This window comes from Binatus sp. (SeqCode), assembly GCF_035272065.1.
GTDB lineage: Bacteria > Desulfobacterota > Binatia > Binatales > Binataceae > Binatus.
Genome location: NZ_DATEQZ010000036.1, coordinates 57,672 through 103,585 on the forward strand (window position 1 = coordinate 57,672; position 45,914 = coordinate 103,585).

A 45,914-nucleotide genomic window follows, 5' to 3' on the forward strand; every position below is an offset into this window, starting at 1 on the left:
GCCCAGACATGCTTCAGGATGTGCGAGTCGTCGCGCGGGAATCCGTCGGGCCCCAGCCACAGCGAGCATCGCAGTCGTCCCTTATCGTTGCGAAAGCCGGTGACGTCGACCTTGATACCCTTCGATGGGTCTTGCGCCCGCGACATACCGGGCAGCGCAACCCCTGCTAGCAGCAGCGCGAATGCGATCAGCTGAATCCTCACTCTCATCAAATTGCAACTCCATAAACGAAGAGGGTCCACCAGGACCCTCTCAGTGTCCATTCTCACGTACCGAACACCGCGCCTAGTTGTAGTTGTTGATTACCGTGACGCCAATATTCTGGAACGTGTTCATCTCGTTGAAAATCTTGTTGATGCCATCCAGGCCGCAGGTCCCGGTCACCATCGCCTTGGGCGTAACCTTCTTGGCTTCGACCATTTGCAGCATCGCGGGATAGTGCGACGCCTGCATCCCGAGCGATCCGATCATCTGCAACTCCATCAGGACGATGCGATCGATCGGCATCGGGATCTCGCCCTGCTCGGCCGAAGTCGTGAGCCCGATCTGCAGATGACGTCCCTGCTTGCGCAGACTCATGATTGCATTACGGCAGGTGGCCGCGACCCCGAGCGCATCGACGGCCACGTGCGCACCGCCGCCGGTGAGATCGAAAATCGCGCTCAGCGGATCGGTCTTCTTCGCGTTGATCACGTGTGCAGCGCCCATGCCCTTGGCGAGCTCGAGCTTGGCCGAATCGAGATCGACACCGATGACGTTGGCTCCCATGGCGGCCGCGATATTGATCGCCGAGAGCCCGATTCCGCCGCATCCATGAACGACGACCCATTCGCCCGGCTTCACCTGCGCGCGATCGACGACGCCGTGAAACGATGTCATGAAGCGGCAACCCATCGAGGCCGCCTCGACAAAATCGATGCTCGCGGGGAGCGTGACGAGGTTCATGTCCGCGAACGGCACCGCGACCAGGTGGCCGAATCCGCCGTGATACGAGAACCCTGGCAGCAGCGGCGTGAGGCAAACGTTGGATTGCCCATTGCGGCAGTACTCGCAGGTGCCGTCGCCCTGGCTGAATGGCACCACGACGCGTGCGCCCTTCTTGAAGTTGCGCACGTCCTTGCCGACTTCCTCGACGACGCCGGTGAACTCATGGCCCATGATCGCGCCGGGCTGCGCCGCCAGGCCCATCCACGTCCAATCGCCCGACCACGCGTGCCAGTCGGAGCGGCAGATGCCGTTGGCCTCCACGCGGACGATCGCGCTGGTCGGTGCGCATTCGGGATCGGGAACAGTTTTTACGACGAGCGGCTTCTTGGTCGCCTCGAATACTGCTGCTTTCATTGTAGGGTCTCCTCAATTATGTCGCGATCAATTTCGATATAGCGCCTTTCCCGGCGCGTCGGCAAATTCCATCCGCTCACCCATTTAGAGCAGGCGCGCGACGGTCTTCTCGAACTCGGCCGGCGTGCCCGCGTCGATATCCACCGGATGCAGATCGACGCCCGCCTCGTCCTGCGCCTTGAGCCGCTCGACCGCGCCTTCGATTCCGCCGATATAGCCCAACTCGCTGAGCAGCTTGGGCGACAGCGCCGCCGTGCCCGCCTTCGAGCCGCCCGCATCCCAAGCCTGCTTGACCTTCTGTACGTCGTCGCCGAAACCGAAGCGCGTGAGCTGCTCGGAATAGAAAGTCCCCATGCGCGCGGCGTAGAACGCGACGTTCGCCGCATGACCTGCCCTTGCGCGATCGACGTTCGCAGTAACAGTCACGTGTCCCGGCGCCTTCACGGCCACATCGCGCGGATTGCGTCCGGCGCTCGTCGCGATCTCGCGAAAATCCGCGATCGCTTTCTTGAGCGAGTTGATCGGTATCATCACCGGCAGCCATCCGTCGGCTTTCTTCGCGGTGAACTCGACGCTCTTCTTGTTGAGCGACGCGATCCAGATCGGAATGTGCTTGCGCGGAGTCTCAAAGCGCATCGTAAAGCCGCGCTGCAGCTTGAACAGCTTGCCTTCGTAGTTCAGCGGCGTCTGCGCCATGATCATGTTGATAATTTCCACGTACTCCTTCATCCGCGTCAGCGGCGGATTGAACGGGACGCCATGAAAATGCTCGATCACCTGCGGCCCGCTGGTGCCAAGCCCGATGATCATGCGGCCGTTGCTCAGCTCGTCGAGGGTGCCGAAGTGCTGCGCGAGCGCGGCCGGCGTGCGCGAGTAGATATTCACGATCGAGGTCGCGAGCTGGATCTTGCTGGTATGCTCCGCGAGCAGGGTCAGCAGCGTGAACGCGTCGCGGCCCCACGCCTCGGCCACCCAAATGGAATGTATACCGGCGGCGTCCGCGATTTTCGCCTTTTCGATCATGCCCTTGAAATCGGGCTTGCCCTGCCAGTTAACTCCGACTGCTAATTTGCGCGCCATTAGATTTTCCTCCTGCTGACTACAACTAGACGAGATCGCGAATCCTTTCGTACCATAGACTAACGTTTTTGAAATCTTTCACCATCGAAAAATTCAACGGATTGAGCGCGAGAAAAAACAGCGGATGGTACACCGACGCGTCCGCCATCGTGAAGCTCTTACCCAGAAAAAAATCCCTGCCCGCGAGCTGATCGTCGATCATGCGCATATAGCCAACGAGCTGCTCCTTCATAGGCGCGCGACGCTCGCGCATCTGCGCCGTCGTCATGCCAATCAGCTTCTCGCGATTCGCCTTGAGCTTCGCGTCGCCGGCCGCGTCGAGCAAATTGGGAATCGTCAAAAACAACACCGGCATGAAGAACGTGTTGTCCGCCCAATTGTCGACTAGCTCGATCAACAAGCGCGAGCCGTCGGGAATCACGCGATTCTCGGGCGCCTTGCGGTCGAGCCACTTGATGATGTCCGCCGAGTTGTAAACCACCTCGCCGTCCCATTCGAGCACCGGCACACGCGTGCACGCGCCCCTGGTCACCGCGAGCAGATTGGTCTTGTCCTCGTAATGGCAATCGATCGGATGCCATTTGAGATGCTTGTACGTGAGCACGCGCCGCACCTTCTCGGAGAACGGCGAGATTGGATACTGGTAGAGATTGATTTCACCCATGTTCTTCACTGGCGGCGCGGAGCGCTGAGATCCTCGTGACCGTCAGCCCGAACGCGATCTCGTCGCGAATCAAATTCCGAATATGGCATCCGCGCTCGGCGACTTCGACCAATCGATGAAGCTGCTCGTCATTCGCGTTGGATTCAACTTGAAGTTCTACTTTAATTTCCCTCAAATGCCCTTTTTCATTGGCCCGCACATGAACCGACGACCGGCCGAGCTCGACTTTGCGCACGCGCGCGGCCACTCTCAAAGACATCAACAGGCATCCGCCCAGCGCGCCGAGGAACGACGACACCGGATCGAGCGCCGCAGGATCCTCTCCTGACAGCCGCCATCGCATCGCGCCGTATTTCACTTCGGCGTTGAGCGAGTTGCCCACGGCATCGACCGTGACGTCGCGATGGTGCCTCGGCTCTTGCGATGAATCCGTAGCTGGCACTTAAGGCGCGCGTCGTCCTCCAACGCCCAACCCTAGCCGAGACGGCGACTTTTCTACAAACCGTTCGTTCAGGCGGTCGGCGCAATTACCAGCTACTCGATTTATTCGCGGCGAAGTATAATTGCCCGGGGTGACCGCCCCGGAATCGAGATTTGCCATGAATTCACGGTTCAGAACTACCCTCGCAGCCGTCGCGTTGATCGTGATCGCGTCAGTCTCGTTCGCCGTCGCGCACGACATGGACGGGATGGACATGGACTCGGCCAGCGACAGCGGGGGTGTCGGCGCGATGGGCCAGATGGGCGCGCACATGAAGATGAGCGACCACATGACGATGACCGAGTCGCGGCCCATGACGCCCGCGGACACCCAGCGCGGCGAACAGATCGTCGCGACGATGCGCGCGAAGCTCGCCAAGTACGAGGACTACAAGGTCGCGATCGCCGACGGCTACGTGCCCTACATGGAGTCGGTGCCGCAGGACGTTTACCACTTCTCCAATCGCGAACTGACGGCCGCTGAGTACATGGGCGATTTCGATCTCGCGCACCCCGGCTCTCTCCTCTATGAGAAAAAAACGTTCGGCGGATACAAACTGGTCGGGGCGATGTACGACGCGCCGGCCGGCGACACTCCCGAACAGCTCGACGCGTTGATCCCGCTGAGCCTTTCCCACTGGCATGCGCACACCAACATCTGCCTCCCCAAGGGCGTGACCGAGGCCGACGTGATCAACGGAAATGTCGCCGCCAGGATGCGACCGGATATTTCTTCGGCGGTCGATGCTCCACAGGGGTTTGGCCGCAGCAGCGGCTCGGGTGACTCCGTACGCATGCGAGTCGGGTACCTGGCCGATCCGCGTTTCGGCTTCACCGGCACGATTTCAAATAAGGCTGACTGCGAGGCGGCGGATGGAACGTTTCACAAGCAGATTTTCGGCTGGATGATCCACATCTATCCGTTCGCGAGTGAAGATCTGAAGGTTGCGTTCAGCCTCGAAGCGCCGTGATGGGCGCCCCTAGTCCGCCGCGGTGATTCGGTACGCGCAGCGCCGCGCGCCCGCCAGGATGTGATCAGTACGCTCGACCCGCGCCTTGTCGCCAAGCACCGCGCGGAACAGCGATAGCTCTTCGCGGCATAAACCCTGGCACGTCGATGCGGCCGCGCAGATCGGACAATGATTCTCCGCCAAGAGCATCGAGCCGTCGGGCATCCGCGAACATTCGGCCATGTATCCCTGCTCGCGCCGAATCTCGGCCAATGCCAGCGCGCGCTTTGCGATCGAAATCCCCGCCGGGCGAAGCCGCGTGCGATATTCCTCGATCTGGCGGCGCGTTCTCTCGCGCAGCAGCTTGTCCATCCCGGACTCGCCGAACGTCGCGCGCCCGGCGCCAATGATCTCGACCGTCAGGTCGCTGTGGGTGTCGGGAAAGCGATCGGCCGCGGCGCTCGTCAATCTCCACACTCGCGCCGGCCGTCCCACCTTGCGCCGTTCATCGGTGAATTCGACGAGGCCTTCCACCTTGAGTCGATAGAGATGCTGGCGCACAGCCATCGCGGTGACGCCGAGGCGTCGCGCGACCTGCGCCGCGGTCTGCGGCCCTCGAGTCTTGAGCTGGAAGAGGACGCCCTCTTCGGCGCGCGCATCATGCTTCATGAAATGAGATGCTACCCGCCGTGAATTATTAGTCAATGTATCGCTTGACTTAGTATATAAAGCGAGTACTTTACTAATCATCGACCGCGAGGAGGAACGCATCGATGAACACGCGCACTGCTGAATCGCCGAATCGCGCCTTCGTCCGCGCCGCATCGCTCGCCGGCCTGCCCGACGGCGCCCGCATTACCGTCAACCTCGACGGCCACGTGATCGCGTTGTTCCACACACCCGAGGGAATTTTCGCAGTGGACAATCGATGCCCCCACATGGGCTTCCCCCTCGATCGAGGCACCGTGAAGGATTGCATCCTCACCTGTCACTGGCATCACGCGCGCTTCGACCTGCACAGCGGCGGCGCATTCGATCCGTGGGCCGACGACGTGCGCGCATTCGCCGTCAGGGTCGAAGGCGACGACATCTTGATCGATCTCGCCCCGCGTGGCGACGCGAGCCGGCATCGCGTCGAGCGCCTGCGCGACGGCATCGAGCGCAATATCTCACTCGTCATCGGCAAGTCGGTGATCGCGAAACTCGACGAGACCGGCGATGCGCGCGAGCCGTTTCGCATCGGACTCGAATTCGGAACGCATTACCGGCGCGACGGTTGGGGCGCCGGCCTGACCACTCTAACTTGCATGATGAACCTGCTGCCGCAGCTGCGCCGCGAGGATCGCGCGCGTGCGATGTTCCACGGGCTGTGCTCGGTAGCCAACGATTCCTACGGCCATCCACCGCGCTTCGAGATGCGTCCGCTGCCGGGTGGCGGTGCGAGTCTCGCGGAGATCAAGCGATGGCTGCGCAGATTCGTCGAAGTTCGCGACACGGAGGGCGCCGAGCGATGCATCGTCTCGGCGGTTCGCATGGGAGCCGCGCCGCGCGAAATCGGCGACATGATGTTCGCCGCGGCGACCGACCATCGCTATCTCGACGGCGGTCACACGCTCGATTTCACCAGCAAGGCGTTCGAGGCGCTCGATCACGCAGGCTGGGACCTCGCCGAGCCCGTGCTCGCCAGCCTCGCGCGCGGCTGCGCGACCGGTGATCGAATGGAAGAATCCAACTCGTGGCGCAACCCGATCGACCTCGTCGCAATTCTGGAAAACGCGTTCGAGACGATCTCCGAAGCGCTCGCGGTCGGCCGGCAGATCAACCGCTCCTGGAGCGGTCGCGACGCCCTGGTACCGGTGATCCTCGGCGACGATCCTCAGGCTATCGTCGACACGATGCTCGCTGCCCTGCGTGAAGGATGCGCGCCCGCGGATCTTGCCGGCGCCGTTGCGTATGCCGCGTCGCTTCGGATTGCGCGCTTCCCCACCAGCAACGAATTTGGCGATTGGGATACCGCCCATCACAGCTTTACGTTTGCCAACGCCGTGCATCAGTCGGTGCGCCGAGTCGGCTCGCCGGAATTGGTGCGTGGAATCTTCGACGCCGCGATGACCGTCTATCTCGATCGATTTCTCAACGTGCCGGCCGTGAAGCTTCCCGAACTGAGCGGTAACGGAAAGAGTGCCTCTGATCGACTGGCCGAGTTGCCGGCCCTGCTCGATCGGCAACAGCAAGTGAACCAGGCGGCGGCTTTGGTCGCTGAATATCTGGCTGCCGGCGGCAATCCCGACGCGTTGCTCGCGACGCTCGGCAACGCGCTGTTGCGCGAGGATCGCGACTTCCACACGATCCAGGGTGTCGAGGCCGCCTTTCGGCAGTACCCGCTGCTGAAAGGATCGCCGGCAGCCGCACACGTACTGATTGCGACAACGCGCTACCTCGCTGCCCACGCTCCAACCGTTCGCGCGCAGGCGCAGACCTATCAGATAGCGTTGCGCTTGAATCGCGGCAAACACGTCTTTGACGAAAATTGACGCTAGGTGAAACGATGAATCCCGCCGACTACGCAGCCCTCGATGAAACGCTCGAAATCATGGCGCCGATGGGTCCTGACCTGAGCAACGGCTTCTCCAATCACGCGCCGATGGCGATCGAAGCGATGTGTGCGATGCGGCGCGCCGACGCCGTGATGCCGTGGTTCGAGCATTACCGACACTCGCTCGCGCCGCGTCGTGCTCGAGTCGCGCGGCTGACTGGTGACAACTGGCGCGCTGCGCTCGGCGACCTCCGCCGCACCGAGGATTGGTTCGAGTTCTTTCGCAACGAGCTCGAGGCGCACCCATGGCAATCCGTGCTCGATATTTGGGCCGCGCGGCTCGCGCCCGGCCTAATGGCGGCCGCGACGCACGGAGTCATTCGCACCGGGCATGCAGTTCGCGCGCTCGCTCTCGAAGACACTCCCGCGCGCCGCCGCGAACTGGCCGACGGTCTCGCCTATTGGGCCGCCGACTACTTGCCGCTTCCCGCAAACCGCCACACGCCGGTTCGTGCGAAGCCATCAGAGGCGATCGCTCGCGTGCCGATGATTCCACTCGAGACTCGCCGCAGCAACTTTGGCGCGTTCACCGACGCGCTTGCGCAGCTCGATTCCTTCCCGCCGTTCAGCGAGACACTCGACGCCGTCGATCCGAATGGCGACACGTCCGCCTTCATGTCCGACCTCGCTGGCACGTTTGCGCGCGTCTTTCTCGCCAACGCTCGCAACACTTACACGACCATCGCGTTCGTCCACGCCGTGACTGGCCCATCGGCTTTGCGCCCACTCCTCCCGTACCTGCGCGAGGCGACCACGCATGCCGCGCTCGCATACGCGTGGCAAACGGCGGCCGCGATGCACGCAACTTTTGGAACGACGACAGACCTGTCGCGCTTCGGCGAGATCACGATCGGAAACAAGGATGATCTAGTCGACCGTGCGATCGCGTGTGGCGACGAGCACGCGATCAAATTCACCGAGGTTTGTTTGCGCGAACACGCGCTCGATCCGGACCCGGCATTTCTCGCGGCCGCGGGGCACGCAATTCGCATGCTGAGCGCTACTACTTGAGACCGCAGTACACGGCGAAGATCAGGTTCTTGTAGGCGCAATCGATGTCGCGGAACCCTGCCTCGCGCAGCCATTCGAGTTGATCCTCGAGCGTCGCCGCGCGATCGAACTTCATCCGCTCGAGCGCCGCCGCCAGGTCGCGATCGTCCACCCCCAATTCGCGCACCCGCGTGACCCATCGCTCGTGATGGAACCGGTGCCGCTCCGGCGTCGAACAACGAAACTGCTCGGCGTTGACGAATACTCCACCGTCGTTGAGCGCGCCGTGGATTCGATTGAACAGCGAGCGCTTCTGGTCGTCGCTCAGGTGATGTATCGACAGCGCAGATATCACCACGTCGTATTTTTCCTGGATCGGATCAACGCCGTAGTCGGAGACCTCGAAGCGAAAGCGCTCGCCTGCCAGCTCGAAACGCGCACGCGCGCGCTCGAGCATCTCGTTCGAGATGTCCACCATCGTGATTCGCGCATTGGGGAAACTATACGCGATGAACGCGGCCATCAGCCCCGTGCCGGCGCCGAGATCGAGAACCTTGAGCTCGCTCTCGCGCGGAAACCGGATTAGATCGATCGCCGCCCGGTAGAAGTCGTCGAAGCCCGGCACCAGGCGACGCCGCGTGCGGTCGTAATCCTCCGCCGCAAGATCGAACGCGTGCTGTACTGAATTCGCCATCTGAAGATTGTGCGGACGCGACGGTCGTGAATCAACCGCACGCTTGAGACGGCTACCTAACCCGGCCGTCCCGCTATTTACCGAGTTTCGTCATTCCTTTCTTTCTGCGCTCGGCCCACCGTTTCTTCATGAGTTCCGACAGGCGCTTCCTGCCTTCCTTGGAGATACCGCCGCGCCGCTTTCGCTTCGTGGTAGCCGCCTTGCGACCGGGCTTGCGGCCTCGCTTGGCACCGGTAGCCGCTCCCGCTCCCACTAACGCGGTGATCGCGCGCACCAGCCGGTCTCTTTCCTTCTTCAAGTCAGCGACGATTTTGTCGATCTCCAAGTAACTGCTCCTTTAGGTTCCCGATAGGTCCCCAATGCTTCGTTAACGGCAGTTGTAGCGACGGTTTCAACAATTATAATTGCTGGAGTTACTAGGAATTGCAAATCTAAGAGCTAGGATGCGCGAGGCTCCGGATAGGACTCGGCCCACTGCCTGCGAACCTTATCCTAAGACTCGCGCTATGCTGTGGCGTGGCCGTGTCGGAGTAGCTTGCCCGGCAATGAGCCGTCGGCCGCGACTTGATCCTTGTTCTCGCGCCGGATGACAGTGCCGTTCACTATTACCGCGTCGATACCCTCCGCGTCGGCGACCAGGCGATCCTGGTTTGCCGGCAGGTCGTATACGCGGCGAAGTTTACTTGCGCCTACCCTATCTGGATCGAAAATCGTGACGTCGCCCGCGAGTCCCGGAAGCAGTCGTCCTCGGTCCGTGATGCCGAATACTTCGGCCGGGCGCGCGCTCAGCATCCAGATGGCGCGTTCCATCGGGATTGCCCGTTTCTCACGCACCCAACGCCCGAGCATGTAGGTCGAAAAGCACGCGTCGCATAGCTGGCTCGCATGTGCGCCCGCGTCGGAGAGGCCCAGCACCGTGTGCCGTCCAGCCAGCAACTCGGCGACTTCATCTTCGACGTTGTTGAGGATCGACATGCGAAAGCGCGCTTCGAGATTCGACGCCAGCGCGAGATCGAGCGCCAAGTCGATCGGATCGACGCCGCGCTCGCGCGCCACTTCATTCAGGTTGCGCTCTTCGAGCGATGGATCACTTGGCGAGAACGAGATCACGGTGCGATCCCATCGGTTGGCGAACGCACCGCGCGAGCCCTCACCCGCCTTGGATTTGAACGCGCGGCGGAATTCCAGGTCGGCGTAGATTTTCTTCTTGCCTTCGAAGTCCGCCGCTGACACCGGCGCGAACACGCTCATGCTCTCGAAAATAAACGGCGCCTTGAACTGGAATTCGAAGTTCAAAGGACGACAGGTGACCTGCGGTATGATGCTGAGTCCCTCGTCGCACAGCTTCTGCGACGCCGCGAGCGGCCCGCGATGTCCGCCGGGACCGTTCATTCCTGCGAGCAGGGCTGTGTAGGTAATCGGGCGGTGAATCTCGCGCGCGATTTCCGCAAACTCGCGCAGGAACAACTCGCGTCCGATCGTCGCCTGCATGATTCCGTGGCCCGCCTCACCCATCGCCGACGCGAGCGTTCTGATCTCGTCGAAATCCGACATACGGCTGGGGACAGGCTTGCCGCTGTAGCCAACGTGAGTCGGCGACTTCGAGGTCGCGAATCCGATCGCGCCGGCGTCCATCGCACGGCGCACGAGAACCTTCATCGCCGCGACTTCGTCCGCACTCGCGGACCGCTCGGTCGCTTCCTCGCCCATCACGTAGAGTCTTATCGGAGTGTGTCCCACCAGCGCGCCGAGGTTGATCGCGGTGCCGCGCCGCTCTATCGTGTCCATGTAATCTTCGAAGCTCTCGAACGGCCATTCATAGCCGAGCCCGGTTTCGAGCGCCTTCAGGCTCATCCCCTCGACGTTCTCGAGCGTCCGCATGATCAGCCCGCGATGCTCGGGGCGCGTAGGCGCCACGCCGAATCCACAGTTGCCCATGACAACGGTTGTCACGCCGTGCCACGGCGAGATCGTCATCATCCGATCCCACATGACCTGCGCATCGTAATGGGTGTGAATATCGACGAAGCCCGGCGCGACCACCTTTCCCTTCGCCTCGAGGGTCGCGGCAGCCTTGCCCTTCGCCTCGCCGACGGCCGCGATCTTGCCGTCCTTGATCGCAACGTCGCCGACACGCCCGGGCGCGCCGGTACCGTCGTAAATCGTGCCACCTGTGATCTTGAGATCGTAATCCATCGGCGTGTTCCTCGATTCGCTATCTATATCGCGCGCGCTTCCTCGTGGTCCAGACCGATCGGTATGGAACCGCGGCGTTGTAAAGGCGACAACGCTTTAGTAATAGAAATTCCAGCGCAACGGCCAATCGAGGGCATACGATGCAGAAGCCAATCATCTCAGCCGACTCTCATATAACCGAGCCGCCCAATACCTACATCGATCGAATCGATCGCAAGTATAAAGATACGGCTCCGCACATGGTTCACGACGAGAAGCTCGGCGATGTGTTCATCGTCAAGGACTTCCCGCGTCCCATCAACGTCGCTCTCGCCGCCGCAGCAGGCAAGGACGCAAGCGAGCTGAGGACGATAGGCGCGAAGTTCGAAGAGATGCATCGGGGCGGATGGGATCCCAACGCGCGCATGGCCGACCAGGATCGCGACGGCGTCGCCGCCGAAGTCATCTACCCAACCGTCGGCATGGTGCTCTGCAACCATCGCGACTTCGACTACAAGAAGGCCTGCTTCGACGCCTACAACCTGTGGATAGGCGAGTACTGCGCCGCGCATCCCGACAGGTTGATAGGATGCGGGCAGACTGCAATGCGTTCCGTTGAGGAAGGAATCTCTGATCTCCGCAAGATGAAAGAACTCGGGCTCAAGGGCGTCATGATGCCCGGCAACCCCGCGCTCGAGGACTACGACAGTCCTATCTATGCGCCGTTCTATGAGGCCGCGATCGATCTCCAGATGCCGCTGAGCTTCCACATCCTGACCAGCACCAGCGACAACTTCCAGACGCGCGGGCCCAAGCTGAACAGCTTCCTGTCGATCATCCGCGGATGCCAGGACATCATCGGCACTTTCGTTCTCGGCGGGGTATTCGAGCGCCATCCGAAGTTGAAAGTAGTATGCGTCGAGGCCGACGCCGGATGGGTGCCGCACTATATGTACCGGATGGATCATGCATACAACCGGCATCGCTACTGGCTACCGGCCGGCACGCTCAGCAAGATGCCAAGTGAGTATTTCCGCGAGAACGTTTACACTACCTTCCAGGACGACTACGTAGCATTCCAGGTCCGGCATCTTTGCAACATCCATCGCCTGATGTGGGCGAGCGACTTCCCGCATAGCGACTCGACCTGGCCATGGTCGCAGGACGTTTTGAAGAAGCAAACCGAGGGCATGACTGCGGACGAGAAGAACCTGGTCCTGCACGACAACGTCGCGGAACTCTATCATCTGAGCATCTAGCGGCTCGCAGGCGACGTGTTCTCCTCGGAACAATCGGTCGAGCTTTATACATCCTGTTGTGGTGTCGAACGGAGCCGTACACCGTCGGTAGTTTCGTTCCGTCAAATTTTGTCTTCTGCCGGAAGTTGGTCTCGTACGAATTCGAGCAAGAGCTGTGAGTATTCGTCCTGCCGGTGTTCATACCCTGTTAGGTAGCACGACAAACCCGTGCCGGTAAGGCTGAACAGTTCATCCCCAAGTTTCGCCTGAAAACGAAATGGATGCAGCGACTCAAAACCGGAACCGGCTTCGCTGACGCGAAGCTGTCCGAGATCCTTCCGCTTCGCTCGCGTTGCTCACTTCGGTCAGGATTACAGATTGCAGTTGCTAGCTTCGCTAAGGAGGACAGAGACAGCGATCACTGCCACTAGCTTCGATCAGAATGACAAAGTTGGGCCCGGCGACTCGTGGCCTCGCTATCGGCGGCGATGTAAATCTAGTCGCGGGAAGGTGCAGCATGAAATCCAAAACGCCCGGTTGGATCGTTCCGATTCTCTGGATTCTGGCCGTGCTACACGTCGGCAACGGAATCGAGATGTTCTTCTTTCCTTCCGCGTGGTTCTTCAAGCTGGTGCCGGGCGTGCCAGAGACGGGCGCGTACAATATGCATCTCGTGATGGACGGCGGGACATTTTTCCTCGCTGTCGGGGTGGGACTGGTCGCGGCTGCGCTGAATCCGCGCCGCAACGCGATCGCCGTTGCCGTTGCCGCGGTCGCAGGCTTAATGCATTCCGCCCTGCACCTATACTCACACGCCGCGGGGCTGCTCTCGACTGAGTATCTTGTGACTGAGGTATTGGGTATCTACATTCCTGCGATCTTGCTAATCGCAATTACTGCTATCCTCTATAGTCAGTCGGATGAGACTCGCGCGGCCGCCGAGCGAGCCGCGTAGCCGGAGTTTATTTCAATGCGTATCGACGGACTCGAAGAAAATCAGATGAGCTGGATGCTGAAGCCGCTGACCTGGATGATGAAGCGGCGGGTCGGCAAGGTGCTCACTCCATACAAGGCGTGGGCGTATCGGCCCGGCATCACGTTCATGATGTCGATGTTCCAGCAGTCGATCGAAAGCTCGAAAGTCACACCGTCGGCGCTGAAGCGCATGGTGTGTTTGCGCGCGGCGCAGATGATCGGCTGCGTTTTCTGAATAGACATCAATGCTGCCGGTGGCAGCGCGGCCGGACTGAGCGAAGAGAAGCTCGCCGCACTCGCGGACTACCTGGAGAATCCGCTGTTCACGCCGGCCGAGCGCGCCGCGCTGCGCTACACCGAGGAGATGACGCTGGCCTCGGTCGACGTTCCCGACGAGGTCTTCGACGAACTCAAACGCCATTTCAACACCGAACAAATTGTCGATCTGACCGCGACCATTGCGCTCGAGAATATGCGCGCGCGATTCAATCGCGCGCTTCAGATCGAGAGCGACAGCTTCTGCCGACTGCCGGCGCACCATCCCGCCCTGACGTCGGAGGCGTCGCGCGGCCCTGGGTCATCCCAACGGAACTGACCGGGAGCGCGATTTCAGTTCTCATTACTGATTTTCTCGGCTCGCGCGAGCCTGATAATATCCTCGACTCTAGTGTGGCAGCCCATGACTCTATCCCGGCGGCGCGTTTATCCAGCTCGGGAGTTGAAAGGCAATCTCACGTTGAAGCGATGGTCCGCGATAGCTCTCGTTCCGGCGCTCGCACTGATTGCGATGGCAGGATGCTCGCACGGTCCGGCCGACACTTTCGGTGAGCGTGAAGCGGTGCCGATTCTCGCGGCCAAGGTCGTGCAGAAGACGGTAGCCGATACGATTCGCGCCATAGGCCGCGTCGAGGCTTTTTCGACCGTCGATGTCAAGGCGCAAATTAACGGCCAGGTCATGCAGGTACACTTCCGCCAGGGACAGGACGTCAAGCAAGGCGACCTGCTGTTCACGATCGATCCGCGCCCATTCGAAGCCGCGCTCCAACAGGCCCAGGCCAATCTCGCCAAGGATCGCGCACAGTACCGCGAGGCCGCGACCGATGAGCAGCGCTACTCGGTTCTGCTCAAGCAGAATGTCGGCTCGCGCCAGCAATACGATCAAGCCGAGGCGACAGCCGCCGCGCTGTCGGCCTCGATGCAAGCTGACGAAGCGGCCGTGCAAACCGCTCGTTTGAATCTCGAGTACTGCAAAATTCGCGCGCCGATCGATGGCCGCACGGGCGACCTGCTCGTGCATGCCGGCAATCTCGTGAAGCCCGACGCCGACACCGCGATGGTGGTCATCAACCAGGTGCATCCCGTGTACGTCGACTTCGCGATTCCCGAGCAGAAGCTGCCCGCTGTGCGCGAGTTCATGGCGCAGCGCAAACTGGCAGTCCAGGTCTCGCTGCCCGAGCAGCAGGGGGTCGAGTCCGGCGAACTTACGTTCGTCGACAACAGCGTTGATTCGAAGACCGGCACGATAAATCTCAAGGGACAGTTCGACAACGCCAACGGGCGCCTGTGGCCGGGCGAGTACGTCAACGCGACTCTGATCCTCCACGATCACCCGGGCGCGATCCTGGTGCCGTCACAGGCGGTCCAGACCGGCCAGCAGGGCTCGTTCGTTTTCGTCGTGCAGCCGGAAATGAAAGTCGAGCTCAGGCCGATCGTCATCGGCGAAACGATCGACAACGAGACTGTCGTCAACAGCGGACTCAAGGCGGGCGAAACGGTCGTGACCGACGGGCAGCTCCGGCTGATTCCCGGCGCGACAGTCACCATCAAGAGCGGCTTGACCGGCAACGGCGCGGCGTCATGAACATCGCCGAAGCATTTATCCGCCGCCCCGTCATGACGACGCTGAGCTCGCTCGCGATCGTGCTGTTCGGGCTGATGGCGTATCGCTATCTGCCGGTGAACAACCTGCCCAACGTCGATTTTCCGACTATCGTCGTCAGCGCAACGCTGCCGGGCGCCAGTCCCGAGACTATGGCGTCGTCGGTCGCGACCCCGCTCGAAAAACAGTTTTCGACGATCGCCGGCCTCGACTCGATGACCTCGACCAACATCCAGGGCTCGACCAACATCACGCTGCAGTTCAACTTGACGCGCAACATCGACGCCGGCGCGCAGGACGTGCAGGCGGCGATCGCCGCGACGCAAGCGCAATTGCCCCAGGGGATGCCGAGTCCACCGTCCTACAAGAAGGTTAATCCAGCAGATCAGCCGATCCTCTACCTCGGGCTCGGCTCGAGCACGATGCCGATTTCGCAGGTCGATCAGTACGCCGAGAGCTACCTCGCCGAGCGCATCTCGATGGTCTCAGGCGTCGCGCAGGTGCAGGTTTACGGATCGCAAAAATACGCCGTGCGCATCCAGCTCGATCCGAAGGCGCTCGCCACGCGCGGCATCGGCATCGACGAAGTCTCGGGCGCCATTCAGAATGCGAACGTCGATCTGCCGACCGGCACGCTCTACGGCTCACATCAGGCGTTCACCGTCGACACCAAGGGTCAGCTTACTAACGCCGCCGCGTACCGATCTCTGATTGTCGCCTATCAAAACGGTTCGCCCGTGCGGCTCGACGATGTCGGCCGCGCGCTCGACAGCGTGCAGAACAACAAGACCGCGGGATGGGCCAACGGCGAGCCGTCCGTGGTGCTCGCGATCCAGCGTCAGCCCGGCACCAACACGGTCCAGGTCGTGGACAACGTGATGCGGCTCATTCCGGCCTTCCAGGCGGAAGTCCCAGCGGCGTTGCATATCAACACGCTCGGCAACTACGCCGAAACTATTCGCGCCTCGATCAACGACGTGCAATTCACGCTGCTGCTGACCATCTTCCTGGTCGTGATGGTGATCTTCCTGTTCCTGCGCAACGTGTCGGCGACAATCATCCCGAGCCTCGCGCTGCCCATGTCGATCATCGGCACTTTCGCCGTCATGTGGATGCTCAGCTACTCGCTCGACAATCTCTCGCTGATGGCGATTACGCTCGGCGTCGGCTTCGTCGTCGACGACGCTATCGTCATGCTCGAGAATATCGTGCGCCACATGGAGATGGGCAAGGACGTGATGACCGCGTCGCTGGACGGCGCCAAAGAAATCGGCTTCACGATTTTGTCGATGACCTTCTCGCTCGCCGCCGTGTTCATCCCGGTGCTGTTCATGGGCGGCATTCTCGGACGCCTGCTGCATGAGTTCGCCGTTACGATTGGCGCCGCCATCCTGGTGTCGGGATTTGTGTCGCTGACATTGACGCCGATGCTGTGTTCGCGCTTTTTGCGCCCGCCGGGCAGCGAGCGCCACGGCAAGTTTTACGCGGTCACCGAACGCTACTTCGATCGCATGCTCGACGGCTACCAGCGCAGCCTGACGTGGGTGATGCGTCATCGCCGCGCAACGATGTATTTTTCCGGCGCGCTGCTGCTCGCGACGATCTACATGTTCTATGCGATCCCGAAAGGCTTCCTGCCCTCGGAAGACGCCGACCAGTTGATTATCTTCACGCTCGCCGCGCAGGGAATTTCCTACGACTCGATGGTCGAGCATCAGCTCGCCGCCGCCAGCCTCATCAAGGACGATCCAAGCATCGTCAGTTACTTCGTCAGCGTCGGGTCCGGCGGGCCGGGCGGCGCGAGCAATTCGGGAATCATATTTCTGCACCTGAAGCCCGCGTCGCAGCGCAAACTCAGCGTCGATCAGTTGATAACGAAGTGGCGGCCGCTATTGAACAGCGTGCCCGGGCTGCGCGTCTTCCTGCAGAATCCGCCGCCGATCCGGATCGGCGCGCAATTCACGCGCAGCATGTATCAGATGACGCTGCAGAGTCAGAACACCGCGACGCTGTACAAGTACGCGCCGATATTCGAGTCTAAACTGCGCCAGTTGCCCGACCTGCGCGGCGTCAACAGCGACCTGCAAGTAGAAAATCCGCAGGTCACCGTCGATATCGATCGCGACAAGGCGCACTCGCTCGGCATCTCCGCCAATGCGATCGAAGACGCACTCTACGACGCCTACGGCTCGCGCCAAATCTCGACCATCTACGCGCCCAACGACGAATATTGGGTGATCATGGAGGTCGAGCCGGAGTACCAGGCAGAGCCCAGCACGCTGTCACTGCTCTACGTGCGATCGTCCAGCGGCGCGCTGGTGCCGCTCGACACGCTGGTCAAGTTCACGCGATCGCTCGGCCCGTTGCAGGTTAACCATTCCGGGCAATTCCCCTCGGCGACGATTTCGTTCGACGTCGCCGCGGGCGTTTCGCTCGGCAAGGCGCTCGCCGAGGTCAATAAAATTGCCGCGTCGACTCTGCCGGACAGCATCACGACCAACTTCCAGGGCACCGCGCAGGCTTTCGAGTCGTCGCTCTCCGGACTCGGGGTGCTGCTCGTGATGACGATCCTCGTCATCTACCTGGTGCTCGGCGTGCTCTATGAAAGCTTCATCCATCCGATCACGATTCTCTCCGGCCTGCCCTCCGCGGGTTTCGGCGCGCTGATGACGCTGTGGCTGTTCGGCATGGAACTCGACTTGTTCGCATTCGTCGGCGTAATCATGCTGGTAGGCCTCGTCAAGAAAAACGCTATCATGATGATCGACTTTGCGCTCGACGCGCAGCGCACCGAAGGCAAGTCGCCCGCCGACGCAATCTTCGAAGGCTGCATCATCCGCTTCCGCCCCATCATGATGACCACGATGGCGGCGCTAATGGGAACTTTGCCAATCGCGATAGGGCTAGGCGCCGGCGGCTCGTCGCGGCGTCCGCTAGGTGTGGCAGTGGTAGGAGGACTGTTCTTCTCGCAGTTCCTGACCCTCTACATAACTCCAGTGTTCTACACTTACATGGAAGCCTTTTTGGAACGCTACAACGCGTGGCGCGAAGGCCGAGAGATCGCGCCTGCCATCCAGCCTGCAACCAAACAAATCGCGACCGCGGAAACTGCCGAACCGGCGGACGGTCGCCTCGCGTCTTAGGGTAGGTAAACGTGGCCGCATGATCAGCGGTGGTTCTGTTTTCCAGATCCTCACGAATAAACGGGTTTCGGAAGTCCGGCGAAAAAATTTCCGAAAGCCCTTCAATCCGAAAGCGAAGCTTTTACCGATAGCGCATATTGATGCGCAATCCAGGCGATGAAATTTGGCTGGCACCTTTGATGCCCTGTATTGATTTAATGAAGGTAAAAAGAACATTGGCTGGAGCAGGCGGTTCGATCATCTTGGCGGCCATGCTGGCAGGATGCGGCACACCGCGAGAAAACGGAACGCTCATCGGTACGGGAGTCGGGGCAGCAGGAGGTGCGGTTGTCGGATCTGCCGTCGGGCATCCGTTAGCCCGGGGCAGTGGTCGGCGGCGTTGCTGGTGGCGCGACCGGTATGCGATAGGCAACCACGAGCAACACGAAGACTATCGCTACTATCACGACGGCTACTAGCGCCAAGGTGCCGTTCTGAAGGGGGGAGTCCCTCGAGCGTTACAACGCGTGGCGCGAAGGGCGAGAGATTGGGACCGCCATCAAGCGCGCAAACCTCGGAACCGGCGCGGGGCGTCTGGCTTCGTAGAGCGTCTTATCTCCCGATTCCGATCATGGGCAGTTGCCTCCGCTGCTACTGACCGTGGCGGTCCCGCCGTTCGGGATGCAGGTCGGCGGAGACGTGTCGTCACCATCCGCCTCGCCGCCGCCGGTCGCGGTCGCGTGCACAAAACTGCCGTCTGCTTCGCAATGGGCATTGACAGAGAGCCTCCAGTGGCCATCCCCGTGGCATTGCATTTTCCGAGCGCGGTCACATTGGCGTTGCTGCCCCCGGTCGCGGTCGCCGTCGCCATGCCTTTTTGGTCAGCATCGACGAATGCATCGCTGCCTGGGCCTGATGCGTGGGCGGTTGATTTAGCCCTTGCTTTCCGATTCCGCCTCGGACATCGCTTGATCCGACGCGACGGAGTTGGACTTGCCGCCGGTTTCGACGAAGGTTTGCGCAGAGGCGCCTCCCGTCGCTTTTGCCTTGGCCTTGCCGCTTCCATCTGAACTCGCCAGACAGTTACTGCCGTCAGAGGCTGTGTGCTTTTTTTCGCCCTTAGTCGATCTGCTGCATGTCGCACTTCCAGCATGGGCCTGCGCTGCGAAGATCAGGAGCACCGCCGTTGCCAACCCCATCATGGACTTTCCACTAACCATTTATTCCCTCCCCGAGGATCTGCCGCGCGCGCCGCATTATGGAGTCGCTCCTGTCATAGCGCAAGTATAGATGGCGGCAACTTTGAAGACCTTATCCCCAGCACCAGCGTAATCCGCTTACCGCGGGGGCTCGCGCATTAGTATATTGGTCTGAGTATGAGTCAGCCGATGAACATGAATTCCTTCGAGGGGAAGCGGATTCTCGCGCTGATTCGCGACGGTGACTATGCGCATGCGGGCGAGGAGGAGGCGATCGAGCGCGCCTTCCGCTCGATCCCGAAAGATCCCCGGCAGTGGCTGCTCGATGTCGGATGCGGGCGCGGCGGCAGCGGCGACTACTTGCTCCGGAATGGATGGGGGCGCGTCGAGGGAATCGATCGCGACGCCGAGTCGATCGAATATGCGCGAGCCACTTATCCCGACATAGGCCTTCACGTTTGCGACGTGCTCGACGTGCCGCGCACAGTCGCTCGCACCTACGACGTCATCTACATGCTCAACGCGTTCTATGCGTTCGATCGCCAGCACGATGCGCTTGCGGGGCTGAGGAAAGTCGCAAAGCGTGGAGCGCAGCTCGTTATCTTCGACTACACCGTCGGCGCGAAGGCCGGTGATACGCCGAACCCAATGATGCCGCATGCGATTAGATTATCGGAGATTGAGGCGATGTTGCGCGATGCAGGATGGCAGCCCGGTAATATCGAGGATCTAAACGCCGAGTATGCGCGATGGTACGCTGAGTTCGTCGAACGAATCCAGCTCAAGCGTGCCGACATCGAGAAGATTGGCGGCGCTGAATGGTACAACTTCGTATTCTCGATGTACTCAGGTCTGCACGGCGTGATTGCTGGCGGTGGGATCGGCGGCGCGATCGTTCACGCACGCGCGGACTGACTAACTGAGCCGGTAAAACCGCAGCGCGTTTTGCGTCAGGATGTTGTCGCGCGCGCTCTCCGGCAGTTTCCCCAGCGCCCTGGTCACCTCGCGCACCACGCCCGGATAGGTGCAGTCGAAGTGCGGGTAGTCCGACCCCCACAGCACGTTGCGCTCGACGCCGAGATCGATCATCGCCTTGAGCGTGCTCTCGTCAGGATCCATCGAGACGTAGCATCGCTCGGCGAAATACTCACTCGGCTTGCGCTTCAGCCACGGCACGTAGGTACCCATCTTCTCGTGGTGACTATCCATCCGATCGAGCCAGTAACCGAGCCATCCGATTCCCGACTCGAGAAACCCGATCGTCAGTTTTGGAAATCGCGCGAGCACTCCGCCGCAAACGATATCCATGCAGGCCGCCTGCTGCTCGAACGGATGACAGACCATGTGGAAGAAGAACGGATCGTGATAGCGATCGCCGCCCATCGTAGGCATGCGCGTACCGAAACTGCCGTGAACCGCGACGGGAACGTCCAGCTCCTGCGCCTCGCGCCAGAACGGATCATAGGCTGGATCGTTAAGGCGGCGGCCGTTGAACGGATTGGGCCTGACGAACACCGCCTTGAAGCCGAGCTCGCGCACGACGCGGCGCATCTCGCGCACCGCCTCATCGACGCTTTGAACGGGCATCGGCGCGACGCCGAACAGTCGCTTCGGAAAGGGCTTGCAGAAGTCGGCCAGCCAGTTGTTGTAGGCACGACACGCTGCCGCCGCGAGTTGCGGATCGGTCAGGTCGCCGTAGAGCAGCCACAACGACGGGTAGAGCACCGCGACGTCGATCCCCTCTTCATCCATCACCTTGATTCGAGCGTGAGGATCGTAGCCGCCAGGCAGGATGTCGTCCCAGGTGAGCTTGCGCGCGCGCTCGAGGTCCGAAAGTCCGCCGGGCGTCATCGAGGCCGCCACCGGCAGCGACGGGCGGCTTCGGTTCTCGCCGTTAATCCACAGTTCGTCGCCGCCGTCGCGATTGCGCCGAATCTGGATCATCCGATCGCGAAATTGCGGCTCGGCATAGTCTTGCCAAAGCGCGCGCGGCTCCACGATATGGCCGTCGGCGTCGATTATCCGGGTCATTAGCGAATCCTCCTTAGTGGAGTAGTCAGATCAATGACCCGACGAGCGTGATTGTCAAGAAAAACGCTTGCGCGGCCATTCCTTGCGCAGCATCGCGTACTGATACTCGTCGCACCACTCGCCCTTGAACCACGCGCTGTGGATGAAATGCCCTTCCCGTCTCATCCCGAGCCGCTCCATCAGCGCGACGGACGGCGCGTTGCGGCAATCCGTGGTCGCGAGGACGCGGTCGAGCCCGAGCGAATCGAACGCGAAGTCCACCACGGCTCGCGCGGCCTCGGTCGCCAGGCCGCTGTGCTGGTATGCGCGCGCAAATGTGTAGCCGAGTTCCCCGATTCGCGGCGTTGTCCTGATAACGAGCAACGCGCAATCGCCGGCCAGTGCGCCACCGGCTTTGACCTCGGCAGCAAATTGAAACCATTTCCCAGGGATGCCGGGCCGATGGCCGCTCTGCTGTGCGATGAATCTCACCGCTTCGGCGCGCGAGATCGATTCCCATGACTGGTAGCGCGCGACCTCGCAATCGTTTCGATAAGCCATGAAGCTGGCAAGGTCTGAAGCGCGAAACCGCCTGAGGATCAGGCGCGGAGTCTCAAGACTTGTGAAAGTTAGCGCGATCAAGCGGATAAGCGGGCGAGCAGGGTAGTTGGTTCGATTTCGACCCGAAAGGCTTACCAAAAGAGCAGGTGAACCGGAAACATGATTGCGGAGCCAATCGCGCTCATGACGCTGCCGGAATTGCTTGCGGATGGCGTCGGCGTCGGCATGCTGGCGGGATCGCGCGCTTCATCCGAGATGGACGCGTACGGGGGAACTGTCTGATCGATCTCCTGGGTCTGCATGCATCCTGCCGCCACCGCGATCGTGCCGCCAACAATCACGGCTGCGAGAATCGATTTCCGCCTGCCAGTCACACCCTTCGTTTCGGCGCCCCGCGTATCACGCTATCGGCCCCCTAGCACGGTTTCAACTCGCGTCCCGTCGCCGGCCCTGCAGATCGAAGCGTTCAATCCGAGAAAATCACTGGTTCGTCTGAACGGCAGAAAGAGGACTGAACGAATGCGGGCGCGTCAGAATCTACAGTAGAGGGTCGACAGTAGCGACGTCCGTACTGATCGCTGTGCCGAACGTCTGGTAGCTCGCATACACGACTATAGCGACGGCGAGCAGAATCAGCGCATACTCGGTCATCGTCTGTCCGTTGGACGACTCACGAATCCGCACATAGAGGTGCCTTATCACACTCATTTGAGCACCCTCACCCTGTTAAGAATACGAGCTATCACTGATGCTCGGATAATGACGCTTCCGCCGCCATAACGCTAGAGTTGCACAACCTGCGTTTTCATAGCACGCGAGCGTTTAACGATGCTATCGTGCCCTACCTTCGCCGAATCAATAGCCCGCGCGGTTAGCGGGCGCGCAACTGATCGCCGGGCACCCACGTCGAGTGGAACCCGACCGGCACCCGCTGAGGAATCTTCACGCGCGCGATTGGACCGGCGGCGAAATTCTTCGCATCGAGTATGACGACCTCGCTGCTGTTCGACGCGGCGGAATCCGCGACGAACGTCACGACGTAGCCGTCGTCCTCGTCGCGCGCGCCGAGGCGCGGCGCAAACGGTGCTTCATTCGAGGTGCGTCCCGCGCCGAAGAGATATTTCTCCGACGTGCCGCGCAAAGTGTCGTACTTCACCAGCCCTTCGTAGTGCGGGACGTATGAGTTGTAGGCGTAGCGCGACTTGCGTCCCATCATGTGCCGGTTGATCGTGGGCCACTCGGTCTTTTCGTCGTCGAGCTGTTCTTCAGTTACCGCGCCCGTCACGAGATTGAAGCGCCACCTGCACAGTTGAGCCTCGAGGCGCAGAAACGCCCGCATCCGCGCCAGCTCGCCTTCGCCGCGCTTCGCGCCCGGTTCCGCCTGGATCACGCGGCACGCTTCCATCACGAACTCGTCGCCGTCCTCCCACGCGTTGACCACGTGGTAGATGTAGCAAGGCGACGCCTCGAACCATCTTACGTCGGCGTTGGTCCCATAGCGCGGGAGAATTCCGAAACGGCTCGGCAATTCGGGATAGTAGGTGACCTTGTGCACCTTGCGCTCGAGCAGTTGCGGATCCCAGAACAGCGGCAGGTCCATCAGCAGCGAGTAATGCTCGGTGAATGCCATGTCATGCGGCAGGCGCGAGCCGGGGAGAGCGATTGGCTCATGATGCGTCAGTTCGCTGCGCGCTGAGACTACGTTGTAGGTCATGTAAGGCGGCTTCGTTGCGTAGTCAAAGAACAGCAACTCGCCGCTGACCGGATCGACCTTGGCGTGGGCGGACACGGCGCGCTCAAGCTTGCCGCCGAAGCGTTCCACTCCCAAGGTTTCCAGCGTGCGCGGATCGAGCTTGTAGGGCAGCCCGCACTGATACCAGAGCGCCAGGGCGTAGCCGTTGTGAAACACCAAGTCGGTGTTAGCGGAATCCTTGAGCCATCCGTCGGAGCCGGCACCGCGCGGAACGTTGGGATCGGGACGATCCATCAGCCCCGGCCATATCGCTCGCTGCGCGAACTGCTCGGCGGCGAAGGCCTCAGTGCGAATCCAGCGATTGCGATACGTCGCCTTGCCGTCATGGAACTCGATGCCATGCACCATGCCGTCGCCGTCGAACCAATGGTACCGCCCCCGCGGTTGAAAGATCGGATTAGGCCCGTTGCGCAGATACGCGCCGTCGAGGTCCCTGGGAATCTCACCTATTACAGTGAGATCATCAGCAGTAATCTCCGTCGAGATCGGCGCGTAGATCCCTTTAAGAAACGGATTCTCGCCGGGATCGATCTGAATAGGAATTTCGCGCTCGATCTTAACCATAATGCGCTCCGCAGCGTGCGTGGCAGTCTGAGATATTTCCAGCCGCGAGACTATCACGCTCGAACGCGACGCAACAAAGCCGCCGACGCTTCTCGGCGTAGCGGCTACGACGGGAATTCTTTGAACTGCGGCAGCTTGTCGGTGATCTCGAACCACGGGGCCTTGGAGCCGACGAAGATGTGCGCGCCGGGGCGCACGCCGGGGTCGTCGTCGAGCGAGCCCAGATAGAGGAACAGGCTGTCGCCGATCGGGTCACCGCCGCCGGCCAGCGGCGAGCCGCAGTTCTTGCAGAACATACGTTTTGCGCCGGGCGACGAGGTGTAGCTACCGATCAGGTTCTCGCCCTTGGTCCATTTGAAATCCTTCGCCGCGACCTGCGCCGCTGCGATAAACGCCGAGCCGCTGTTCTTGCGGCACATCGAGCAGTGACAGTTTCCCGCATTGCTCAGCTTGCCGTTGATTTCGTATCGCACGCCGCCGCAGAGGCATCCGCCGTGAAGCGCCATCTTCGTTCCTCCATTTGGATTTCCGCCAGAGTCCCTATTCCGTATCTATTTCGATGTCGGGACTAAGGCAATCAAATGACTCGCGACGGTCGCTGACTCACGCGTTGGAGATCAGTGCTGTGACTTCCCTCGATGCAACTGCTTTCGCTTTGGCTTGGGTCGTCCTGTCTCTTTGGCGACGCGAGCTCGTTCGACCAGACGAAGCAAGCGGTTCAAGTCTCGTGCGATCAAATGTAACTTCCGCGCTTCCCGAGCGAGTGCTCGAGAGAGTGAATTACCAAATACCCTCTCGGCGGCTACCATCTTCATTTCCTGCGCAGCCTCGTCGATTGCACGCCGGAGGGTTCGCAGTTGAAGGACCATGTTGGAACGGTCGATCTGGAAAATCTGGGCCCGATCCAATCGCGAGTCAAAAATATTACGCAGAATTGCGCCTTTCCCGAAAATTGGGTCCGCCACAAGCGGGATGGGGAGCACGGCTCGTGCCATGGTTGACAAATTCAATAAGTGCTTGGAGAAGTTGGGAGCGCCAGCGTTGGACGGAAGGAGTCGCAACGAAGTTCCGTCGTGCAGCGCGATCGCAGCGAAACTCCGTTGCGTAAAAAATGAGTCTTCACGTACGAATGATCCGGGGGCGGCGGCGAGAATGAAGCCGCAAGTTCTACAGGATGTCGCCCACATAGTGAGCCAGGAAGGCTCGCTCGAGGTAGCGCTAAAGCGCATCGTCGAAGGTCTCGCCGGAAGGGGCGGAATTGCGCTGGCAAGAGTGTGGCTGAAACGCGGCGCCGGGGAGCTATGCGAACGCTGTCCAGAATACCATGACGAACGGCGCAAATCCCATCGGCATCATTTGATCGCGAGCGCCGGTCGTACCATAAGTGTAGCTTACCGCCGCAACGATTGGTCGCGGACCGATGACGAGTTTCACTGGGGTGGGATAAAGGTCGCGCAAATAGAGTCCGACTCCAAGCCGATTCTAATAAAGTCCCTGAAGGACGACCACCAACGGATCGCACCCCCGGACCTGGCGCGGCTGGAACGATTGCAAAGCTTCGCCGGATATCCGCTGACCTTCCGTGGAGAGCTGCAAGGCGTCCTCGGCGTATTCAGCCGCTCCACCATAGATGACGCAGGATTCAGGTGGCTGGGAATTTTTGCCGATGCGGTGTCCGTGGCGATCGCCATTGCCCGCGCCTTCGATGAAATAGATAAGTTGCGCCGGCGCCTTGAATCGCAAAATGCGTATCTGCGGGAGGAGGTCCGAGACCTTTCGAGGAGCAACGTGATTCTCGGAAACAGTCCCGCAATGCGCGGAGTAATCGAACGGATCAGAATGGTCGCGCCGACCGATGCCACGGTTCTGATCCTGGGCGAGACCGGAGTGGGCAAGGAGCTGGTCGCCCGCAATATCCACGAGCGCAGTCCTCGCCGCGCGCGTCCGCTAATCGAAGTGAACTGCACCGCAATTCCCCGGGAGCTGTTTGAGAGCGAGTTTTTCGGCCACGTCAAGGGCGCGTTCAGCGGAGCGTTCAGGGACAGGGTCGGCCGCTTTCAACTCGCCGATGGCGGTACGCTGTTTCTTGACGAAGTGGGCGACCTGCCGACCGAGATCCAGCCCAAGCTGCTGCGAGTGCTTCAGGAGGGCGAGTTCCAGGCGCTTGGGGACGAAAAAACGCGCCGCGCCAACTTCCGCATGATCGCGGCGAGCAACCAGGATCTGAAGGCAGCCGTCCGCCAGGGACGATTCCGGCAGGATCTCTACTACCGGTTGAGCGTCTTCCCGATTGAGGTGCCGCCGCTGCGCGAACGGCAGGAGGCCCTTCCAATACTGGCGCAACACTTTCTCGAGGTGGTCAGCAAGCGGTTCAATCGGACGGACCTGCGGCTATCCGGACCACCTGCGGCAATTGCGGGATTACGATTGGCCCGGAAATGTCCGCGAGCTGCAGAACGTTATCGAGCGGGCCGTGATCGCGTCTCAGTCCGGGTCGATCCGGCTGGATATTCCTGGCGGCGCCGAGCCAAGGTCTTCGCGGCCGGCAACCGCCGAGTCCGCATCACGCGCAGAATCTGAAGTGGTCACGGATAAAGAAATGAACCGCCGAGTGCGGGACAATATGGCTGCCGCGTTGAAAGGTTGCGGCGGCAGAATCTACGGGCGCGGCGGTGCCGCGGAGCTGCTCGGCATCAGCTCCAGTACGCTTGCGACTCGCGTCAGGAAGCTCGGTCTCAAGTAGGTCGAGACTCAGGCGACTCGCGATGGCCTCGAGCGCGATCGCGTGCTCTATTCAGTTCAATTTTCTCGGAGGCGCGCATCGCATGGATGTCACCAAAATTCCGCCCGGCCGCAACCCACCCGACGACATCAACGTGCTCGTGGAAATTCCGCAGGGCGGAGTGCCGGTGAAGTACGAGCTGGACAAGGCTTCCGGCGCGTTGTTCGTGAATCGTTTTCTGCATACCGCGATGTACTATCCGGCCAACTACGGATTCATCCCGAATACGCTGTCCGAAGATGGCGACCCGTGCGACGTCATGGCGCTGCCGCAGGTGCCGGTCGCGCCCGGCGCGGTCATCAGATGCCGTCCGGTGGGCGCGCTGCTGATGGAAGACGAGAACGGCATCGACGAGAAAATTCTCGCGGTGCCGGTGGACGAGCTGAATCCCTACTTCGACGGAATCGCGAACTACACCGACCTGCCGCAGATCATGCTCGACCAGATCGATCACTTCTTCCGCCATTACAAACATCTCGAGAAGGGGAAGTGGGTGAAGATCGGCGATTGGATGGATCGCGAAGCGGCCGGCAAGCTTATCCTCGAAGCAATCGCGCGCGTGCACAAGAAATAACGCGCAGCTAGCTCGTCGTGCCGCTCCGATCCTTCGGATCTACGTTCCGGCTACTGCGAAGCGGCCTCGCCCGGCGTCTGCGCCAGCGGCACCAACTGCGCGATGTCGCATTGGATCAGCGCTTGGATCTTGTTGTCGATCTGGTAGAAGCGCGTCACTTTTACCTGCGAGATGACGGCGCGGAACTGCGGAATGAATTCCTTCTGCACGTCGAGCCGCGCCTGCTGGATCGCGATCACTTCGTCGAGCTTCTTCTTAGCGTCGGCGTCGGTGAAATTATTGTACTTTGCGGCGAATTCCTTGAGCTCTCTTACGTGGCGATCCTCGATGCTATCCATGCTCTTTTCGTAAGCGTCGTAAACCGGCCAGAACTTGGCGGCTTCATTCGAAGTTAGATTCATATTGGCGCCGACGGTTGCCTTGCGCTGCGCGCGGGCGGCTGCGATATCAAGCTGCTTCTGCGAGGGCTGTGCAGAGGCCGGCCCGCTCAGGCCAAGTGTGCAGACCATCAGCGAAGCGGCGGTGAAACTTGCGAGAATAGTCTTGAGGCTCATTAGTCAGTTCTCCTGAAGTCTTAGCTTGAGTAAGGACCGCAGGATGGTGCGGCATTGGGAGTTTATAGTCAAGTGAATAGCTACTCGGTGCTCGAACTAAAGTGGCTCGTGTTGCATTTTGCCAAGCAAAGTGCGAGTTTGCATCCTCGACTGGGTAACTAACGGGAGGAAGTTTTCGCTGGCATACGCCAGTCGGAACGCAAAGCCTCAGCACAGAACGGAGGGCAAAATGAATTCGAAAGCACGAGGAATGGTAATCGCACTTGGGTTGGCGGTGGCACTTGCCGCGAGTGCGCCATCGGCACGCGCCCAGGGCGCAGCGCCTGCACCGGCGCCGGCTGCATCAGGCGGCGGGGCCGCGGTCCGCGCAGGATACCTGACTTGTCACGTCGCGGCCGGATGGGGCTTTATTTTCGGATCGTCGCGCAAGTTACAGTGCGCGTATGCCCTGCAGCCCGGGTACACCGAGTACTACACCGGTTCGATCACGAAGTTCGGTGCTGACATCGGATACCTGCAGTCGGGCGTAATCCTGTGGGCAGTTCTGGCCCCGACCACCAACCTCGGCCAGGGTGCGCTTGCCGGTCACTACGGCGGAGCGACGGCGAGCGCCGCAGTCGGAGTCGGCGCGGGCGCCAACGTGCTGGTCGGAGGCTTCAACAGCTCGATCGCGTTGCAGCCGGTCTCGATCGAAGGACAGAACGGCTTGAACGTCGCAGCAGGCGTCGTCGCAATGACGTTGACTTTCAACAAAGAGAAGCCGGCGAAGACCACGCCGTAGTCGGGCTCTCGTTTAGTTCGTTGGTACGCGGAGGCGGCTTATAGCCGCCTCCGTTTTTTTCTATCTAGATCTTCGCTTTCGGATATCGCGCGCGCATCCATGCCACGAATTTTTCCGGCACCGCCATCGTCGAGAGACGCCCTTGGCGCACCAACGCCCAATCGTCAAATTTTCCGGACTGCTTGATCTCCGCCAGCGTCACCGGTGGCTCGACGCGTCCCGCGAATTCCAACTCGACCACCGCGGATTTGGGATTCTTCGGATCGTCGCGCGGCTGCGACTTCACCGCGGCCATCCCGACCACGCTCGAAACGCCGCCGCTATGATAGATGAATACGATGTCGCCCGGTCTCATCTCACGGATGGCGTGAACCGCTTGCGGATTAGTGACGCCGTCCCAAGTGGTGTGCCGGTCGCGCTCGAGGTCGTCGATCGAGTAAGTACTTGGTTCGGTCTTGGCAAGAAAGTAGTTCATGGGCGGGTCCTCTTCAGGCGTGATTCGGCGTAAATCTAACATGGCGCGCGGTAACTCTCATGCCGGAACTGCCTGATGTAAGTGTTTACGTGGAGGCGATCCGGACGCGCGTCGCTGGTCGTGAGCTCATCCGCGCGCTGGTCAAGTCTCCGTTCCTGCTGCGGTCTACCACGCCGCCGCTGAGTGCGACTTCAGGAAAGATGGTCGGCGAAGTGCGGCGGCTCGGCAAGCAAATCGCGATCGGCGTCGAAGGCGGCTTGTGGCTCGTGTTGCATCTCATGATTGCGGGCCGGCTGCATTGGAAAACTTCCGCGCCCAAACTCGGCGGCAGAAACATCCTGGTCGCGTTCGAGTTTGACAACGGATGGCTGTGGCTGACAGAAGCGGGCACGAAGCGCCGCGCCGCGCTCCGCGTCGTCGAAGGCGAAGCGGGACTGGCGTCTCTGAATGCCGGCGGTATCGAACCGCTCGACGCGAGTCTCGACGCATTCAGCGCGGCGTTGCGCTCGTCCAATCACACGCTGAAGCGCTCGCTCACCGACCCGCACATATTCAGCGGCATCGGCAACGCGTACTCCGACGAGATACTGCATCGCGCACAACTCTCGCCGATTGCGATGACGCAGAAACTGAGTGCCGAAGAAATCGAACAGCTATACGACGCCACTCGCGCGACGCTGACCGAATGGACCGAGCGTCTGCGCGTGGAAGCGGCTGGTGAATTTCCGGAGAAGGTCACGGCGTTTCGTCCCGAGATGGCGGTCCACGGCCGCTACGGCCTGCCATGCCCACGATGCGGCGCCAAGGTCCAGCGCATCCGCTATGCCAGCAACGAGACCAACTATTGTGCGGCGTGCCAGACCGGCGGCCGCCTGCTCGCCGACCGTGCTCTGTCGCGACTGCTGCACGAGGACTGGCCGCGCACGCTCGAAGAACTCGAGGCGCTCAAACGGCGGTGAGGTTTGACTAAGCGGCGCGTCCCGCTTTCTCTCGCGGGTGCTCAGCGGTATATTCGTTGCGCAGCCGGCTCGCCAGTTCGAGCGCGATTCTCCGCCAGAGCCTGGGATACCGGTCGGCGAGCGCCAAAAAGTCGGGTTCCGCAATTCGCGCGACGATCGAATCGGATGTCGCGATGACCGAAGCGGATCGATGTTTGCCCGGATCGACAACGGACATTTCACCGACGTGCTCGCCGGCTTTCTTGCGGGCCGCGATGCGCCCGTCGATCGCAACCGAAAACGCGCCGTCCAGAATCAGAAAGAGGTCGGTGTCCGACGCACCCTGCCGAATGAGATTCGTCCCTGCTGGCACCTCTTCCAGCTTCAGCCGCCGCGACCAACGCCGCCAAATCCTTGTCGCGGACCAGCGGCTGCGCGATCAAGGCGTCGATCAGATGACGACCATCCAATCCCTGAAATTGTTTCAGCAACGATTTTCCCATGTCCGTTCGTCCTTCAAGCACCAGCGGTTTCTTCGTTTGAACCAGCGAAAGAGACTTAACCTTCTTTAAACGTTGCAGAGTAGTTCGTTGGCCTCCATGCGATTTCATATCTAAAGATTCCCGCATTTACCATGCCAATGCAAGGCGTGCCTAGTTTGCCGGCCGCGGCTCCACGTAACGAGCGGATTCTTGTGCAAATTCAAGGAAAAGATGCACCACCCCGAGTTTTGGCCTCTCCGGCGGTCATTTCAAATTGAAATGAGGCAATGCGGTGATTTGAAAGGTCTGGCCGGTGCGCGCAAAAGAAATCGTTCACCGGCGTGTGAGTTCTGGGCGGCATACTTGATGCTGATTACAGCAGTATGGCCAGCGTTATCTCATTGCGGCGTTCGCATGCCGACCCGATGGCTCAGCCGGGTCTAAGACTGGTCGAGATCGATCGGACAAATCGCGTCGAGCCCTCTGCTCGAGCTCCGCATGAATTACCGAAGACCGCTGTTGTCGCTTGTCTCAATTCGCGCAGTTCGGGCAATGGCGATCTGTTGCGCAAGGCTCGGCGCGCGGCGCGCGAAAATCACGGCGAGTTCTACGCTGTTCTGGTCGATTCGCCGCGCACTCGATTTGGAAGGGTCCAGGCTGGCACGCTGCTCGACGACGTCATCCTCGCGAGCTACTTCGGGGCGAAAATCATCCGGCTCAAATCGTCCGACGTGGTCGGCGAACTAATTGAGTTCGCGCGGCAATTTCGCGTCGGCCGGATCTTCGTTTCTCGAAACCAACCGCGTCCGTTTTTTCGACGATTCGGGCGCAGTACTTATTCCGACCTGCTCAGCCGCGGCGAAGGTTTCCACATCAACGTCGTCGGCTTCGACCGCCGCAACTGATGCTCTAGCGCGACGCCGAAGCATTTCGCTCAATGCCGGGGGGCGGGACTCGAACCCACGGAGCATTTTGCGTACGGCTCCTCCCTCGGAATACGGACTGGAATGCTTACTCCTCATCTAGCGATTGCGTGGAACACAGTTTGGAGGCGGCGACGATAAGCATGGCGCTCGGTCGGTCGAAAATCTCAAGCGGCCTTGAACAAGTTAATGACCAACCAGGCCACGACCGCAACTCCAATCAGTGCTGAAATCGCATTGACCAGATAACTCTCCGAGTTCTTTCCGAAATAAAACAACACTGGCAAGGCGAGGAACATGGCAACCGACTTCTCGTCCCCCGACAAGCCAGCCCACTGCTCAACGACGGCCCTTTGAAGACGTTCCAAGGCATCCCACATAGCACTGAGAATGATGGCGCACCGCCAGGCGAAAAGCGATGATATTCAGGTTCCAGTTCTCAAAACCTGCCGGCCGTTGATTGATTCTGCCGCGACCTCCTTGAACCTCGCGATTTTCAGCTCCAGTCGGCGCGATTCGATTAACGGTGAAGAAGTTTTTCGAGCAGATGCGACGTGGGTCCAGCAAACTCACCTAATTGGTGCCGGGGGCGGGACTCGAACCCGCACGGGGCTTTCGCCCCAGAGGATTTTAAGTCCGATCTTACACGATACGCATAACGACCATTGACTAAAACGGCCCGCGAAATAAGGGTTTTTTGATAGGCGCCATGTAGCCGTTCACACCCTGTAGTCAACAGCACCCGCACAAAACCTGTACAGCGAACACTGCTGTTGGACCTTATTTCGTTTCATTCGTTTAATTCGTAATTGCGCTTTTCGCCCAGCCCAGCTCGGCGGTTCGCCTGGACGCAAGATCATCGAGCGGTTTCGGCTTATTTCGTCAAATTCGTTTATTTCGTACTTTGAACTTTCTATATTTCTGCGACCATAGCGGGCGTGCCCGGCCCTTGGCCTGGTGACCCCTATCCTTTCTCTATTCTATATACGAGAAAAACGAAAAAAGTAGTTGATATAAAGTAAGAAGGACGGACCAGCACGCGGGTTGGGAACGGCACTCATCCGCGTGTCTGCGTTTACTGTAATTACGAAATAAACGAATTTAACGAAATAAGTAAAAAACCCCCGGAGCCACGCGGGGTTATCGTGTCGGCGACAAAAACTAAAAGGCCATCCCACCCAAAGCTTTTTGGCACGTACTTTGCTTAACTGAGCATTTCCGGCGGATAAGTAATCCACTGCGCCCATATAAGCCATTGATATATAAGGCTTATTTCAGCGCTGTGCGGGAATTGTGTGGTCCGCGGCTGGGGACGAAAGCGGCGCTCAGCTCAGATCACTTTCGGGATCGCTTACGCGTTCGAACGAGCGGCACCACTTTCGGATCGGTCGGCCTCGAGTCTAAATACTCGTCCCGCTGTTGCATGGCGTCGCGCAAGTCGGACTCACTGACGATGTTGTAGCGATCGAACATCGACCGCGTCTTATGGCCGCTGATCGCCATCGCCACGCGCTCAGGAACGCGCCCGCGGATCATGTTCCGGACGGCGCTGCGGCGCAGGTCGTGGACAAGTAAGTGGCCGAGGCCAGCGGCCGTGCGCGCGGCATCCCAAGCTGCGCGGAAGTCAGCGATCGGCCGGCCGTTGATCAAGAACACGTAGGGGCAGTCCAGGCGCCGCCTTTCGCTGGCGCGCGCGATAACATCAGTGAGCGGGCCCGACAACGGCAATGTGCGGCCGTCCGCGTTCTTCGACTTCGCCGGCGGTAGCCGCACCGCTTGGCCAGCCAGATCGACGTCGGCCCATTCGAGCGTTTTCATTTCGCCGACGCGCCATCCGCTCCGATAGAGAAACTCGATCGGATCTTTCAGATCGTCGGGCAGCTCGGCGTGAAGCGCTAGAAATTGGCCGTGCTCTAAGAACCCTTGCCGCGCGTTTTGTTCCTCGAGCATCGAGATATGCGGCGCGCGTGATAGCCGCTCCGCATCGACCGCGATCTTGAATGCACGTTTGAGTGCGCTGAGTTCTCTGTTGATGGTCGCGTTCGCGGCACCGTCCTTACGGCGTTGGACGATGTACGAGCCGACGCGATCGGTGGTGATATCGACGGCGCGATCTAGGCCGAAATAGTTAGCCAGCTGCTTCAGGCCCACCTTAACCCGGCGCAGGGATCGCCGGTTGTTCACCACGTAGTCATTGCGGAGCATGTCGGCCAGATCGTCGAAGCGGAGCCGTTCTTCAGCTTGTCCGAGGAACCGCCCGCCGCGCTTGCCGGTCTCTTTGATCCGGGCGTTGAGTAGTCGACGCGCGACGGTTTCGGATTCGCTTCCGCTCGATTCGCGGAATTCGGCGCCGCGGTGGCTGTATCGTATCCACCAAGTTGTCCCGCGCAGGTAGAGCGAGCCAGAGCCGTGCTTGTTACTCATAAGTTTCCAACCTCCGTGGGCGTTGAAGATCGTGTGCTGGCGGTAGGTTTCCCGCGAGCCTTGCACCTCTTTCAGTCAATTCGATTCCTACCAGGCCGTGCCCGCGACCGCGCCAAGCCAAACCCTGCCCGCGAATGCGCCAAGCCAAACCTCGCGCTTCCAGCCGGCGCGCCGCGCGGCGAATGGTCGCCATGTCGGTCGGGAAGCGCTCGCGCACCTGATGATAAAACAAATGGGCCCATTGGTTCCGGCACGCCCCGTTTCGACGTCTCTGCCAAGCAGCGCGCAACATGAATTGCTGTAAACTCGAAAGCCCGCGACTCACAAAATTAGCTTAGCCAATAACTCGCTAAACATCAATAGTGGCAGGGTCAAAATAGGCACGCACGTTCAAGCAAATTAACGCACGTGCAAAATATGCGACCCTGCGCACATGGGCAAGACAACGGACAACGAAAGGCCGACGCTCCTTCGGCTCGACGAGGTACTCCGGCGCGTCGGCAACCCACACCGAAGTACCGTGTGGCGCTGGATAGCTCAGGGCCACTTTCCGCCCGCGCTGCATCTTTCACCGCGCAGGCTGGCCTGGCGCGAGTCCGACGTCGAAGCCTGGCTCGAGGCGCGCCGATGATCGGTCTCGACGCGATCCTTGAGGGCGCGGATCTCGAATCCCTGCGGCCTGACGACATCGCGGCGTTGCTATGCCGGCTGGCGGCCGCACAGACCAGGCTCGCCGCGTTGCTCGCGGGTTCGGCGCGTGCGGGTGAGGATCACCTGCTCGATGTAGACGAGGCGGCTCAGAAATTGGGCGTGGATCGTCAATGGCTCTATCGCCGCACGAAGCGGCTGCCGTTCGTCGTTCGGCTCGATGGACAGGTTCGCTACAGCGCAGTGGGCCTCGAGCGCTTCATCGCGAGTAGGCGGGGCAAGTGAGCGCCTGGCCTGAGTTAGACCCGGCCGCTTATCACGGGATCGCGGGCCGCTTCAGCGCGCTCTTTGGACCGCATACCGAGGCCGATCCGATCGCCCTGCTAGCGCAGTTTCTCACGGGCTTCGGGAACGCAGTCGGCGGTTCGCCCCACCTTTTCGTCGACGGTGCCCGCCATCAGCTGAACCTGTTTATCGTACTCGTTGGGAAGACTGCAAAATCAAGAAAAGGGACTTCCGAAAAGCGCGTGCGCTCGGTGCTCGAGCAGGCCGACCCGGATTGGGTGCGAAACTGCAACAAAGGGGGAGTCGTGTCCGGCGAGGGAATAATTTTCCACCTTCGCGATCCCATTGAGCGCGCGGAAGCCCTCAAACAAAAAGGGCGGCACACGGGCGAGTTCGAAGTCTTCGTGGAAGATCCCGGCGTGTCCGATAAGCGACTCCAAATTATCGAGAGTGAATTTTCAGCGCTGCTGAAGGCGTGCGAGCGCCAAGCCAACACTTCGTCTGAAACTATTCGGCGGACGTGGGATGCGGAAACCTTGTGTACGTTGGCGAAGAACTCGCCTATGCGCGCGAGTAATCCGCACGTGAGCATCATTGGGCACATTACGAACGACGAACTAAGGCGGACTTTCACGTCCACCGCTCAGGCAAATGGTTTCGGCAATCGATTTATTTGGTTCTTGGTACGGCGTTCGAAAGAGCTTCCCCACTCGACGAACCCCGACGCGCGCGAAGTCTCTGACCTGGTTACTAAAACTCAGGCAGCCCTCGAGTTCGCGCGGCGCGGCGGACAGATCGAGCTCTCGGCCGAGGCGCGAAAAATATGGTCCGACATTTATCACGAATTAAGCGCCGACCGCCCCGGGATCTTGGGTGCAATCACGGCGCGCGCAGAAGCGCAGGTGCTGCGGCTTGCCGCGGTTTACGCGACCCTAGACTGCTCGCGCGAGATACGGGGAGAACACCTCATTGCCGCGGTGGCGTTGTGGACGTATTCGCGGCAGAGCGCCGAGCTAATTTTTAAGGACGCCCTCGGCGATCCCGATGCGGACGCAGTCCTTTCCGCACTGCGCTCGCAGCCGGCGGGGTTGTCGCGAACCGACATAAACAATCTGTTTGCTCGAAACCTTAGCGCAGCACGGATCGAGCGAGCGTTGACGACGCTCTTGGCCCACAAACTTGCGGAATTTTCGCATGAAAAAACTGGCGGCCGGCCTGTCGAGCGTTGGCGCGCAGTCAACAAAAAAACAACCAAGGAGATCTGAACGTGACTATGGAAGAACTGGAACTAATGGAACGCGAGCAAGGTGTGACCTTAGCGATCAAGCCGGAGAAACGAACTATCGCAGCCACAGGCGGCGACGCCGCGGCCGTTGATCGTGCGCTGGAATGGGCCGCCGACCATCGAGCGGAGGTCGTGGCACTGCTACGGCAGCGCCAGGGCATTGCGGAACAGATGAAAGTCGAGCGGGAGATCTCGTTGAAGGAGGTTCCCGCCCTAATAATCCAACGCGCGAACTATCGCACCTGGTTCATGCAAAAAACGGGCTACTTCCAGCCTAATGACGCAGAACTTGACAAGATGTTTAGCGTCCTTGAGGAGGGTGATCAGGTCATCCCGGACTTCGCACACTCTTTTAGTGTCCGTAAACGAAATGGGTTGGTCGTTTCGGTAGACCGCAAAGGTCGCGTGACTGAGCCGTCGCCGTACAGCCCGGCGGTAAAGCAGTAAGAAACGACGACGGCCGCGCCCCGGCAAGGGCACGACCGTCCAAACGAGAGGAGAGAGTGAGAGTGAATTCAACAATACCACAACCAGCGCGTTCCAAAACGGCGCGAAACGACTTGCGCGCCGAGCTGAATGATCTTTGGCGGCGCAACCACCAGCTCTATCAGGTGCGCGAGTCGGAGGGCCCGATTGTTCTGGGCGATATTTGGGTGCAGCTGGGCGACGACCCTAAGCAGAACAGCTTCTATGAAGGAGCACCGATGCCACGCCGCGTCTTCGACCGGCTGGTTGAGCACGAGCGTCGCTTCGGCCGGATCTCGCGCACCAGCGATGAGGACTACTACACGTCTGGCATAGTGGTCAGCGAGGATAACTCTTGGCCTTTCTGCGCGGACTGCCTGCTGCCGTTCGCGACAATGCTAAACGGCCACCCGGGCCAGGGCGTATGGGTGTGCCCAATTGAAGACGGCGCCGAACTCTGTGGGTGCTGTTGGCTCGCGGAGCACTACGACGGCGACCACGATCGGATGATTGAACACGTCATCCGGCACGACGTGGGCGACTCGATCGCGCAGGCGTTTCTGCGCGCTGACATCCTCCGAGGCATCCGCACCGGCCGCCTGGCCGGAGACTACCATATGGCGCTTTGTGATTTGGCGATGATCTACTTTGAATCGCCCGGGCTTTTCGAGCTCTTACGCTTGCATCGTGTCGGCGTGCGAGAGGCGGCCGCGGCGATTGTGCGCATCGGGAAAGATAGGCTCGGCGCGATTCAGGCCGCGCGTCGGGCGGCGCTGGCGCGACGCGATGCTTTATCGTCGCCGCGTCCGCGCAGGGTGGCAGCGTGAGCGTCGCGAAAAGAGCGGGGTCGCTTTTGCGTCGAATTTTCGCACGCGCGCAACCTGCTAATGAACGAAAGCGACGAAATGGCGACTGACACACAATCCTTGCGCGAAGTTTATCGCGAGCTCGTCGCGCTGCACCTCGAGATGCGCCAGACGCTCGACCGGACCTTGAAGATCTTCAGGCAGGGGTACCGCGGCTGCCGGCCGGAAGACGAAGCGACTTTAGCCCGTCAATTTCGGGCGATTATCGAGGCGACTCGCGCGAACATAGCCGCGGGCGCAGGCATGGCCGCCGAAAGATTGAGCATCCTAGATGAGTAACCTCGCCGAACTTTTCATCAAGCTCACCGCCATCGACGCCGCGTCACGTCCGATTGCCGCCCTACAGAAGCAGCTCGAGGGGATGAATCGCGCTGTCCGATCCACCGCAGGCATGCGCGAAGCTGGCGGCCACATGATGGCATTCGGTGCCGGGATCGCCGGTGCGGGCGCGGCCGTGGGCTATGGGCTCATAAAGACGATGGAAGCCGCCAGCGCGGTGCAGGAGCAAGTGAACCGGCTCGGCAACGTCGTACCGGCGGGCGCAGCCGGGTTGCAGGAACTGGCGATGGCCCAGAAGGCAGCGGCTGCATACTCGATGCAGCACGCGATAAGCCAGGAGCAGGCGCTCAAGCAACTCTATTTGGGCAAGAGTGCCGGCTTCGACATGGCGACCGCCATCCAGTCGATGAATACTGCGGCGTCACTCGCGATTGGCCTCGGCGGCGACATGGAAGCGACCCAACGCACCCTGAACTTAGCCTATCTGAACTTCAAAGACCCGGCGAAATCGGCGCAAGAAAATTTCCAGATGCTTGGCGACATCATGGCCAAGACGACCTCGGCGTTCGATTACAAGGACGTCGAAGAATTCCGCAGCCAGCTCGAGCTCGCCACTCCGACAGCGCTGGCCGCTGGCATGGGCACGACCGAAGGCATGAAGGACCTTGCTGCGACGTTGGCCGACTTCACGCGCCACGGCCTCACTGGCAGCCTTGCGGGTGCCGCGTTTGAGGAGTCGCTGCATGGCGTGTTGAAGATGTCCCAGAACCTCGGGATCGCTCTCGTGCACAATAAAGAGGGCGGCCTCGACTACATGCATTCGCTCGAGCAGATCCGAAAACATTTCATCGGACTCTATGGCTCGATGCAGGCAATACCGACCGGCGTCCTTCAGGAGATTCAAAAAACATTTGGCTTGCGCGGTTTGCGCGCGTTGCTGCTCGATCCTGCCGAGATGGAAGATATGCGGGCGCAGCTGGACCATGTGAATGGCGCAGCTGCGGAGTTCCAGAAGCGGATGGAGTCGTCGCCGGCGCAGCAATGGGCGATCTTCACAAATAAACTCCAGGCGCTTGAGATCGTCATCGGCACGGCGCTCTTTCCGGCCGCGATGAAATTTCTGGGCGCGCTCGGCAGCATCGTAACCGCGATCGTGAATTTCACCAGCGCTCACCCGGCACTCACAAAGTTTATCGTCCTTTTTACGGCGCTCGGCGCGGCGCTGGCCCTAGTTGTCGGCGGCGCTGCGATGTTTGCGGGCGCGATTCTCGTCGTTGCTAGTATGGTCGCGCCAATCGCCGGCACGGTCGCGGCCGTGCTAGGCATCGGTGTTGCCATCGCGGCGGTGGTCGCGGCCGTCGCTGCTGTAGGCGGGAGCTTTAGTTCGGCGTTCAGCAGCGCGTGGTCTGCAGTCACCGGGTTTTTTTCGCGCCTGGGCGCGCTGGCTATCGACATGGCGCCGGCGTTTGGCGCTCTCGCGATTGCAGTGTTCGGACCGTTTGGGGTTCTGATCGATGCGGTCGCGCTCGCCGGATACGAAATCTATGAGCACTGGAGCGCAATCTGGGGCGCAATCTCAGCCGTTGGCAGGGTGGTTTTGTCGGCGTTTGCCGCGCCGTTCGCAGCTGCGTTTCGCATTGTCGAGGCGCTGTTCGGCGGCTTCGTCTCTGCGGTGACAGCGCCGATCGCGTCCATAGCTGCATTCATAGAGAGCCATTGGAAGGGCGTCGCGACGGCGCTAGCGGTTGGCGCGGCGTTGCTCGCGGCTCCAGTGACGGCGACTATCGCGGTCGTGGCGTTCGCGGCCGTTGAGATCATTCGGCATTGGGACAGCATCAAGGCCGGCTTCTCGGCGGTGGGCTCGTGGCTGATGGCGAACGTCGGCTATATGCTGACGAGTCCGCTCAGCGCAGCGATCGCGCTTGTTTGCCGCCTCATCCCCGAGCTCTACGACGCGGGGGCGAACTTGATCAAGCAACTCGCGGCCGGTATTGCGTCGGTAGCGATGATGCCGGTCCATGCGGTCGAGACGATCGCCTCGAAAATTCGCTCCTATCTGCCGTTCTCGCCGGCCAAGGAAGGACCGCTGCGGGAGCTCGGACACGTGAAAATCGTCGAAACGATCGCGCAGACGATCAAGCCTGCGCCAGTGGCATCTGCGATGCAAAAAGTCGCCGCGGCGGCGGCGATGGCGCTGGCAGTGCCGCTCATGATGGCTGTGCCTGCTGCAGCCGCGCTCCCGTCGTTCGGGCCGGTGAGTATGCTCACGCAGCCAATTCCGACGCCGAGAGCGGCTGCAGCCGCGGCGGAAACCGCGAGGTCGACGCGTGGTGCCGGCCCGGTGACCATCAACTATGCGCCGGTCATCAATCTGCCGCCTGGCGCCGATAGCGCGGATCTGTTGGAGACGCTGCGCAAACATGCGAAGGAGCTGCGCCAGATTCTCTCGATCGAGGATATCCGGCGCGAACGGGCGGACTTCTGATTTTGAAGGAGAAACCAAAATGGAACGTTTGAACGACTTCAAAAGACATCTCAACGCGAGAGAGTCAGATCCCAGGCGGCGGGTAATTGCCGATGTTGAGGCCATCGTCGAGCAACTTAAGGCCGACATGCCAGACGACATCTTCGAGCGCATAATCGGCAATCGGCTAGTAGAACTGGAATCACGGCTCGGAGAGAAAATCGAATCGGGCCGCTTCGGCGATTGTGATCCGCTAGTGACCGCCTTCCGTTTCGATCTGTTGCGCACCATCCAGTACGAGAGATCTGAGGGTTTACTTAAGCCGATCACCGGCGCCAGCGAAGTCAAAAGATGCGGCTGGCTGTTCGAGCGATTTCGCTGGAACGGTTTCGAAACCGGCGCGCTTGCCCATCTCCTGCGGCCCGGCGAGATCATTCGTGAAGTGAACTATCGCCAGATAGTTACCGACCAGCGCACGATCGGCCGCTACTCTGACTTTTTCGACGAGCTCCGACCCAGCGGCTATTCAAAGGAACATTGGATGTCCCAATGCACCAGCGAGCGCGTGATCGCCGAAGCGGAGAATGCCGAACGCCGCGAAGCGGAGCAGGCGGCGCGTCCGTTTTCTGATTTTTCAGGACCGAATGTGAGGCCGCAATGATCTCGATCAATTCGATCGCAATTCCGATCGTCGATACCGGGGGCCGGCTTACAAAGAACGCAAGTCCAAAAGGGGGAATTATGGTCAATCTAACTGCAGTTGAGCGCGAGGTGGCTAATCGCCTTGGCCTTAACCTCGAGCGGGTTACCGCGATGAAGAAAAATCCGATAGTGGGCCGCGCCCTACACGGCGAGAACGGGCCCGGACCGTACGCGAAGCCCTATCCGGGAAAAAGGCAAATCTCGCCGTTTCCCAACACCGACGGCACCTACGAATACGCCGATCCAAGTGAACCCTACGACGCCAGTCCTGGCGCGCGGCCGGCCGGTGCGACGAAAGTTCGGACCGACAAGGACCGTGACGATGATCTGGATGACGCGAGAAAAGACTTGACCGGTCTCGGCGTGCCGCGGCGCATGCTCCGTCCGAAATTTCCGGCGCGCAAAAAGTGAATACAACTTTGCCGGGGCCAACGAAAATCGCTGCGTTGACAAACCCTCGCGGAAATACAGGCCGCGATGGGCCGCCCTGGCATCTCAACCCTTGCCGAGGCCGCGCCGCACACGCCGCGGAAACCCGAGTCTGTTTTGCCACAGGCTCGGGCCCCTCGGCATCACAACTTGCCGGGGCACGGCGAGCGAAGACGCCGACCGGCTGGGGTTTCCTCGTTCGCCCCGGCCCTTGCCCCGGCATTTTCACTGAGTCGAAGCAGAGGTAAAAAATGGCGAGCTGGAGAATTGTGTTCGGGCCCGGAGTAAAGGCGACGGTGAACAGCGCGATAGGTGCTGCGACGGCGGCATCGGTGACGGATATTGACCAACCTGCAGTGAACTTGACCGCGATTACCGGCTTCAATGCCCACTTTGCGGCCGCCATAACTGCGGCGCAAGCAGCGCTCGCGACACTGACCGGACCGGCGACCAAGTGCACGGTTATCATGCGCGGGTATGTCGATACCAACACGGCGGCGCCCCATCCCTATGCAACGGCAAGCCGGATCGTGATCGAAGTCGCCGAGACTTGGGGAAGTTGAGTGGACAGTCTACCCACGACCACGCCTCGAGCGCCTAGCCGTAAGGTTCGCTGCGAGAAAGTTCGCCGGAAACAGCGGAGAGTTTTCAATGCCCTGCCTTGGCTACAGGAACCCGACCGCCCCGCTGTGAGAGCATGGGCGGAACTCGAGGTGCTCTGCGAGCTAGCGTACGAAAAGCTGCGCGACCCCTCGTATGGCCTATTGAACGCCGAGGGTGAACCACGCGCCCTAGCCGACCTCTATCAGCGTCTTCGCCGAGCGCAGCTTCAGTTCTCACGTGAGCTCGGGATGACGGCTAGGGCCAGGGCGGAGATTTCGTCGGGCTCACACTCGATCCAGGTCGAGATGGCAGCGTCTCGGATCGCGCGGATACGTAAGCAGCGCGAGGGCATCGAAGATGCCGAATCAAAGCCTGAGTCTTGAGCTGGCCCATAACGATCTCGCTGCGTACGCTGCGGCTCTCTGGCCGCCCTTTGAGCTCGCGCCTCATCATCGGCAGCTAGTTCAGACGCTCGAGCGTGTCGAAGCCGGCGAACTCGATCGCGTCATCGTCGCGATGCCGCCGCGGCACGGAAAGTCACTTATCACCTCGACGCTTTTCCCCGCGTGGTTTCTCGGCCGCAACCCTACGAAGTCGATCATCGCAAGCTCGTACGGTCAGGAGCTGGCCTCGGACTTTGGCCGGCGTGTCCGTGGTTTCGTAAGCGACGGGCTGCACCGCGCGATCTTTTCCGACTGCACGATCACCGACGACAGCGACAGCGTTCATCGCTTCCACCTCACGCAGGGCGGAGCGTACTACGCCGTCGGCGCCGGGGGGCCGCTGACAGGGCGCGGCGCGGACCTACTTTTGATCGATGACCCGATCAAATCGGCAGAGGACGCGCGGTCGAGCGCGTTCCGGCGCTCGCTTCAGAGCTGGTACGAGAACACGGCTTACACGCGTCTCGAGCCGGGCGGCGCGATCGTCGTGATCGCTACGCGATGGCATGAGGCCGACTTGGTCGGATGGCTACTTAAAGAGCACTCGTCTGAAGGCTGGAAAGTCCTATCGCTGCCGGCAATCGCCGAAGTCAACGAAGGTTGGCGCAACGAAGGTGACCCCCTGTGGCCTGAGAAGTTTCCACGCGACACGCTAGATCGAATTCGTGAAGCAATAGGATCCGCGGCCTGGGCATCCCTGTACCAACAGCGGCCGGCGCCCGAGCAGGGCGCGATCTTCCAGCGAGGGTGGTGGCGCACCTATAGCGAGCCTCCGAAGTATCGACGGTTAGTCTTTAGCCTCGATACAGCATTCAAGGCGACGCAGAGCGCCGACTTCTCAGTCTTACAAGTCTGGGCCGAGACCGACAACGGCTATGCCCTACTCCACACATGGCGCGAGCGCGCTGAATTTCCCGAGCTCAAGCGCCAGGCCGTAGCGCTGGCCGAGATCTGGCGGCCGCACGCAGTGTTGATCGAGGACGCGGCGTCGGGTCAGTCGCTCATTCAGTCCCTCAAGGCCGAGACGCGCCTGCCGGTGCTGCCGGTCAAGCCGCAAGGCGACAAAGTCAGCCGCGCGCACGCAGTGTCGCCGCTGGTCGAAAGCGGCCGTGTGTTCCTACCCGATAGCGCGCAATGGTTGTCCGACTTTATTGATGAGGCGACCGCGTTCCCGACCTCGCAGCACGACGATCAGGTCGACGCACTCACCCAGGCGCTTACCTACCTGCACGGCGCCGGGCGGCAAGTTTACGAATTTTTGCCAGCACCGCGCCCGCTCGAGCCGGCGCGCGACCCGCGCTCTCGGCTTTACGAGGGCAGTTCAAACACTTGGCGCGAGCGACCCGATCACAGCGGCGACCGCTCCGTCGTGCGACTACAACGCGCGCGCGGAGGGCGCTGGGGCGGTGGCTGGTGATGGACGAGACCGAGTTCGAACGCGCCCAAGCCCGTAAATTATTTCGCGCGATCCTGTGGCGGGCGTTCGCGGATCTCAACGCGCTAGTGCACGGCGAGCAGCTGCGCGACGAAGACGAAGTACCGTGGACTGCGCCGCAGCGCAGGGTAGAGCTCGTAGACCTTCGGGATTGGTTTTTGGTGCCAGATCCATCGCCGTGCTCACTAGACTTGGTCTGCGAAATGCTTGGCCTCGATGCCGACGGGCAGCGCGCGAAGGCGCGACAGATCCTCGCTGGTCGTCGCGTCAAGAGACGTCGAAGGCTGAGCCCGGAGCAGCTGCGCCACGTCCGCGCGGCGTTGGCGGCTGGTGAGACAACGAGGACGATCGGTGATCGGCTTAACTGCGACCAGTCCACGATCAGAAAAGCGCGAATCCGTTTCCGCCGCGAAGGGAGGAAGTATGCGGCTGCCTGAAGATGGATGCTCAGTTTGTAAGGCCTGTTACGAGTGGTTCCCGGTCTATTTCGCCGCGTGCCGTTTTTGCGATGGGCCGCTGTGGGATATCGAGTTTGTGCCGCCAGTGCGACCAGGTGAGTCCGGGCGCTGGGTGTGGCACAAGCCGGGCGAGCTGTCGCCGGCAGCACGCTTTGCGCTCTACACGGGCAGGGAAGCCAATGCCAAGCGCAGCGATGCGGCTGTGCTCAGGCCACGTACCGAGGCCGGAACATTCGAAGCCAGTCTGGTATCAGCGGATACCGCACTGGTTCGAGAACCGGATCGCGCGCGTATCGAAGCCGCCAAGGAGGCCGGCGTCGGCACCGGTACCATGGGGCGCGCGTTCGCAAAGACGCGCGGCTCACTCGCTACCAGCGAAACCTTAATCGTCGAAGTGAAGCGCCGGCCAATGAGGAAAGTATGAAAAGAGCACATCCACGCTATCCGCGACCGCGCCGGCCGCGGTAGCCTCAAAACTTCTTCCGCTTTGCCGCGCGCCGCTTATTCTCGGCCGACCGTTGCTCCGGCGACAGGGCATCCCAATACGTGCGCGAGGCGGCGGCCATCTCGGCTGACTTCTCCTCTTTCGTCTTACCCCTCCACCGTTTGGCCCGGGCCCTGCGCAAGTGCTCGCTCAATTCGACCATGCCTCGTAGTCTAGCGGGCGCGTCGGCGTGCGCAAGTGTTACCGACGAACACAGCCTCTATAGAGGCCGTTGACATTTGCCCGATTCTTGAAGTATCGTTCCTTCAAATTACCCAGGAGGAACGAAATGGCAAGCGTAAAAACCATCATGGCCGGCGCCGTCCGGTTCAAACACCCCGAGCCCGCGACCGTACCCGAGTTCGCCCGGATCGCCGGGATCAGCCGTGCCTCTGCACAGGCGCTGATCCGCCTCGGCGTCCTGCGTATCGTGCACGACCAGGGCCGAGACAAGATCCACCTAGCGGAATACAACCGCAGGCACGAGGGATGAATACTCCACTCGCCGGAAAACCCTGGCTCTCGGTTAAGGAGACGGCCGAGTTGTTTGGCTACTCAGTCTCCACGATCAAGCACTGGCTGAAAACCGGCAGGCTCGGCCCGCAGACCGGTGCGCATCACCCGGGTCGCGGTATGCAGTGGCGCATCAATCGCGTCGAGTTCGAGGAGAAGTTTCTCAACGGGAAGGCGTGAAAGCGCCGATAGACGCCCGCGCGCCGCTCGAGTAGGACTGGGGATCGCTGACTGGGTTTTTGCCCCCCCCCTTTTACCGGTCGGCGACGGGCTGGCGTTCTCGCAGCGCTGGCCCGTTTCTTATTCGAACCGGCGATCGGAAATCTCTAGGCCGCGAGCTCGCTCACGCGC

52 protein-coding genes and 2 pseudogenes (1 of these 54 only partly in view) are annotated in these 45,914 nt (G+C 60.8%); 32 read left to right on the plus strand and 22 right to left on the minus strand.

Annotated elements, in window-relative coordinates; genetic code table 11:
- The 5 genes from VJX68_RS06125 to VJX68_RS06145 form a co-directional block, all read right to left on the minus strand.
- A protein-coding gene (locus VJX68_RS06125) for a DUF2141 domain-containing protein (protein ID WP_324094781.1) crosses the window boundary here: on the minus strand, positions 1–209 show its 5' end (the start). 253 nt of this gene lie to the left of the window's left edge; only the first 209 of its 462 coding nucleotides appear in the window; its start codon is at positions 207–209; its stop codon lies off the left edge, out of view.
- A gap of 76 nt (positions 210–285) precedes the next feature.
- Complete coding sequence (locus VJX68_RS06130) at positions 286–1,341, minus strand: zinc-dependent alcohol dehydrogenase family protein (protein WP_324094782.1); 1,056 nt, start codon at positions 1,339–1,341, stop codon at positions 286–288.
- Between the two features lie 84 nt (positions 1,342–1,425).
- A complete protein-coding gene (locus tag VJX68_RS06135; protein ID WP_324094783.1) occupies positions 1,426–2,421 on the minus strand; it encodes an LLM class flavin-dependent oxidoreductase in 996 nt (331 codons plus the stop codon).
- Between the two features lie 25 nt (positions 2,422–2,446).
- Positions 2,447–3,085 (minus strand): glutathione S-transferase family protein, encoded by a 639-nt coding sequence (locus tag VJX68_RS06140; protein ID WP_324094784.1) that lies wholly within the window; start codon positions 3,083–3,085, stop codon positions 2,447–2,449.
- Positions 3,078–3,527 (minus strand): OsmC family protein, encoded by a 450-nt coding sequence (locus VJX68_RS06145; protein ID WP_324094785.1) that lies wholly within the window; start codon positions 3,525–3,527, stop codon positions 3,078–3,080. Before VJX68_RS06145 ends, VJX68_RS06140 begins: the two co-directional genes overlap by 8 nt.
- Before the next feature lie 157 nt (positions 3,528–3,684).
- On the opposite strand from VJX68_RS06145, the gene VJX68_RS06150 reads away from it, so the two are divergent.
- Positions 3,685–4,536, plus strand: coding sequence for a hypothetical protein (locus VJX68_RS06150; protein ID WP_324094786.1), 852 nt, complete (start codon positions 3,685–3,687; stop codon positions 4,534–4,536).
- A 9-nt stretch (positions 4,537–4,545) separates the two neighbouring features.
- Here VJX68_RS06150 and VJX68_RS06155 read toward each other — a convergent pair whose 3' ends face one another.
- Positions 4,546–5,184 carry a helix-turn-helix transcriptional regulator gene (locus tag VJX68_RS06155; RefSeq protein WP_324094787.1) on the minus strand — a complete coding sequence of 213 codons (639 nt, stop codon included), beginning with the start codon at positions 5,182–5,184 and terminating at the stop codon, positions 4,546–4,548.
- A 104-nt stretch (positions 5,185–5,288) separates the two neighbouring features.
- On the opposite strand from VJX68_RS06155, the gene VJX68_RS06160 reads away from it, so the two are divergent.
- Positions 5,289–7,049, plus strand: coding sequence for a Rieske (2Fe-2S) protein (locus tag VJX68_RS06160; protein ID WP_324094788.1), 1,761 nt, complete (start codon positions 5,289–5,291; stop codon positions 7,047–7,049).
- Positions 7,050–7,063: 14 nt separating this feature from the next.
- On the plus strand, positions 7,064–8,122 hold the full coding sequence (locus tag VJX68_RS06165) for a questin oxidase family protein (RefSeq protein ID WP_324094789.1): 1,059 nt from the start codon (positions 7,064–7,066) through the stop codon (positions 8,120–8,122).
- On the opposite strand, the gene VJX68_RS06170 is transcribed toward VJX68_RS06165, so the two are convergent.
- From VJX68_RS06170 to VJX68_RS06180, 3 genes are all read right to left on the minus strand, one after another.
- Entirely contained in the window at positions 8,115–8,795 is a 681-nt protein-coding gene (locus VJX68_RS06170; protein WP_324094790.1) for a class I SAM-dependent methyltransferase, read from the minus strand. The two genes, VJX68_RS06165 and VJX68_RS06170, sit on opposite strands and share 8 nt — an antisense overlap.
- Before the next feature lie 73 nt (positions 8,796–8,868).
- The gene (locus tag VJX68_RS06175) at positions 8,869–9,120 is read right to left on the minus strand and encodes a hypothetical protein (protein WP_324094791.1); all 252 of its coding nucleotides are present in this window, start codon (positions 9,118–9,120) and stop codon (positions 8,869–8,871) included.
- A gap of 179 nt (positions 9,121–9,299) precedes the next feature.
- Entirely contained in the window at positions 9,300–10,991 is a 1,692-nt protein-coding gene (locus VJX68_RS06180; RefSeq protein ID WP_324094792.1) for an N-acyl-D-amino-acid deacylase family protein, read from the minus strand.
- A 140-nt stretch (positions 10,992–11,131) separates the two neighbouring features.
- On the opposite strand from VJX68_RS06180, the gene VJX68_RS06185 reads away from it, so the two are divergent.
- From VJX68_RS06185 to VJX68_RS06210, 6 genes are all read left to right on the plus strand, one after another.
- Entirely contained in the window at positions 11,132–12,229 is a 1,098-nt protein-coding gene (locus tag VJX68_RS06185) for an amidohydrolase family protein (RefSeq protein ID WP_324094793.1), read from the plus strand.
- Between the two features lie 496 nt (positions 12,230–12,725).
- Positions 12,726–13,163 carry a hypothetical protein gene (locus tag VJX68_RS06190; protein ID WP_324094794.1) on the plus strand — a complete coding sequence of 146 codons (438 nt, stop codon included), beginning with the start codon at positions 12,726–12,728 and terminating at the stop codon, positions 13,161–13,163.
- Between the two features lie 15 nt (positions 13,164–13,178).
- Positions 13,179–13,418: a hypothetical protein gene (locus tag VJX68_RS06195; RefSeq protein ID WP_324094795.1), complete on the plus strand. Its 240-nt coding sequence runs from the start codon at positions 13,179–13,181 to the stop codon at positions 13,416–13,418.
- Between the two features lie 129 nt (positions 13,419–13,547).
- Complete coding sequence (locus VJX68_RS06200) at positions 13,548–13,778, plus strand: carboxymuconolactone decarboxylase family protein (protein ID WP_324094796.1); 231 nt, start codon at positions 13,548–13,550, stop codon at positions 13,776–13,778.
- 141 nt (positions 13,779–13,919) lie between these two features.
- Positions 13,920–15,044 carry an efflux RND transporter periplasmic adaptor subunit gene (locus VJX68_RS06205; protein WP_324094797.1) on the plus strand — a complete coding sequence of 375 codons (1,125 nt, stop codon included), beginning with the start codon at positions 13,920–13,922 and terminating at the stop codon, positions 15,042–15,044.
- Entirely contained in the window at positions 15,041–18,205 is a 3,165-nt protein-coding gene (locus VJX68_RS06210) for an efflux RND transporter permease subunit (RefSeq protein ID WP_324094798.1), read from the plus strand. Before VJX68_RS06205 ends, VJX68_RS06210 begins: the two co-directional genes overlap by 4 nt.
- Positions 18,206–18,326: 121 nt before the next feature.
- Here VJX68_RS06210 and VJX68_RS06215 read toward each other — a convergent pair whose 3' ends face one another.
- Together VJX68_RS06215 and VJX68_RS06220 are read right to left on the minus strand one after the other, a co-directional pair.
- Complete coding sequence (locus tag VJX68_RS06215) at positions 18,327–18,500, minus strand: hypothetical protein (protein WP_324094799.1); 174 nt, start codon at positions 18,498–18,500, stop codon at positions 18,327–18,329.
- A 616-nt stretch (positions 18,501–19,116) separates the two neighbouring features.
- Positions 19,117–19,404 carry a hypothetical protein gene (locus VJX68_RS06220; protein WP_324094800.1) on the minus strand — a complete coding sequence of 96 codons (288 nt, stop codon included), beginning with the start codon at positions 19,402–19,404 and terminating at the stop codon, positions 19,117–19,119.
- A 174-nt stretch (positions 19,405–19,578) separates the two neighbouring features.
- On the opposite strand from VJX68_RS06220, the gene VJX68_RS06225 reads away from it, so the two are divergent.
- Complete coding sequence (locus VJX68_RS06225; RefSeq protein WP_324094801.1) at positions 19,579–20,298, plus strand: class I SAM-dependent methyltransferase; 720 nt, start codon at positions 19,579–19,581, stop codon at positions 20,296–20,298.
- Here the strand turns inward: VJX68_RS06225 and VJX68_RS06230 are convergent, their stop codons facing one another.
- The 6 genes from VJX68_RS06230 to VJX68_RS06255 form a co-directional block, all read right to left on the minus strand.
- Positions 20,299–21,414 carry an amidohydrolase family protein gene (locus VJX68_RS06230; RefSeq protein WP_324094802.1) on the minus strand — a complete coding sequence of 372 codons (1,116 nt, stop codon included), beginning with the start codon at positions 21,412–21,414 and terminating at the stop codon, positions 20,299–20,301. It lies immediately after the preceding gene.
- Positions 21,415–21,468: 54 nt separating this feature from the next.
- Positions 21,469–22,035 (minus strand): GNAT family N-acetyltransferase, encoded by a 567-nt coding sequence (locus VJX68_RS06235; protein WP_349255888.1) that lies wholly within the window; start codon positions 22,033–22,035, stop codon positions 21,469–21,471.
- Positions 22,036–22,085: 50 nt separating this feature from the next.
- Positions 22,086–22,328 carry a hypothetical protein gene (locus VJX68_RS06240; protein ID WP_324094804.1) on the minus strand — a complete coding sequence of 81 codons (243 nt, stop codon included), beginning with the start codon at positions 22,326–22,328 and terminating at the stop codon, positions 22,086–22,088.
- A gap of 163 nt (positions 22,329–22,491) precedes the next feature.
- Positions 22,492–22,662: a Flp family type IVb pilin gene (locus VJX68_RS06245; protein WP_324094805.1), complete on the minus strand. Its 171-nt coding sequence runs from the start codon at positions 22,660–22,662 to the stop codon at positions 22,492–22,494.
- Between the two features lie 163 nt (positions 22,663–22,825).
- On the minus strand, positions 22,826–24,271 hold the full coding sequence (locus VJX68_RS06250; protein WP_324094806.1) for a carotenoid oxygenase family protein: 1,446 nt from the start codon (positions 24,269–24,271) through the stop codon (positions 22,826–22,828).
- Between the two features lie 104 nt (positions 24,272–24,375).
- Positions 24,376–24,777, minus strand: a complete 402-nt coding sequence (locus VJX68_RS06255; protein ID WP_324094807.1) for a GFA family protein — start codon at positions 24,775–24,777, stop codon at positions 24,376–24,378.
- Between the two features lie 646 nt (positions 24,778–25,423).
- Here VJX68_RS06255 and VJX68_RS19440 point away from each other — a divergent pair.
- The 4 genes and pseudogenes from VJX68_RS19440 to ppa all read left to right on the plus strand — a co-directional run.
- Positions 25,424–26,518: pseudogene (locus tag VJX68_RS19440) on the plus strand (sigma 54-interacting transcriptional regulator); the annotation flags it as partial.
- Positions 26,519–26,684: 166 nt separating this feature from the next.
- Positions 26,685–26,729 (plus strand): annotated as a pseudogene (locus VJX68_RS19445) (AAA-type ATPase lid domain-containing protein); the annotation flags it as partial.
- 141 nt (positions 26,730–26,870) lie between these two features.
- The gene (locus VJX68_RS06270; RefSeq protein ID WP_324094810.1) at positions 26,871–27,014 is read left to right on the plus strand and encodes a hypothetical protein; all 144 of its coding nucleotides are present in this window, start codon (positions 26,871–26,873) and stop codon (positions 27,012–27,014) included.
- A gap of 82 nt (positions 27,015–27,096) precedes the next feature.
- Positions 27,097–27,627: an inorganic diphosphatase gene (gene ppa / locus VJX68_RS06275; protein WP_324094811.1), complete on the plus strand. Its 531-nt coding sequence runs from the start codon at positions 27,097–27,099 to the stop codon at positions 27,625–27,627.
- 50 nt (positions 27,628–27,677) lie between these two features.
- On the opposite strand, the gene VJX68_RS06280 is transcribed toward ppa, so the two are convergent.
- A complete protein-coding gene (locus VJX68_RS06280) occupies positions 27,678–28,181 on the minus strand; it encodes a hypothetical protein (protein WP_324094812.1) in 504 nt (167 codons plus the stop codon).
- Between the two features lie 229 nt (positions 28,182–28,410).
- On the opposite strand from VJX68_RS06280, the gene VJX68_RS06285 reads away from it, so the two are divergent.
- The gene (locus tag VJX68_RS06285; protein ID WP_324094813.1) at positions 28,411–28,962 is read left to right on the plus strand and encodes a DUF992 domain-containing protein; all 552 of its coding nucleotides are present in this window, start codon (positions 28,411–28,413) and stop codon (positions 28,960–28,962) included.
- Positions 28,963–29,026: 64 nt separating this feature from the next.
- On the opposite strand, the gene VJX68_RS06290 is transcribed toward VJX68_RS06285, so the two are convergent.
- The gene (locus VJX68_RS06290; protein WP_324094814.1) at positions 29,027–29,437 is read right to left on the minus strand and encodes an EVE domain-containing protein; all 411 of its coding nucleotides are present in this window, start codon (positions 29,435–29,437) and stop codon (positions 29,027–29,029) included.
- 59 nt (positions 29,438–29,496) lie between these two features.
- Between VJX68_RS06290 and VJX68_RS06295 the strand changes: the two genes are divergently transcribed.
- Positions 29,497–30,396: an Fpg/Nei family DNA glycosylase gene (locus tag VJX68_RS06295; protein ID WP_324094815.1), complete on the plus strand. Its 900-nt coding sequence runs from the start codon at positions 29,497–29,499 to the stop codon at positions 30,394–30,396.
- A gap of 7 nt (positions 30,397–30,403) precedes the next feature.
- Here VJX68_RS06295 and VJX68_RS06300 read toward each other — a convergent pair whose 3' ends face one another.
- On the minus strand, positions 30,404–30,748 hold the full coding sequence (locus VJX68_RS06300; protein ID WP_324094816.1) for a Crp/Fnr family transcriptional regulator: 345 nt from the start codon (positions 30,746–30,748) through the stop codon (positions 30,404–30,406).
- Positions 30,749–31,240: 492 nt separating this feature from the next.
- Between VJX68_RS06300 and VJX68_RS06305 the strand changes: the two genes are divergently transcribed.
- Positions 31,241–31,762 carry an adenine nucleotide alpha hydrolase family protein gene (locus VJX68_RS06305; RefSeq protein WP_324094817.1) on the plus strand — a complete coding sequence of 174 codons (522 nt, stop codon included), beginning with the start codon at positions 31,241–31,243 and terminating at the stop codon, positions 31,760–31,762.
- Positions 31,763–31,947: 185 nt separating this feature from the next.
- Here the strand turns inward: VJX68_RS06305 and VJX68_RS06310 are convergent, their stop codons facing one another.
- Both VJX68_RS06310 and VJX68_RS06315 read right to left on the minus strand, forming a co-directional pair.
- Complete coding sequence (locus VJX68_RS06310; RefSeq protein ID WP_324094818.1) at positions 31,948–32,148, minus strand: hypothetical protein; 201 nt, start codon at positions 32,146–32,148, stop codon at positions 31,948–31,950.
- 967 nt (positions 32,149–33,115) lie between these two features.
- The gene (locus VJX68_RS06315; RefSeq protein ID WP_324094819.1) at positions 33,116–34,204 is read right to left on the minus strand and encodes a tyrosine-type recombinase/integrase; all 1,089 of its coding nucleotides are present in this window, start codon (positions 34,202–34,204) and stop codon (positions 33,116–33,118) included.
- A gap of 433 nt (positions 34,205–34,637) precedes the next feature.
- On the opposite strand from VJX68_RS06315, the gene VJX68_RS06320 reads away from it, so the two are divergent.
- From VJX68_RS06320 to VJX68_RS06390, 15 genes are all read left to right on the plus strand, one after another.
- Complete coding sequence (locus tag VJX68_RS06320; RefSeq protein WP_324094820.1) at positions 34,638–34,835, plus strand: helix-turn-helix transcriptional regulator; 198 nt, start codon at positions 34,638–34,640, stop codon at positions 34,833–34,835.
- Entirely contained in the window at positions 34,832–35,137 is a 306-nt protein-coding gene (locus VJX68_RS06325; protein WP_324094821.1) for a helix-turn-helix domain-containing protein, read from the plus strand. The genes VJX68_RS06320 and VJX68_RS06325 overlap by 4 nt, the downstream gene beginning before the upstream one ends.
- On the plus strand, positions 35,134–36,402 hold the full coding sequence (locus tag VJX68_RS06330; protein ID WP_324094822.1) for a YfjI family protein: 1,269 nt from the start codon (positions 35,134–35,136) through the stop codon (positions 36,400–36,402). The genes VJX68_RS06325 and VJX68_RS06330 overlap by 4 nt, the downstream gene beginning before the upstream one ends.
- A gap of 8 nt (positions 36,403–36,410) precedes the next feature.
- Positions 36,411–36,869: a hypothetical protein gene (locus VJX68_RS06335; protein WP_324094823.1), complete on the plus strand. Its 459-nt coding sequence runs from the start codon at positions 36,411–36,413 to the stop codon at positions 36,867–36,869.
- 62 nt (positions 36,870–36,931) lie between these two features.
- The gene (locus VJX68_RS06340) at positions 36,932–37,714 is read left to right on the plus strand and encodes a hypothetical protein (protein ID WP_324094824.1); all 783 of its coding nucleotides are present in this window, start codon (positions 36,932–36,934) and stop codon (positions 37,712–37,714) included.
- A gap of 60 nt (positions 37,715–37,774) precedes the next feature.
- On the plus strand, positions 37,775–38,032 hold the full coding sequence (locus VJX68_RS06345; protein WP_324094825.1) for a hypothetical protein: 258 nt from the start codon (positions 37,775–37,777) through the stop codon (positions 38,030–38,032).
- Positions 38,025–40,517, plus strand: a complete 2,493-nt coding sequence (locus tag VJX68_RS06350) for a phage tail tape measure protein (protein ID WP_324094826.1) — start codon at positions 38,025–38,027, stop codon at positions 40,515–40,517. The genes VJX68_RS06345 and VJX68_RS06350 overlap by 8 nt, the downstream gene beginning before the upstream one ends.
- Positions 40,453–41,157 (plus strand): hypothetical protein, encoded by a 705-nt coding sequence (locus VJX68_RS06355; RefSeq protein ID WP_324094827.1) that lies wholly within the window; start codon positions 40,453–40,455, stop codon positions 41,155–41,157. Before VJX68_RS06350 ends, VJX68_RS06355 begins: the two co-directional genes overlap by 65 nt.
- 110 nt (positions 41,158–41,267) lie before the next feature.
- Positions 41,268–41,609 carry a hypothetical protein gene (locus VJX68_RS06360; protein WP_324094828.1) on the plus strand — a complete coding sequence of 114 codons (342 nt, stop codon included), beginning with the start codon at positions 41,268–41,270 and terminating at the stop codon, positions 41,607–41,609.
- A gap of 269 nt (positions 41,610–41,878) precedes the next feature.
- A complete protein-coding gene (locus VJX68_RS06365) occupies positions 41,879–42,190 on the plus strand; it encodes a hypothetical protein (RefSeq protein ID WP_324094829.1) in 312 nt (103 codons plus the stop codon).
- Positions 42,191–42,587: 397 nt separating this feature from the next.
- Positions 42,588–44,090, plus strand: coding sequence for a phage terminase large subunit (gene terL / locus VJX68_RS06370; protein WP_324094830.1), 1,503 nt, complete (start codon positions 42,588–42,590; stop codon positions 44,088–44,090).
- Complete coding sequence (locus VJX68_RS06375; protein ID WP_324094831.1) at positions 44,090–44,545, plus strand: hypothetical protein; 456 nt, start codon at positions 44,090–44,092, stop codon at positions 44,543–44,545. The genes terL and VJX68_RS06375 overlap by 1 nt, the downstream gene beginning before the upstream one ends.
- Positions 44,532–44,990, plus strand: coding sequence for a hypothetical protein (locus tag VJX68_RS06380; protein WP_324094832.1), 459 nt, complete (start codon positions 44,532–44,534; stop codon positions 44,988–44,990). The genes VJX68_RS06375 and VJX68_RS06380 overlap by 14 nt, the downstream gene beginning before the upstream one ends.
- Positions 44,991–45,339: 349 nt before the next feature.
- Positions 45,340–45,543: a hypothetical protein gene (locus tag VJX68_RS06385; protein WP_324094833.1), complete on the plus strand. Its 204-nt coding sequence runs from the start codon at positions 45,340–45,342 to the stop codon at positions 45,541–45,543.
- The gene (locus tag VJX68_RS06390) at positions 45,540–45,743 is read left to right on the plus strand and encodes a helix-turn-helix domain-containing protein (RefSeq protein WP_324094834.1); all 204 of its coding nucleotides are present in this window, start codon (positions 45,540–45,542) and stop codon (positions 45,741–45,743) included. Before VJX68_RS06385 ends, VJX68_RS06390 begins: the two co-directional genes overlap by 4 nt.
- Positions 45,744–45,914 lie beyond the last annotated feature (171 nt).

Coding starts and splice junctions, on each gene's coding strand:
- VJX68_RS06390 (WP_324094834.1), top strand. CDS start 45,540: ATGAATACTCCACTCGCCGGAAAACCCTGGCTCTCGGTTAAGGAGACG.
- VJX68_RS06160 (WP_324094788.1), top strand. CDS start 5,289: ATGAACACGCGCACTGCTGAATCGCCGAATCGCGCCTTCGTCCGCGCC.
- VJX68_RS06150 (WP_324094786.1), top strand. CDS start 3,685: ATGAATTCACGGTTCAGAACTACCCTCGCAGCCGTCGCGTTGATCGTG.
- VJX68_RS06320 (WP_324094820.1), top strand. CDS start 34,638: ATGGGCAAGACAACGGACAACGAAAGGCCGACGCTCCTTCGGCTCGAC.
- VJX68_RS06385 (WP_324094833.1), top strand. CDS start 45,340: ATGGCAAGCGTAAAAACCATCATGGCCGGCGCCGTCCGGTTCAAACAC.
- VJX68_RS06155 (WP_324094787.1), bottom strand. CDS start 5,184: ATGAAGCATGATGCGCGCGCCGAAGAGGGCGTCCTCTTCCAGCTCAAG.
- VJX68_RS06290 (WP_324094814.1), bottom strand. CDS start 29,437: ATGAACTACTTTCTTGCCAAGACCGAACCAAGTACTTACTCGATCGAC.
- VJX68_RS06295 (WP_324094815.1), top strand. CDS start 29,497: ATGCCGGAACTGCCTGATGTAAGTGTTTACGTGGAGGCGATCCGGACG.
- VJX68_RS06285 (WP_324094813.1), top strand. CDS start 28,411: ATGAATTCGAAAGCACGAGGAATGGTAATCGCACTTGGGTTGGCGGTG.
- VJX68_RS06165 (WP_324094789.1), top strand. CDS start 7,064: ATGAATCCCGCCGACTACGCAGCCCTCGATGAAACGCTCGAAATCATG.
- VJX68_RS06355 (WP_324094827.1), top strand. CDS start 40,453: ATGCGAAGGAGCTGCGCCAGATTCTCTCGATCGAGGATATCCGGCGCG.
- VJX68_RS06180 (WP_324094792.1), bottom strand. CDS start 10,991: ATGGATTACGATCTCAAGATCACAGGTGGCACGATTTACGACGGTACC.
- VJX68_RS06350 (WP_324094826.1), top strand. CDS start 38,025: ATGAGTAACCTCGCCGAACTTTTCATCAAGCTCACCGCCATCGACGCC.
- VJX68_RS06210 (WP_324094798.1), top strand. CDS start 15,041: ATGAACATCGCCGAAGCATTTATCCGCCGCCCCGTCATGACGACGCTG.
- VJX68_RS06130 (WP_324094782.1), bottom strand. CDS start 1,341: ATGAAAGCAGCAGTATTCGAGGCGACCAAGAAGCCGCTCGTCGTAAAA.
- VJX68_RS06190 (WP_324094794.1), top strand. CDS start 12,726: ATGAAATCCAAAACGCCCGGTTGGATCGTTCCGATTCTCTGGATTCTG.
- VJX68_RS06270 (WP_324094810.1), top strand. CDS start 26,871: ATGAACCGCCGAGTGCGGGACAATATGGCTGCCGCGTTGAAAGGTTGC.
- VJX68_RS06345 (WP_324094825.1), top strand. CDS start 37,775: ATGAACGAAAGCGACGAAATGGCGACTGACACACAATCCTTGCGCGAA.
- terL (WP_324094830.1), top strand. CDS start 42,588: ATGCCGAATCAAAGCCTGAGTCTTGAGCTGGCCCATAACGATCTCGCT.
- VJX68_RS06315 (WP_324094819.1), bottom strand. CDS start 34,204: ATGAGTAACAAGCACGGCTCTGGCTCGCTCTACCTGCGCGGGACAACT.
- VJX68_RS06225 (WP_324094801.1), top strand. CDS start 19,579: ATGAATTCCTTCGAGGGGAAGCGGATTCTCGCGCTGATTCGCGACGGT.
- VJX68_RS06215 (WP_324094799.1), bottom strand. CDS start 18,500: ATGAGCGTTCCGTTTTCTCGCGGTGTGCCGCATCCTGCCAGCATGGCC.
- VJX68_RS06325 (WP_324094821.1), top strand. CDS start 34,832: ATGATCGGTCTCGACGCGATCCTTGAGGGCGCGGATCTCGAATCCCTG.
- VJX68_RS06195 (WP_324094795.1), top strand. CDS start 13,179: ATGCGTATCGACGGACTCGAAGAAAATCAGATGAGCTGGATGCTGAAG.
- VJX68_RS06170 (WP_324094790.1), bottom strand. CDS start 8,795: ATGGCGAATTCAGTACAGCACGCGTTCGATCTTGCGGCGGAGGATTAC.
- VJX68_RS06365 (WP_324094829.1), top strand. CDS start 41,879: ATGGCGAGCTGGAGAATTGTGTTCGGGCCCGGAGTAAAGGCGACGGTG.
- VJX68_RS06380 (WP_324094832.1), top strand. CDS start 44,532: ATGCGGCTGCCTGAAGATGGATGCTCAGTTTGTAAGGCCTGTTACGAG.
- VJX68_RS06375 (WP_324094831.1), top strand. CDS start 44,090: ATGGACGAGACCGAGTTCGAACGCGCCCAAGCCCGTAAATTATTTCGC.
- VJX68_RS06185 (WP_324094793.1), top strand. CDS start 11,132: ATGCAGAAGCCAATCATCTCAGCCGACTCTCATATAACCGAGCCGCCC.
- VJX68_RS06245 (WP_324094805.1), bottom strand. CDS start 22,662: ATGAGTGTGATAAGGCACCTCTATGTGCGGATTCGTGAGTCGTCCAAC.
- VJX68_RS06135 (WP_324094783.1), bottom strand. CDS start 2,421: ATGGCGCGCAAATTAGCAGTCGGAGTTAACTGGCAGGGCAAGCCCGAT.
- VJX68_RS06255 (WP_324094807.1), bottom strand. CDS start 24,777: ATGGCGCTTCACGGCGGATGCCTCTGCGGCGGCGTGCGATACGAAATC.
- VJX68_RS06220 (WP_324094800.1), bottom strand. CDS start 19,404: ATGGTTAGTGGAAAGTCCATGATGGGGTTGGCAACGGCGGTGCTCCTG.
- VJX68_RS06280 (WP_324094812.1), bottom strand. CDS start 28,181: ATGAGCCTCAAGACTATTCTCGCAAGTTTCACCGCCGCTTCGCTGATG.
- ppa (WP_324094811.1), top strand. CDS start 27,097: ATGGATGTCACCAAAATTCCGCCCGGCCGCAACCCACCCGACGACATC.
- VJX68_RS06250 (WP_324094806.1), bottom strand. CDS start 24,271: ATGGTTAAGATCGAGCGCGAAATTCCTATTCAGATCGATCCCGGCGAG.
- VJX68_RS06140 (WP_324094784.1), bottom strand. CDS start 3,085: ATGGGTGAAATCAATCTCTACCAGTATCCAATCTCGCCGTTCTCCGAG.
- VJX68_RS06305 (WP_324094817.1), top strand. CDS start 31,241: ATGGCCAGCGTTATCTCATTGCGGCGTTCGCATGCCGACCCGATGGCT.
- VJX68_RS06200 (WP_324094796.1), top strand. CDS start 13,548: ATGACGCTGGCCTCGGTCGACGTTCCCGACGAGGTCTTCGACGAACTC.
- VJX68_RS06335 (WP_324094823.1), top strand. CDS start 36,411: ATGGAAGAACTGGAACTAATGGAACGCGAGCAAGGTGTGACCTTAGCG.
- VJX68_RS06230 (WP_324094802.1), bottom strand. CDS start 21,414: ATGACCCGGATAATCGACGCCGACGGCCATATCGTGGAGCCGCGCGCG.